This is a genomic window from Agrobacterium vitis, assembly GCF_014926405.1.
Classification (GTDB): Bacteria; Pseudomonadota; Alphaproteobacteria; order Rhizobiales; family Rhizobiaceae; genus Allorhizobium; species Allorhizobium vitis_H.
In genome coordinates, this window is sequence record NZ_JACXXJ020000005.1 from 3,550,270 (window position 1) to 3,607,565 (window position 57,296).

The 57,296-nt window shown below is 57.9% G+C and carries 55 protein-coding genes and 1 tRNA gene (1 of these 56 running past the window's edge); 32 read left to right on the plus strand and 24 right to left on the minus strand.

What is annotated here, in order from left to right; genetic code table 11:
- Positions 1-559: 559 nt before the first annotated feature.
- The 3 genes from IEI95_RS27775 to IEI95_RS27785 form a co-directional block, all read right to left on the minus strand.
- Entirely contained in the window at positions 560-4,774 is a 4,215-nt protein-coding gene (locus tag IEI95_RS27775) for a translocation/assembly module TamB domain-containing protein (protein ID WP_194417253.1), read from the minus strand.
- Between the two features lie 43 nt (positions 4,775-4,817).
- A complete protein-coding gene (locus IEI95_RS27780; protein ID WP_420360093.1) occupies positions 4,818-6,770 on the minus strand; it encodes an autotransporter assembly complex protein TamA in 1,953 nt (650 codons plus the stop codon).
- 177 nt (positions 6,771-6,947) lie between these two features.
- Positions 6,948-7,211, minus strand: a complete 264-nt coding sequence (locus IEI95_RS27785; RefSeq protein ID WP_015917366.1) for a YMGG-like glycine zipper-containing protein — start codon at positions 7,209-7,211, stop codon at positions 6,948-6,950.
- 688 nt (positions 7,212-7,899) lie between these two features.
- Between IEI95_RS27785 and hemA the strand changes: the two genes are divergently transcribed.
- Both hemA and IEI95_RS27795 read left to right on the plus strand, forming a co-directional pair.
- Positions 7,900-9,114: a 5-aminolevulinate synthase gene (gene hemA / locus IEI95_RS27790; RefSeq protein ID WP_015917365.1), complete on the plus strand. Its 1,215-nt coding sequence runs from the start codon at positions 7,900-7,902 to the stop codon at positions 9,112-9,114.
- A gap of 77 nt (positions 9,115-9,191) precedes the next feature.
- Positions 9,192-10,427: a serine hydrolase domain-containing protein gene (locus IEI95_RS27795; protein WP_194417255.1), complete on the plus strand. Its 1,236-nt coding sequence runs from the start codon at positions 9,192-9,194 to the stop codon at positions 10,425-10,427.
- Between the two features lie 66 nt (positions 10,428-10,493).
- Here the strand turns inward: IEI95_RS27795 and dxr are convergent, their stop codons facing one another.
- Positions 10,494-11,687 carry a 1-deoxy-D-xylulose-5-phosphate reductoisomerase gene (dxr, locus tag IEI95_RS27800; protein ID WP_156531815.1) on the minus strand — a complete coding sequence of 398 codons (1,194 nt, stop codon included), beginning with the start codon at positions 11,685-11,687 and terminating at the stop codon, positions 10,494-10,496.
- A 746-nt stretch (positions 11,688-12,433) separates the two neighbouring features.
- Between dxr and IEI95_RS27805 the strand changes: the two genes are divergently transcribed.
- The 13 genes from IEI95_RS27805 (at position 12,434) to visR (ending at position 24,993) form a co-directional block, all read left to right on the plus strand.
- Positions 12,434-14,068, plus strand: coding sequence for a globin-coupled sensor protein (locus IEI95_RS27805; protein ID WP_234617679.1), 1,635 nt, complete (start codon positions 12,434-12,436; stop codon positions 14,066-14,068).
- 136 nt (positions 14,069-14,204) lie between these two features.
- Complete coding sequence (locus IEI95_RS27810; RefSeq protein ID WP_071203273.1) at positions 14,205-14,501, plus strand: STAS domain-containing protein; 297 nt, start codon at positions 14,205-14,207, stop codon at positions 14,499-14,501.
- A complete protein-coding gene (gene cheY1, locus IEI95_RS27815) occupies positions 14,498-14,863 on the plus strand; it encodes a chemotaxis response regulator CheY1 (protein ID WP_006726298.1) in 366 nt (121 codons plus the stop codon). The genes IEI95_RS27810 and cheY1 overlap by 4 nt, the downstream gene beginning before the upstream one ends.
- 15 nt (positions 14,864-14,878) lie before the next feature.
- Positions 14,879-17,137 carry a chemotaxis protein CheA gene (locus IEI95_RS27820; RefSeq protein WP_156531818.1) on the plus strand — a complete coding sequence of 753 codons (2,259 nt, stop codon included), beginning with the start codon at positions 14,879-14,881 and terminating at the stop codon, positions 17,135-17,137.
- 4 nt (positions 17,138-17,141) lie between these two features.
- Positions 17,142-17,609, plus strand: coding sequence for a chemotaxis protein CheW (locus IEI95_RS27825; RefSeq protein WP_015917359.1), 468 nt, complete (start codon positions 17,142-17,144; stop codon positions 17,607-17,609).
- Complete coding sequence (gene cheR / locus IEI95_RS27830; RefSeq protein ID WP_015917358.1) at positions 17,606-18,514, plus strand: protein-glutamate O-methyltransferase CheR; 909 nt, start codon at positions 17,606-17,608, stop codon at positions 18,512-18,514. The genes IEI95_RS27825 and cheR overlap by 4 nt, the downstream gene beginning before the upstream one ends.
- The gene (cheB, locus tag IEI95_RS27835) at positions 18,511-19,548 is read left to right on the plus strand and encodes a protein-glutamate O-methylesterase CheB (protein WP_015917357.1); all 1,038 of its coding nucleotides are present in this window, start codon (positions 18,511-18,513) and stop codon (positions 19,546-19,548) included. Before cheR ends, cheB begins: the two co-directional genes overlap by 4 nt.
- Positions 19,548-19,937 (plus strand): response regulator, encoded by a 390-nt coding sequence (locus IEI95_RS27840; RefSeq protein ID WP_015917356.1) that lies wholly within the window; start codon positions 19,548-19,550, stop codon positions 19,935-19,937. The genes cheB and IEI95_RS27840 overlap by 1 nt, the downstream gene beginning before the upstream one ends.
- A complete protein-coding gene (gene cheD, locus IEI95_RS27845; protein ID WP_015917355.1) occupies positions 19,934-20,488 on the plus strand; it encodes a chemoreceptor glutamine deamidase CheD in 555 nt (184 codons plus the stop codon). Before IEI95_RS27840 ends, cheD begins: the two co-directional genes overlap by 4 nt.
- A gap of 292 nt (positions 20,489-20,780) precedes the next feature.
- Complete coding sequence (cheT, locus tag IEI95_RS27850; RefSeq protein WP_041697164.1) at positions 20,781-21,152, plus strand: chemotaxis protein CheT; 372 nt, start codon at positions 20,781-20,783, stop codon at positions 21,150-21,152.
- Between the two features lie 278 nt (positions 21,153-21,430).
- Entirely contained in the window at positions 21,431-23,119 is a 1,689-nt protein-coding gene (gene fliF, locus IEI95_RS27855; RefSeq protein ID WP_041697162.1) for a flagellar basal-body MS-ring/collar protein FliF, read from the plus strand.
- Positions 23,120-23,356: 237 nt separating this feature from the next.
- The gene (gene visN, locus IEI95_RS27860) at positions 23,357-24,103 is read left to right on the plus strand and encodes a transcriptional regulator VisN (protein WP_015917352.1); all 747 of its coding nucleotides are present in this window, start codon (positions 23,357-23,359) and stop codon (positions 24,101-24,103) included.
- 134 nt (positions 24,104-24,237) lie between these two features.
- On the plus strand, positions 24,238-24,993 hold the full coding sequence (visR, locus tag IEI95_RS27865; RefSeq protein ID WP_015917351.1) for a transcriptional regulator VisR: 756 nt from the start codon (positions 24,238-24,240) through the stop codon (positions 24,991-24,993).
- Between the two features lie 84 nt (positions 24,994-25,077).
- Here the strand turns inward: visR and IEI95_RS27870 are convergent, their stop codons facing one another.
- The 3 genes from IEI95_RS27870 to IEI95_RS27880 form a co-directional block, all read right to left on the minus strand.
- Positions 25,078-26,178: an AI-2E family transporter gene (locus IEI95_RS27870; RefSeq protein WP_234627075.1), complete on the minus strand. Its 1,101-nt coding sequence runs from the start codon at positions 26,176-26,178 to the stop codon at positions 25,078-25,080.
- Positions 26,179-26,377: 199 nt separating this feature from the next.
- Positions 26,378-26,454 (minus strand) — tRNA-Arg (locus IEI95_RS27875).
- Positions 26,455-26,512: 58 nt separating this feature from the next.
- Positions 26,513-27,676, minus strand: coding sequence for a M20 aminoacylase family protein (locus tag IEI95_RS27880; RefSeq protein ID WP_156531820.1), 1,164 nt, complete (start codon positions 27,674-27,676; stop codon positions 26,513-26,515).
- Positions 27,677-27,852: 176 nt separating this feature from the next.
- Between IEI95_RS27880 and IEI95_RS27885 the strand changes: the two genes are divergently transcribed.
- Positions 27,853-28,953, plus strand: a complete 1,101-nt coding sequence (locus IEI95_RS27885; RefSeq protein ID WP_194417382.1) for a D-alanyl-D-alanine carboxypeptidase family protein — start codon at positions 27,853-27,855, stop codon at positions 28,951-28,953.
- A 141-nt stretch (positions 28,954-29,094) separates the two neighbouring features.
- Positions 29,095-30,252, plus strand: coding sequence for a CobW family GTP-binding protein (locus IEI95_RS27890; RefSeq protein ID WP_156538313.1), 1,158 nt, complete (start codon positions 29,095-29,097; stop codon positions 30,250-30,252).
- Between the two features lie 24 nt (positions 30,253-30,276).
- Here IEI95_RS27890 and IEI95_RS27895 read toward each other — a convergent pair whose 3' ends face one another.
- From IEI95_RS27895 to IEI95_RS27915, 5 genes are all read right to left on the minus strand, one after another.
- Positions 30,277-30,528 carry a sulfurtransferase TusA family protein gene (locus IEI95_RS27895; protein WP_041697160.1) on the minus strand — a complete coding sequence of 84 codons (252 nt, stop codon included), beginning with the start codon at positions 30,526-30,528 and terminating at the stop codon, positions 30,277-30,279.
- Positions 30,525-31,847: a L,D-transpeptidase family protein gene (locus IEI95_RS27900; RefSeq protein WP_156531823.1), complete on the minus strand. Its 1,323-nt coding sequence runs from the start codon at positions 31,845-31,847 to the stop codon at positions 30,525-30,527. The genes IEI95_RS27895 and IEI95_RS27900 overlap by 4 nt, the downstream gene beginning before the upstream one ends.
- A 351-nt stretch (positions 31,848-32,198) precedes the next feature.
- Positions 32,199-33,152 (minus strand): acetyl-CoA carboxylase carboxyltransferase subunit alpha, encoded by a 954-nt coding sequence (locus tag IEI95_RS27905; protein ID WP_194417256.1) that lies wholly within the window; start codon positions 33,150-33,152, stop codon positions 32,199-32,201.
- A gap of 207 nt (positions 33,153-33,359) precedes the next feature.
- Positions 33,360-34,358, minus strand: coding sequence for a site-specific tyrosine recombinase XerD (locus tag IEI95_RS27910; protein ID WP_156531825.1), 999 nt, complete (start codon positions 34,356-34,358; stop codon positions 33,360-33,362).
- A gap of 42 nt (positions 34,359-34,400) precedes the next feature.
- Complete coding sequence (locus IEI95_RS27915) at positions 34,401-34,553, minus strand: hypothetical protein (protein ID WP_015917342.1); 153 nt, start codon at positions 34,551-34,553, stop codon at positions 34,401-34,403.
- 346 nt (positions 34,554-34,899) lie between these two features.
- On the opposite strand from IEI95_RS27915, the gene IEI95_RS27920 reads away from it, so the two are divergent.
- A complete protein-coding gene (locus IEI95_RS27920) occupies positions 34,900-35,493 on the plus strand; it encodes a shikimate kinase (RefSeq protein WP_139191332.1) in 594 nt (197 codons plus the stop codon).
- The gene (gene aroB, locus IEI95_RS27925) at positions 35,490-36,635 is read left to right on the plus strand and encodes a 3-dehydroquinate synthase (protein ID WP_156531826.1); all 1,146 of its coding nucleotides are present in this window, start codon (positions 35,490-35,492) and stop codon (positions 36,633-36,635) included. Before IEI95_RS27920 ends, aroB begins: the two co-directional genes overlap by 4 nt.
- Before the next feature lie 2 nt (positions 36,636-36,637).
- Here aroB and IEI95_RS27930 read toward each other — a convergent pair whose 3' ends face one another.
- Complete coding sequence (locus IEI95_RS27930; protein ID WP_156531896.1) at positions 36,638-36,919, minus strand: BolA family protein; 282 nt, start codon at positions 36,917-36,919, stop codon at positions 36,638-36,640.
- 133 nt (positions 36,920-37,052) lie between these two features.
- Between IEI95_RS27930 and IEI95_RS27935 the strand changes: the two genes are divergently transcribed.
- The 4 genes from IEI95_RS27935 to IEI95_RS27950 all read left to right on the plus strand — a co-directional run bounded on the left by IEI95_RS27935 (position 37,053) and on the right by IEI95_RS27950 (position 41,696).
- Positions 37,053-37,679, plus strand: a complete 627-nt coding sequence (locus tag IEI95_RS27935) for a J domain-containing protein (protein WP_041697155.1) — start codon at positions 37,053-37,055, stop codon at positions 37,677-37,679.
- Positions 37,680-37,768: 89 nt separating this feature from the next.
- Entirely contained in the window at positions 37,769-38,761 is a 993-nt protein-coding gene (gene cobS, locus IEI95_RS27940; protein ID WP_071202919.1) for a cobaltochelatase subunit CobS, read from the plus strand.
- Between the two features lie 17 nt (positions 38,762-38,778).
- On the plus strand, positions 38,779-40,680 hold the full coding sequence (cobT, locus tag IEI95_RS27945; RefSeq protein WP_071202917.1) for a cobaltochelatase subunit CobT: 1,902 nt from the start codon (positions 38,779-38,781) through the stop codon (positions 40,678-40,680).
- Between the two features lie 38 nt (positions 40,681-40,718).
- Positions 40,719-41,696: an esterase-like activity of phytase family protein gene (locus IEI95_RS27950; protein ID WP_420360092.1), complete on the plus strand. Its 978-nt coding sequence runs from the start codon at positions 40,719-40,721 to the stop codon at positions 41,694-41,696.
- A gap of 11 nt (positions 41,697-41,707) precedes the next feature.
- On the opposite strand, the gene IEI95_RS27955 is transcribed toward IEI95_RS27950, so the two are convergent.
- Both IEI95_RS27955 and rpmB read right to left on the minus strand, forming a co-directional pair.
- Positions 41,708-42,340 carry a queuosine precursor transporter gene (locus IEI95_RS27955; RefSeq protein ID WP_156531828.1) on the minus strand — a complete coding sequence of 211 codons (633 nt, stop codon included), beginning with the start codon at positions 42,338-42,340 and terminating at the stop codon, positions 41,708-41,710.
- Positions 42,341-42,521: 181 nt separating this feature from the next.
- Entirely contained in the window at positions 42,522-42,812 is a 291-nt protein-coding gene (gene rpmB, locus IEI95_RS27960) for a 50S ribosomal protein L28 (protein WP_015917333.1), read from the minus strand.
- A 223-nt stretch (positions 42,813-43,035) separates the two neighbouring features.
- Here rpmB and IEI95_RS27965 point away from each other — a divergent pair, with 223 nt between their 5' ends.
- The gene (locus IEI95_RS27965; protein WP_234890902.1) at positions 43,036-43,836 is read left to right on the plus strand and encodes a DUF3108 domain-containing protein; all 801 of its coding nucleotides are present in this window, start codon (positions 43,036-43,038) and stop codon (positions 43,834-43,836) included.
- A gap of 26 nt (positions 43,837-43,862) precedes the next feature.
- A complete protein-coding gene (gene yddG, locus IEI95_RS27970) occupies positions 43,863-44,747 on the plus strand; it encodes an aromatic amino acid exporter YddG (RefSeq protein ID WP_156531829.1) in 885 nt (294 codons plus the stop codon).
- A gap of 3 nt (positions 44,748-44,750) precedes the next feature.
- Here the strand turns inward: yddG and IEI95_RS27975 are convergent, their stop codons facing one another.
- The 3 genes from IEI95_RS27975 to gloB all read right to left on the minus strand — a co-directional run bounded on the left by IEI95_RS27975 (position 44,751) and on the right by gloB (position 46,638).
- Positions 44,751-45,317 (minus strand): cytochrome b, encoded by a 567-nt coding sequence (locus IEI95_RS27975; RefSeq protein WP_194417257.1) that lies wholly within the window; start codon positions 45,315-45,317, stop codon positions 44,751-44,753.
- 116 nt (positions 45,318-45,433) lie between these two features.
- Complete coding sequence (locus tag IEI95_RS27980; RefSeq protein WP_156531831.1) at positions 45,434-45,868, minus strand: cupin domain-containing protein; 435 nt, start codon at positions 45,866-45,868, stop codon at positions 45,434-45,436.
- Positions 45,868-46,638 (minus strand): hydroxyacylglutathione hydrolase, encoded by a 771-nt coding sequence (gloB, locus tag IEI95_RS27985; protein ID WP_156531832.1) that lies wholly within the window; start codon positions 46,636-46,638, stop codon positions 45,868-45,870. Before gloB ends, IEI95_RS27980 begins: the two co-directional genes overlap by 1 nt.
- A 124-nt stretch (positions 46,639-46,762) precedes the next feature.
- Between gloB and IEI95_RS27990 the strand changes: the two genes are divergently transcribed.
- The 3 genes from IEI95_RS27990 (at position 46,763) to IEI95_RS28000 (ending at position 49,637) form a co-directional block, all read left to right on the plus strand.
- Positions 46,763-47,524 carry a class I SAM-dependent methyltransferase gene (locus IEI95_RS27990; RefSeq protein ID WP_015917327.1) on the plus strand — a complete coding sequence of 254 codons (762 nt, stop codon included), beginning with the start codon at positions 46,763-46,765 and terminating at the stop codon, positions 47,522-47,524.
- A 71-nt stretch (positions 47,525-47,595) separates the two neighbouring features.
- Entirely contained in the window at positions 47,596-48,702 is a 1,107-nt protein-coding gene (gene hisC / locus IEI95_RS27995) for a histidinol-phosphate transaminase (RefSeq protein WP_156531833.1), read from the plus strand.
- Positions 48,702-49,637: a prephenate/arogenate dehydrogenase family protein gene (locus IEI95_RS28000; RefSeq protein WP_015917325.1), complete on the plus strand. Its 936-nt coding sequence runs from the start codon at positions 48,702-48,704 to the stop codon at positions 49,635-49,637. The genes hisC and IEI95_RS28000 overlap by 1 nt, the downstream gene beginning before the upstream one ends.
- A gap of 17 nt (positions 49,638-49,654) precedes the next feature.
- Here IEI95_RS28000 and IEI95_RS28005 read toward each other — a convergent pair whose 3' ends face one another.
- Complete coding sequence (locus tag IEI95_RS28005; RefSeq protein ID WP_156531834.1) at positions 49,655-50,668, minus strand: DUF2125 domain-containing protein; 1,014 nt, start codon at positions 50,666-50,668, stop codon at positions 49,655-49,657.
- Positions 50,669-50,840: 172 nt separating this feature from the next.
- Between IEI95_RS28005 and IEI95_RS28010 the strand changes: the two genes are divergently transcribed.
- The gene (locus IEI95_RS28010) at positions 50,841-51,380 is read left to right on the plus strand and encodes a gamma-glutamylcyclotransferase (RefSeq protein WP_015917323.1); all 540 of its coding nucleotides are present in this window, start codon (positions 50,841-50,843) and stop codon (positions 51,378-51,380) included.
- Here the strand turns inward: IEI95_RS28010 and IEI95_RS28015 are convergent.
- The 4 genes from IEI95_RS28015 to ftsE all read right to left on the minus strand — a co-directional run bounded on the left by IEI95_RS28015 (position 51,375) and on the right by ftsE (position 54,752).
- A complete protein-coding gene (locus IEI95_RS28015; RefSeq protein ID WP_156531835.1) occupies positions 51,375-52,178 on the minus strand; it encodes a lysophospholipid acyltransferase family protein in 804 nt (267 codons plus the stop codon). The two genes, IEI95_RS28010 and IEI95_RS28015, sit on opposite strands and share 6 nt — an antisense overlap.
- A gap of 79 nt (positions 52,179-52,257) precedes the next feature.
- On the minus strand, positions 52,258-52,974 hold the full coding sequence (locus IEI95_RS28020; RefSeq protein ID WP_420360090.1) for a YdcF family protein: 717 nt from the start codon (positions 52,972-52,974) through the stop codon (positions 52,258-52,260).
- Positions 52,975-53,041: 67 nt separating this feature from the next.
- A complete protein-coding gene (locus tag IEI95_RS28025; RefSeq protein WP_156531837.1) occupies positions 53,042-54,055 on the minus strand; it encodes a cell division protein FtsX in 1,014 nt (337 codons plus the stop codon).
- Positions 54,056-54,092: 37 nt separating this feature from the next.
- Positions 54,093-54,752, minus strand: a complete 660-nt coding sequence (gene ftsE / locus IEI95_RS28030) for a cell division ATP-binding protein FtsE (protein WP_041697140.1) — start codon at positions 54,750-54,752, stop codon at positions 54,093-54,095.
- 281 nt (positions 54,753-55,033) lie between these two features.
- Between ftsE and IEI95_RS28035 the strand changes: the two genes are divergently transcribed.
- The 3 genes from IEI95_RS28035 (at position 55,034) to IEI95_RS28045 (ending at position 57,032) form a co-directional block, all read left to right on the plus strand.
- Positions 55,034-55,723: a hypothetical protein gene (locus IEI95_RS28035; protein WP_156531838.1), complete on the plus strand. Its 690-nt coding sequence runs from the start codon at positions 55,034-55,036 to the stop codon at positions 55,721-55,723.
- A gap of 67 nt (positions 55,724-55,790) precedes the next feature.
- Positions 55,791-56,339 carry a hypoxanthine phosphoribosyltransferase gene (hpt, locus tag IEI95_RS28040; protein WP_070164363.1) on the plus strand — a complete coding sequence of 183 codons (549 nt, stop codon included), beginning with the start codon at positions 55,791-55,793 and terminating at the stop codon, positions 56,337-56,339.
- Between the two features lie 333 nt (positions 56,340-56,672).
- A complete protein-coding gene (locus tag IEI95_RS28045; RefSeq protein ID WP_156531839.1) occupies positions 56,673-57,032 on the plus strand; it encodes a response regulator in 360 nt (119 codons plus the stop codon).
- A gap of 117 nt (positions 57,033-57,149) precedes the next feature.
- Here the strand turns inward: IEI95_RS28045 and IEI95_RS28050 are convergent, their stop codons facing one another.
- Positions 57,150-57,296 carry the 3' end of a TIGR02302 family protein gene (locus tag IEI95_RS28050; protein ID WP_234934276.1) on the minus strand. It continues 2,562 nt past the right edge of the window, so only the last 147 of its 2,709 coding nucleotides appear in the window; its start codon lies beyond the right edge, outside the window; the stop codon is at positions 57,150-57,152.

A 57,296-nucleotide genomic window follows, 5' to 3' on the forward strand; every position in this document is an offset into this window, starting at 1 on the left:
ATGTCAATTTCAATGACTGTTCGTAGAATTCTTCAGTGAGATCGATTTTTTAGATCCAAGAGCCTATGCATAAAGCCAACTGTGTTGGCTCGTGCGACGTCAAGTGCGGAGCGCATTCTCACATCCTTTGTTGTGTGATCAACGACCTTGCCTTAAGCCCTATATTCATACGGGTATTTTGTTAAGAAATAGCTATTCAAGCATCCTTTGAAATATATCGATAGCTCCCGTCTTTCCAGGGACGTTACGGACACCGGAGGTCGGGGCTTATCAAGCTGAATTCTACCGACAATCCGCTGTACAATTCCTTAAATCCTCGCCGGTTTTAAAGAGAAAAGGATTCGGAGCATGAAAAAATATTGAGTTGGGATTTATGCGTGTGATAAAGCGCTGGCGATGCACGGTTTTGTTTTTCCATAATTCCTTGATCTCAGCTTGATTTAAGAAATTACGCAGGAAATTTAAGGTGTTATGCATCGCGCACTTATAAATTACGAGGCTGTAGAGCGAGTGGATCGCGCCTTGAAACCTGTCGGAGACGTTGTGAGTCTAACAAACTCTAGTATTCTTTCTCATAGAACACACCGCCGCCGCTCGATCCACTGGCGCCAGCCTCGCCTTTCAGCTTGAAGCCACGGCCGACATCCAGGTTGATCACGGCCTTGCTGCCGGTGCTGCCCTGCTGGAATTCGAGATAGGTTTTGTCGTTCAGATATTTTCCGGCGCTGAACTGGGTATTGCCCTTGGAATCGGTACTGATGTCGAGATCGTCGACGCCAACGGCGCTGCGAAGACTGTTGAACAGGGATGTCGAATTGCCACCGCCCAACTGACCGACGGCATCCGCCAATTGAGCAATTTGCAGCGGCGACAGTTTCGCCATCGACTGGCCGAAAATAAGCTGGGCGAGGACCTCGTCCTGCGGCAGGGCGGGAGCGGATGAAAAGCTGATATCCGGGTCGGTCGCCACGCCGGATACCTTGGCTGTCAGCGTCGTGCTGCCTGATGTGCTGGTAGCCTCGAAGTCGACGACTGGGATAAGGCCACCGCTAAAGGTAATTTTGCCTGAGCTGAAATCCAGCCGCTTGGTGAGAATGACCATCCGGCCCCGACGCATGGTGAAGCCACCCGAGACTTGCGGTGCTGCGATACTGCCCTTGATGGTCACGGTGCCGTTCAGTTCGGCGTCGATTCCGCGTCCGCGCACGAAGATTTGCGAGGGAGCCGCGATTTGCAGATCGAGCAGAATCGGCGAGCTACTGCCATCCCCCGTTTTCTCTGGATTGAGAATTGCCGTTTGGCGACGCACGTCGGCCGGAGCGTTCTTGTGCTTGATGTCGAGCTGGGCAATCGATCCCGGCAGCCGGGACGGAATGGTGATTGAGGTCTTGTCCAGTGTCAGCTTGCCGGACAGGGTCGGTCCATCCAGCAAGGGGCCTTTCAACCCCATGCTGCCGTTGACGGTCGCGGTGACCAAGGTACCATCGATGTAGATGGCGTTGTCGAGCTTGATTGTCAGGTCGCTGGGCAATCCCTGACCTTTCAGGTCGATCGTGCCGGTCGCCGACACCTTGCCTCCGGCGGAAATCCTGCCGGTTGCGGAGTTGATCCGGGCCTGATCGCCGGTCAAGGCAATGTCCACGGTCAATTGCTCAAGGGCGATATTGTGCTTCACATCAATCAGCCGGGCCTTGGCTGTGCTGATGGTGCCGGATAACGCCGGGGAGGACAGGGTGCCGCCAATGCTGATATCGCCATTGGCATTGCCTTCTGCCGTCAATCCTTGCTTGGTCAACAGGCCCTGCAAGGCGGTGAGGGGCAGATTGGCCTTGAATGTCATATTGATGGGCTTGTCACCTGTAAGGGACAACGAGCCGCCGCCTGTGACATTCAGACCGCCGCCGCCGGTCACGCGGCTGTCCACGGACAGCCGATTGTCCGCAAAGGTGCCGGACGCGGTAATCGCCAGAGGTGGCAGGCCAGCGGACTGCATCTGCGTAACGCTGGCATCGTCGAGGCGCAGGTCATAAGCGATCTTCGGCGCGGATGTGCTGCCGGTGGCGGTGATCTTGCCGGAGAGTGTGCCGGTCGCGCCCAGATTGGCCGAAAATGTATTGGCAAGCGAGGCGGGGAGCGCGTTGATCTGCGCTGTCATATCCAGAGCCGCGCCTGCCTTGCCAGCGACCGTGATTGTGCCGCTGCCGGCCTTGATGGTGAGCGTGTCGATTGTTGCGGTGCCATTTTCCACGGTGATATTAGTGGGCCGGGCCAGCGTCACTGGGATACCGCGTGGGCTGACGGCAAAATCCTGCAGGGCAATGCCGATGCTATTGCCATCCTGCTGCACCAGCGCTTTTCCGGTCAAAGGTGCATTGTCGTATCGTCCCGAAAGGTCGATATCGGTGCGGGTTCCTCTCCGGTCGAACTGAAGCGCCAGCTGTTCCACAAGGGCAGAGCCAGTGGAGATCCGGTCCGCCTTGACCATGCCCTGCAAGGCCAGCGACTGGAGGTCGTTGGTGGTCACATCGACCGACGGCTGCGCGATTGTTGTCGAACCCTGGCGAATGGCGGTGCCCTCGGCCTTGATCCGGGCGGCAATCTTGCCATTGGCCTCATCCAGTCTGATGGAGCCTTTCAGATCGCCCGATGCGGTCTGTCCGCCAAGGGCGGCCAGCAGGCCGAGATCGGGAAAGTCAAAATCGACAGTACCGCTGGGAAGACGGGCGCGGGAAAAGCTCAAGGCACCGTTCAAGCGGTTGTCGCCCACCGTCAAGCTCAGATCCGGCAGGGCGATGACGCCGTCTTTGGAGGTGAGGTTGAGATTGGACCGAACCGGCTTGCCATCCAGCGCGCCTTGCGCGGTCAGCGTTGCAGAGGGCGCGCCGCGTGTCAGGTCGGCTTTCGCCGCCATGGAAAAGCCAGTGAGGGCGCGGCCAGCAAGCTTTGCGGCATCGATGGTGATCGTGCCATTGGTCTGCAAGGCATTGATGGGACCATTGGCCTGGAGCTCGAACGCGGCCTTGCCCGATGCATTGGCCTGCAAGATGCTGAAATCGGTGATCATCCCCGAGAGTGTGGTGGCCAGCTGCTGCCTGACAAAAGACAGTTTGCCCGAAGCGTTCAGCAGCCGTGTTTCCAGCGTAAAACCGGGAATGACAATCCCATCACCTGCGGAATAGCGTGCCTCGCCGGAAAGCTTCACCATATTGCTTTGCTCGGTGCCACCAGGCGTTCCCACCAGCTTTTCCGTCACGGCTTGTGGCAGCGCTTCAGGCCGCGCAAACAGTGCATATTGTGCCTCCACGGCCTTGCTGGCGATGGTATAGGCAGCCGTCACGCTGCCGCCAAGCGCCGGGCTTTCGATGGTGAGCGGTTGGGCGGCAATCTGCTGAGGGCTGACCGAAATCGGTGCCTTGAGGGTCAGAGGTGCCTTCACGGCGCGCGCCAACGTCGGGTCCGTCAACTGCGCTTGCTGTACGGTCAGTGTGGTATCGATTCTGCCGGAACGGGTGGTCAGGTTGAAAGCAGGCGCGCTTGCTTTAAGGGCGATATCGCCAAACGTGCCCTGCGGCAGTGTCAGGCTCTCCAGCGCCGCGGTGGTTTCAAGTTTTGCCGCTTCGGCTGCCCCGGTCAGGCTAAATGTCAAGCCGGAGACTTGGGCGGCGACGGTGCCATCGTCCAGCGGCCAACGGATCGCGGCAGGGCCATTCTTGCCGGTCAGTGTAGCGTGAAGGGAATTTTCGCCTTTCGGCGTATAGGTGCCGCTGGCGGCAAGCGACAGGCTGCCGGTCTCGACGCTGCCTTTTTCCACGCTCAAGGCACCGTCATCGGAAAGACGGGCGGCAATGTCGATCATGGTTTTGCCGGCAAACAGGTCGCGGAGATTGGCGGGCAACAGGCTATCGAAGGCACCGTCGCCATTGATGGTCACATGGCGACCGTCTGCGGCCAGCCTATGCGTTGCGGTGATGTCCAATCGCGGTGTGCCGTCGAGCGTTGCCGCCAGCGAGCCTTTCCAATCGTTGATCGGCCCGCCGCCCTTGACCGTGATGGCAAGCGCCGGATCATCCGGCAATTGCAGCAGGTTGGCGAGGAGACCGCCCTTTGGCTCCTGCAGGGTGGCGTCGACGTCCAGCCGGTTCTGCTGCGGCGCGTAGGCGAGCCGGGCCGACAGGTTTGCCTGCGGCAGATCTGCACGGCTCACCGTCAGTTGCGACGTGATGGCTTGCGGGGTCGCCTCACTGCCTCGTTCAGCCTCGACATTGCCGTCCAAAGTCAACCGGGCTGCGGTGCCGAGCAGCGGTTGTTCCAGCCGGATGTCGGGTACAGACACCCGCTCGACCCTGACATCCACCGGCAGGCTGAAACCGTTGCTGCTGGAGGTTTCTGTTGTGGTCTCCACGGTCGGCAAGGGCTTGCGGGCCAATGTCAGGGAGGCGGCCTTGATCTGCGAGGCCTCGAAACGGCGTGACATCAGCGCCAGCGGCGACCAGTCGATGGAGAGATCCTGAATTCGGCCGTAGGGACCGTTCGCGTCGGAAACAGTGATTGTGTCCGCCCGCAAATGCCCGTCCAGCAGGCCGCTGATCCCGTCCACGGCGATGATCCGGTTTGGCTTCGACACCAGTGAGGCGACGAAATCGCCGATGAACCGGCTGCCGAATTGCGTCGTGCCGACCAGCGTCAGCGCCACGACCAGCATCGCGGCCAGCACCAGCAAACCATAGGCGAGAATGCGGCCAAGGCCTGAGAATAGGGTTTTGAGTGCGCTCACTGTCTGTTCCGACCTTCTTCTGTCCCGAACGGCTGCTTCTGCGTCAGAAACTTTGTCCAATACCGACATATATGCCGTATTTGTCGCCGTCGGGATAGGGATTGAGCGGTACGGCCACATCCAGGCGGATCGGGCCGAACGGCGTCGCATAGCGCAGGCCGATGCCCGCGCCTGCCTTGATATCGGAGAAATCAGGCACATGCCCGCTGGACACGGTCCCGACATCGAAGAACGGCACCAGGCCAATCGTTTCGGTAATGCCGATGCGCGTTTCCAGTGATGCCGTCATATAGGAAAGCCCGCCGGTGGCGTCATCCGCGCTGTTTCTGGGCGAAATGCTTTGATAGCCATAACCGCGCACCGAACCACCGCCGCCAGCGAAGAATCGTCGCGTCGCCGGAATATCGGCAAGCCCGCCGGTGCCAAACAAGGTCCCTACCGCCAATTTGCCCGCCAGCACCACCCGGTCTTCCGCGCCAAGTCCGTGATAGCCGGAAATCGACCCTTCGAAATTGGAAAATACAGTGCTGCCGAGGAATTCATAGCTCGGCGCGGCGCTGAGCGTGGCGCGGTAGCCGGTGGTCGGGTTCATCTTGTTGTCTCGGGTATCGCGCACATAATCGAGAGGCACGGAAAAGGTCAGGTAGTCGTTTCGGCCAAAGGCATCATCGATCCTGGCATATTCCAGCGCGGTGGCCGCCGAAACCGTGTCATAGTCAGTCAACTCATAGGAATAGCCGAGTTTGCCGGTGATGGTGTCGGCATCATAGGAATCGGTGCTGAGTGTTGCGGCCTTGATCGAGGCTTCCAGTGTGCCTGACGGCAGCAGAAAACCTGGCTTTGTAAAGGTGATGCCAGCGGAATAATCGAAATCCGTTGCATCGGTTTTCTCGCCGATGCCGCTGACCGTGCCTTCGATCCGCAGAGATTCGGCCTGGCCAAACAGGTTGCGGTGGCCCCAATAGCCCTGCAATCCCGCACCGTCGATGGTGTCATAGGTTGCCCCGGCCCCGAAATAGCGGAATTTGCCTTCCGAAACGGTGATATTGAGCGGAATGGCGCCCTGTGAGTTGAGTTTATCGGCTTGGGTGACGGTCACGCTGGAGAAGACGTTAAGCTTGCGCAAGCGGTCGGATGCCTTGCGCAGATCTTCCGGCGAATAGGGCTGACCGGCATTGAGCCTTGAATATTTCTGCACGAAACCAGGATCGACGGCCTTGGTGCCGGAGACTGCAACCGGACCCAGGGGCGCGACTGGCCCGGCGGAGACACCAATGGTCACATCCACCCGATTACTTTGATGGTCCGCGACCACCTGCCGGTCGGAAATGCGGGCGAGAGGGCGGCTTTGCGCCTTCAGATCATCGGCTATCTTATTGGCGGCCTTGATAATCGCCAGGGAACCGGCAGGCTTGCCTGCCACAAGATCATAGGCCGTTGGGCCAAGCTTTGCGGCATCGCCGGTCAACGTTACCTTGCCGAGGGTAAAGAGCGGGCCGGGTTCGACCTCTATTTTAACCGGCACGGGTTTCGTGTGGGGGAATTCGGGATTGGGGGGCAGGCTATCCAGGGGCGTGCCATTGACCGTCATGGTAATGACGCCGCCATAATAGGAGTGTTCGTAAAGTGTCGCCAGGAGCCGCTCCCGGTCCTCGCGGGCCTTGATGACCACGCCAAGATCGCCGGAGACCGGCTTGTCCTTCTCCTGTATCAGCTGCGAGCTTTTTTCCAGCGCGTCTTTCAGGTCGCCGGAAGCATCTTTCTTATCGCGATTGCCGGACGCTTCTTTCGACTGGAAATCGACAGAATACCGCACGGGATCGACAACATCCGTTTTGCCTTCATCGCGGCCCCACAGGGTTATCCCGAAAATCTTGAAGGCATAGGCATCAACTGGAAACGACAAAGCCGCCGCACCCACGACGACACATGCCAGAGCGGTGCCTGACTTCCGAAACGCTCTACTGACATTCGGCAATGTCACCCTACTCGGTATAAACAGTGTCTGAAGTCCTCAATCTGGCCGGAGCAAAACCATCCCGCACCCCTTGCTCCGAAATCGCTATTCCCATCTGCGATTATAGCCGGAACAGTTCCTCGGTGAACTCTTCCGGTATTGTATGGCCACCGCCGGATCGGGCCGAGAACGGCTGGATCCGGCGGTGGCTGGATGTCAGTAGCCGCGTGGGCAGTTGTCGACGTAGCGACGACCGTAGCGGTCACGATAGTAGCACTGGCCCGGCTGCTCGTTGACGCGTCCGATGATGGCGCCTGCTACGCCGCCCACGGCAGCACCAACCGCCGCACCGCGGACATTGCCAGTGGCGACGCCGCCGATGATGGCACCCGATGCGGCGCCAATGCCGGCGCCCTTTTCGGTTTCCGTGCAACCGGCGACGGCCAAGCCTGCCAGAATGAGTATAATTGCCTTTTTCATGTCCATCTCCGTATTGGATTTATCCGGATACCCAGGTCTCGCCGATCGTTCATTATCCTGGCCAGATTTGGGTCTGCCGGCGCGTCCGCCCCTGCGCTGATATTTTGTTATGCAGCATTATTTGTCGTCTTTTGACGCATTTCCTGCCGATTGTTGTCCATTGCTGGAATCCCAACATTGCAAAAACATATAGCGAGAGCGGCGAATGTCCACCGGAAACGCTCTGTTTTTTAAGGTGTCTCTCAAAGAGATTGTCAGCATGGACGATTTTTTTCAGGGTAGGCGACTTGCAACAATGAACACTGAAGAAATCCGCTCGTATTCCGGTTGTGAATACCGCTAAATTGCAATTTGGCGCATAGCCGAGGAGGATGGTTGGTAACCCCTATTAAAGTTATTTTGTTTTAGTTTATTCTATAATAAATGTCTGCTGTGTTCACGACCACTTTTGCTGTGCGCGCCGTCAAGCTTGACACAGATCAAGTCTGTTTGGATCTGTGTCGGCTACTGAATGACCATGCGGCTCGTATCGATTGGAGAGATCGATCGTCGGGCGGCGATGGTGGCAGCGGTTATCGGACCGCACATCAGTGCCGGTGCCTTTTGTCGCAGTTTAGAATCACTTTAAGGGGTTGACCGCTGCCCCGAACGATCTCAAAAGAGATCCAGGAAGATTGGAGCAGGCGCAATGGATTTTGAAGCGTTTTTCAAGAGCGAACTGGATGGCCTGCACGAAGAAGGCCGTTACCGGGTTTTTGCCGATCTTGAGCGCCAGCGCGGCAATTTTCCACGGGCTACCCGCTACACGGAAAACGGTCAGCATGACGTGACCGTCTGGTGTTCGAACGACTACCTGGGCATGGGCCAGAACGAACAGGTCGTCGAGGCGATGAAAAACGCCATCGATCACTGTGGCGCGGGTGCTGGAGGCACCCGCAATATTTCCGGCACCAATCACTATCATGTTCTGCTGGAGCAGGAACTGGCCGACTTGCATGGCAAGGAACAGGCGCTGATCTTCACGTCAGGCTATATTTCCAACTGGGCGACGCTCGGTACGCTCGGGCAGAAGATCCCCGGCCTGATTATCTTTTCCGATGCCCTGAACCATGCCTCGATGATTGAGGGCATCCGCTATGCGAAATGCGAACGGGTCATCTGGAAGCATAACGACGTCAAGGATCTGGAAGCCAAGCTGAAGGCCGCCGATCCCAAGGCGCCGAAGCTGATCGCCTTTGAGAGCGTCTATTCGATGGATGGCGATATCGCGCCGATCAGGGAAATCTGCGATCTGGCCGATCGCTACGGTGCCATGACCTATCTGGACGAAGTGCATGCGGTCGGCATGTATGGGCCGCGCGGCGGCGGTGTTGCCGAGCGTGAAGGCATCATGGACCGGCTGACAATCATCGAAGGCACGCTTGGCAAGGCGTTTGGCGTGATGGGTGGCTATATCACCGCTTCAACCGCCTTGTGCGATTTCATCCGTTCATTTGCGTCAGGTTTTATTTTCACGACTGCTCTGCCGCCTTCTCTGGCTGCTGGCGCAGTCGCCTCGATCCGGCATCTGAAATCCAGCCAGATCGAGCGTTTCGCCCATCAGGAACGAGTACGTCGGCTGCGGTCGCTTCTGGATGCGCGCGGTATTCCTCACATGCCCAATCCTAGCCATATCGTGCCGGTCCTGGTTGGGGATGCCGCCAAATGCAAATGGATCTCCGATATCCTGCTCGACAATTTCAATATCTATGTGCAGCCGATCAATTACCCGACGGTGCCGAAGAAAACCGAGCGCCTGCGCATCACGCCCACGCCATTGCATAGCGATGCCGATGTCGATCATCTGGTCGGAGCCCTACATCAGCTCTGGTCGAGATGTGCGCTGGCGCGGGCTGTCGCCTGATTTTTCCATTTCACTCTTGCGCAGGTTGTGCGGGTCATGGTCACATGGCCCGCATTTTGTTTTAGGGGAGGGATAGGATGTCGATTGTCGAGCGGGTCAACCGCGTGCTGGAAGAGGCTGTGTCAAGCGAGGCTCTGGTTGGGGCGGTGGTCATGGTGTTCAGGCACGGACAGCCCCTGCTGCGGCGGGCCATTGGCTATGCGGATCGGGAAGCGCGTATTCCAGTGCAGTTCGATAGGATTTTTCGTTTCGCATCCGTCACAAAACCATTTGTCGCGGTCACGGCACTCGCTATGGTCGACAAGGGATTGCTGGGTCTTGATGATCTTGTGGCCGATCACCTTCCCTGGTTCCGGCCCAAGACGCCAGCCGGCGCGTTTGCTGCCATCACGGTTCGTCATCTGCTCACCCACACATCAGGTTTGACCTATGATCCGGCGCTGCAAAGGCTGCCGCGTGAGCGGGCCATCAATCTTGGTCTTCTCGATACGGATCTGACGGTTGAGGAGAATTTCAGCCGCCATAATGCCATTCCGCTGGCTTTTGCCCCTGGCGAGCGCTGGGCCTATTCGATGAGCACCGATTTGCTCGGTGCCGTGGTGGCCAAAGTGCATGGTGAGAACTGTGCAGTGAAGCAGGACGAGGATGGTGGGGCTGTCGCTCCTGTTCAAGGTACAACAAGCAGGACGCCATTTGCCCAGTATTTCGGTTCTATCGAAGGCAGAAACCTGCTGGAGGCGGCGGTGGTCGAGCATGTTTGCGACCCCATGCGGCTGAAGGATGCCCGATTCCATGTTACGGATATGGCGCGGCTGGCAGTTCCGTATCGGGACGGCGAACAGCGGGCTGAGCGGATGGAGGAGCGATGGCAGGCGACCGCTCCATCGGGCGGCGAAGGTCCGGCTTTTTCCCCCTCGCGGATTTTCAATCCCCGTGCTTTCCAGTCCGGTGGTGGTGGAATGGCCGGTACGGCGCTGGATGTGCTGACGCTGCTCGAAACCATTCGTACTGGTGGGGGTGGACTGATGTCACCCGAGCTTGCGCAAATGTGTCTCTCCAACCAGATCGGCGACCTCCCCATGGGGCTTGCCGGCAAGCGCTTCAGCTTTCTCGGCGCTGTCATCACCGATTCCGCAGCTGCGGCCACCGCCCTGCCGCCGGGCGCGGTGCAATGGGGTGGTGTCTATGGCAATACGTGGTTCATCATTCCCGAGGCCGGTTTGACCGTGGTCAGCCTGAGCAATACGGCATTGGAAGGCTGTGACGGTGCGTATGTCGAGCGCTTGCGTGCTGCGGTATGCGCGACTGGATAATTCCTGAAGCCGGAATCGGCTCAAGAAAAACTATACTGCAGATTTAAAGTGTTGCAGCATTCTGGATTATCGCGTGCGGCCTTGGTTCACGATGACCTCCTGGGCTCGGCGTCGTGCCTGCGCATCGGCGGCAAAGACATCGGCAATCACGGTCGCTGGTGCCAAGCTCATGAGATGATCCATAACATCCTCGACCACATCGGCCATGGCGAGAAAACCGATTTTTTCCTCGACAAAAGCCTCAAAGGCACATTCTTCGGCGGCGTTCAGCACGGCGCCCTGCAAGCCGCCGCGCTCAAGCGCTGTACGGGCGAGACGGATTGCCGGAAAACGGTCCAGGTCCGGCGCTTCGAAATCCAGCCGCGCCAGCTTGGTGAAATCCAAGCGGTCCACATCCAGCGCCGCGCGTTTCGGATAGCTCAGCGCATAACCGATGGCGGTGCGCATATCCGGTACGCCAAGCTGGGCCAGCACGGAGCCGTCACTATAGCCCACCATGGAGTGGATGATCGACTGAGGATGGACGATAACCTCGATCTGGTCGGGTGTCAGATCGAACAGGTGCTTGGCCTCGATCATCTCCAGCGCCTTATTGAACATCGAGGCGCTGCCAATCGACACCTTCAGTCCCATGGACCAATTCGGATGGGCGCGGGCGGTTTGAACACTGACATCAGCCATCTGTTGGCGGGTGAAGGTACGAAACGGCCCGCCAGAAGCCGTCAGCACAATCCGCTCCAGCGTGTCACGGTGATTTTCGTCCAGGCATTGGAAAATTGCCGAATGCTCACTATCGACGGGGATAATCTTGCCGCCGCCCTTACGCACCGTCTCGATGAACAATTCGCCAGCCGAAACGAGGCATTCCTTATTGGCGAGCGCGATATCGGCGCCGCGTGCGGCAGCTGTCAAGGTTGGCTGCAAACCGGCGGTGCCGACAATGGCGGCCATCACCCAGTCCGCCTCAAGGCATGCTGCTTCCTGTAGCCCGCTGCTGCCGGCTGCAACATCGATGCCGCTGCCCGATAACAGGTCTTTCAAGGCAATATATTGATTTTCATCAGAGGTAACTGCCAGCCTTGCGCCTGTCACCAGTGCCTGCTCCGCCAGAAGAGCGACATTGCCGTGCCCTGTCAGGGCCATGACGTCGAAGCGATCGCGTCCGCCCATTTGTCTGATCACGTCAAGCGTGTTGGTTCCGATAGAGCCGGTCGACCCCAGAATGGTGAGGCGGCGGGGCTGGGACGTGGCGGTATTCATAGATATATCCGGCAATTGCACCTGTTCCCCATGCGTCTACAGGGGAATGGGCAAAGCGGCAAGCTTCAAGCCGATGCCGTTCCCTGATGGACCATAGAAGGCGCCTCTGAAGGCTTCAGATGATTTGCTATGGCACAGGCAGTCGACCAATCCTTACAAGGATATGGACCAGACATCTGGGAAATTTTTTGAGTGGAGACGACAAAAACCAGCAGTTTTACTAGGGAAGACTGCTCTTCATGCGAGGGTTAAACGCATGGTATGTTAGAATGTCGGCTTTGTCGCGACCGCCAACTTGCCTCGCTCATTCAGCGATACGACAACTATCGTGCTTGCTGCAATCAGCGCAGCCCCTATTCCTAGAACAATCATTGCTCACCTCTTCGACCTTCATGCCGCTTGGTGCCACATTAACACAACTTAACCTTGCTCCAAGCTTGATTTCACGTTTACGCCTTCACAAATCGATTCAAATTTTAAGAATTTGGCAGTAAAGTTGAGCAGCGAATAAACATTAACCTCCAATCAACGAATTAACCATAAAGATTGTAGGACACGGAGGAATGGGCGCGTTGCGCGTCCCACTCGGCATGATGCCAGTCCCACCGTACCGGTTCCGATCCGGTATCTCCAGTACAGAGCGGTTCTCCAGGTTATGCGGCGTATAGCGCATCCATGCGGACGATTTAACAGGTGATGGCGGTCAGTTCCTGGTTCGACAGGGCCGACCCCGCGGGGATTGGCAATTGGTTCAGCACGCTGAGGCAGAACGGACAGGTGGATCGCAGGCTGGCAGCTTGCGGGACCGGCTGAATTTTGCCGGCCTGGACCAGGATGCTTGCAGTCTTTTGCGCCGCCACCGGGTTGGGCTGGAGACTGACGTGGAAACGGGTCTGCGCGCGTTTTTTCGCAAGCTGCAGACGGCACCCGATGCGGCCCGCCAGTTTACCGGCGAGCGGCAGATCGACCGCCTCCATGATCTCTATGTTTCCCATTGGGACGTGATGACCGACGCGCGTTTCGATGCGCTCTATGCCGAGCGTGTCAAAGTGCTGGCTGATAGCCAAAGCCGGATGGGGCTTGATCCCCGTTGGCAGATTGCCGGCCATGCCGTTGTTCTGGAGGGCCTGGTCAGTTCCGTCTTCGCCGATCTTGCCAATCGTGGTTTCATGCCGTCCTCGCGCAAGCGGGCAGCCGAATTGCAGGCGCTGGTCAGCGCGCTCATTCGCCTGGTCATGGTGGATGTGGAGATTGCCGTTTCCCTGCGCTTCAACGAATTGCGCCTCAAGCATCATCGCGACATGGCTGATCTACGCCGCAAGGAGCGCGCCAGCGTCACGGATCTGTTCCAAGGCGCATTCACGGCGCTGTCGCAGGGCGATCTGTCCAGCCGGCTGAACAGTGATGTCCCCGAGGAATATCAGGATCTCGTGTCGAGTTTCAATGGCGCGATGGAGAGCATTTGCGCTGCGGTTTCCGTGATGGACGCCAGCCGCCGCACGGCGGAGGACGTCAGCGCTGCCCTTGGCGAGCAAGGATCCGCGCTGGGTGTGCGGGCCGATGAGGCCGCAGCGGGCCTTGATGCGGCAAGTGCCAGCCTGCGGCAGGTAACCGAAACAGTCAGCCATAACGCGGCGCAGTCGAAACTCACCGAGCAGGCTGTCGAGATGACCGTCAAGGCGGTCGAAGCGAGCGGCGAAGTGGTTGGTAAGGCCATCGCCGCCATGGCGGATATCGAAACTTCCGCTGAGCAGATCGGCCATATTATCGGCTCTATCGATGAAATTGCCTTCCAGACCAACCTTCTGGCCTTGAACGCCGGCATCGAGGCGGCTCGCGCCGGTGATTCGGGTCGGGGCTTTGCCGTCGTTGCCCAGGAAGTACGGGCTTTGGCCCAGCGGTCCGCCGACAGTGCGCGTGAAATCAAGGCCCTGGTTGCGGCCACCAAGCATCAGGTCGAGGCCGGGGTGGAGATGGTCAATCGGACCCAGGATGCGATTTCCAGTATCGTGACACAGGTCGTCGATATCAATCGATCGGTCTCTGTGATGGCTGGAGAAACGGCCAAGCAGGCCGCAGCCCTGGATAGCGTCGCGTGCGTGCTCGAAGCCCAGGGCGAAACATCGCGTGCAAGCGCGCAATTGTCACGCCAGGCTGCGGATGACAGTGCCGATCTGCATACGGTGATCGTCGAGCTTGGCAAGACCGTGCGGCAATTCACCATTGAGCGCACGCACTATCGGGGCAGCCAGACCAATCCGTCGAACGGTTATCCGGTGTCATCAGCGCAAACGGCAGAGCTGCCGATGGCGGCTTTTTCCGAGGACTTCGGGGGGCACGATTTTTTAGTGCCGATTCGGGCAGGAGGCCTTTCGATGTGAGCGGTTTATTTACCTACCTCTTATACAACGGAGGAAGGTTCGGGATGAAAACGGCTTTTCGTGCCGGAGAAGCGCTTAGGTTTTGAACTCTCATACCCTTATGGGGCGGTCGATAGAAACGGTAGGGAAACAGTCTATGGCGAGCAAGAAAGGCGCATCGGCGCAGCTTAAGCTGGCATCGGTGCTCGACTTGAATGAAGCGTCTCAGCTCAAGGACAAGCTTCTGTCCATGCGGGGAGGAGCAGTTGAAATCGACGCATCCGGTGTCGAGCGGATGGGAGCACTTTGCGCCCAGGTGCTCGTCTCGGGCGCGAAAACCTGGGAAGAAGACCAGAAAACCTTCTCGATAAAGAAGGCGTCAGACGCTTTCACCAAAACCATACAGCTCTTGGGCTTGAACAACGATCAACTGATCGCGGAGATCCGGCAATGAAGAAAAAAGTATTAACCGTGGATGACTCTAGAACCATCCGCAACATGCTTCTCGTGACCCTCAACAATGCGGGTTTCGAGACCATCCAGGCCGAAGACGGCGTCGAAGGTCTTGAAGTGCTTGAAGAGTGCAATCCCGACGTGATCGTCACCGATATCAACATGCCGCGCCTTGACGGTTTTGGTTTTATCGAGGGCGTACGCCGCAATGAAAAATACCGTGCCGTTCCGATCCTCGTTCTGACGACCGAAAGCGATGCTGAGAAGAAGAACCGTGCGCGCCAGGCTGGCGCTACCGGCTGGATCGTCAAGCCATTCGATCCGACGAAACTGATCGATGCGATTGAACGTGTAACCGCCTAACGGGGTCTGACTTCGATGGATATGAACGAAATCAAAGAGATCTTTTTCCAGGAATGCGAGGAACAGCTCGCGGAACTGGAATCCGGTCTTCTGAAAATGAACGATGGGGATCGTGACCCGGAGACGGTGAATGCTGTTTTCCGAGCTGTTCATTCCATCAAAGGAGGCGCAGGCGCGTTTGGTCTCGACGATCTCGTTGCCTTCGCTCACGTTTTTGAGACGACCCTTGATTGCGTTCGATCCAATAAGCTGGAACCGGGCATTGAAGTCATGAAGGTCATGCTCAAGTCGGCCGACGTGCTCGCCGACCTGACCAATGCTTCTCGTGACGGCGGCAGCGTCGATCCGTCTCGTTCAAGCGGCCTTGTCAAGGAATTGGAAGCGCTTGCCAAGGGTGAAGTACCTTCGTCGTCATCCGCCACAGCGGCAGCACCTGCTCCAAAGGCGGCTGCCAAGCCTGCACCTGCGCCAGCAGCCACGGATGACAGCGGTTTTGCACCCGTTCCATTCTCCTTTGACGATTTTGCCGACGAAGAGCCTCCCATTGTGTCTCCTCCGCTTGAAGTGACCTTCAAGCCGCGCCGGGATCTCTATGCCAAGGGCAATGACGCCACGCTTTTGCTGCGTGATCTGTCGCGCATCGGCGAAGTCAGCCTGAACTGCAATGTAAGCGCCGTTCCGACGCTGGAATCCATGGATCCTGAGGAGGCCTACTTCTCTTGGAAAATCCTGGTGAAGAGCGAAAAAGGCGAAGAAGGCGTTCGGACTGTTTTCGAGTTTGCCGAATGGGATTGCGAACTGGAAATCAAGGAACAGGAAGCGACTGTTGCTGAAGGGAGTGATGAGCTGCCGATGGTACCGGTGCCGTTCGATCTGTCCGCGCTGGACGACGATAGCGCCGCTGAAGAAGTTGACGATAGCGCCGTCGACTTGATCGCCGAGGCCGTGGAAGCCGCCGATACCGCAACCAAAGTGGTCAGTGCCGTCAGGGAGAAGAGAGAATCTCCAGCCGCCGCTGCTGCCGCTGCCGCAGCCGCCGCGCAAAACCAGTCTGCTGCTTCGGCTGCCGGGCAAACGATCCGCGTTGATCTCGATCGCGTCGACCGCCTGATCAACCTGGTGGGCGAGCTTGTCATCAACCAGGCCATGTTGTCGCAGAGCGTCATCGAAAATGACACCAACGGCACATCGTCGATCAATATGGGCCTCGAAGAGCTGCAACAGCTCACCCGCGAGATCCAGGATTCGGTCATGGCGATCCGTGCTCAGCCGGTCAAGCCGGTGTTCCAGCGCATGTCGCGTATCGTGCGCGAAGTTGCTGATATGGTTGGAAAATCGATCCGTCTGGTCACCGAAGGTGAGAACACCGAAGTGGACAAGACGGTCATCGACAAACTGGCCGAACCGCTGACCCACATGATCCGTAATGCCGTTGACCATGGTATCGAAACCCCCGAAAAGCGTAGTGCCGCCGGCAAGAACCCGGAAGGCACGGTCAAGCTGACGGCAAAGCACCGGTCTGGCCGCATCGTGATCGAATTGGTCGACGATGGCGCCGGTATCAACCGCGAACGGGTCCGCCAGAAGGCTATCGACAACGATATCATCGCTGCCGACGCCAATCTCTCCGACGAGGAAATCGACAATCTGATTTTCATGCCGGGCTTTTCGACGGCGGACAAGATTTCCGACATTTCCGGCCGCGGCGTTGGCATGGACGTGGTCAAGCGGTCCATCCAGGCATTGGGCGGGCGCATCTCCATCAGCTCGCGCCCCGGTCAGGGCTCGACTTTCACCATGAGCTTGCCGCTGACACTGGCGGTTCTGGATGGCATGGTCGTTACCGTTGCTGGCCAGACGCTTGTCGTTCCTTTGACGGCTATCGTTGAAACCTTGCAGCCGGAAGCCCAGAATATCCATTCCTTCGGGGCCAACCAGCGGCTGATTTCGATCCGCAACAGCTTCTGCCCATTGGTGGATGTCGGTCGGATTCTGAATTTCCGGTCAGTCCAGGCTAACCCGATCGATGGTGTTGCTCTGCTGGTCGAATCGGAAGGTGGCGGTCAGCGCGCCTTGATGGTCGATGCCATCCAGGGTCAGCGCCAGGTGGTCATCAAGAGCCTTGAGGCTAACTATACGCATGTGCCCGGCATCGCCGCGGCAACCATTCTGGGCGATGGCCGCGTGGCTCTGATCCTGGATGTGGATGCTGTCGTCGCTGCCTCGCGCGGTCAGTCTCTCAAGCAGGAAATGTCGTTAGCCGTCGCAGGATAGTTTTATGTCGAATGCGGTCAAAAATCTGGTTCAGGGAAATCGCGAGTTGATCGCGTTTCGCATCGGTGATCAGGAGTTTTGCGTCAACATCATGCAGGTGCGGGAAATCCGTGGATGGACCCCCGCAACGCCGTTGCCGCAGTCTCCTCATTACGTGATGGGCGTGATCAACCTGCGCGGCGCAGTCTTGCCGATCGTCGATCTGGCGATCAGGCTCGGGCTGAAGCGGACAGAACCGACAGTCCGGCATGTGATTATCGTGGTCCAGACCAGGACCAAGGTCGTCGGCCTGCTGGTGGATGCCGTGTCCGACGTACTGAGCGTGACAGATGAGACAATCCAACCGACACCTGAGGTCTCGTCTGATCTCGAGCGTCAATACGCAAGAGGCATCCTCGCCATTGACAAACGGATGATCTGTTTGATTGAGCTGGCGGGCCTTTTCTCTGAAACTGAAAGCGAAGCGGCATGACATCGACCTTTTCTGCGCATAGCCGGCAATCGGACGACGAGATCATGGCCAGTGGCGAATACCCGTTGACCCGTCGCGATCTCAACGAAATTGCTGCGATGATCTATGCCGATGCCGGGATTGCGTTGAACGATTCCAAGGCTTCCCTTGTCTATTCGAGACTGTCGAAGCATATTCGCAATCTTGGATTGCGTGGCTTTCGGGAGTATTGCGCGCTCGTGTCGTCCCAGGAGGGGGCCGGGGCGCGACGTGAAATGTTGTCGCATCTGACAACGAATTTCACCCGGTTCTTTCGTGAGAACCATCACTTCGATCATTTGCGCACCGAGGTTCTGCCGGGGTTGATCAACCGCGCCAAGGCTGGCGGCCGCGTGCGGATCTGGTCTGCCGCCTGTTCCGATGGGCAGGAGCCCTATTCCATCGCCCTGACGGTCCTGTCCTTGATGCCGAATGCCGCCGATTACGATTTCAGGATATTGGCAACGGATATCGATCCGAAGATCCTGGCGCTGGCCCGGGCCGGAGCCTATGACGAAACGGCGCTGGAAACCGTGAGCCCGGCCATGCGCAAGCAATGGTTCCGCGATGTCGATGTCGGTGGACGCCGGAAATTCCAGGTCGATGACCGGGTCAAGAAGCTGATCACCTTCAACGAGCTTAACCTGATGGCGCAATGGCCGATCAAAGGACCCTTCGACGTGATCTTCTGCCGCAATGTGGTGATCTATTTCGATGAGCCCACCCAGGTGAAGATCTGGTCGCGGTTTGCCGGGCTTCTGCCGGAGGGTGGTCATCTTTATATCGGCCACTCCGAGCGGGTATCTGGCGATCCGAAGAACCTTTTCGATAATATCGGTATCACCACGTACAAATATACCGGCAAGACCGGAGGGCGCAAAGCATGATATCAGCCGCTCGCGTTCTTGTCGTCGATGACAGCCCAACTATGCGGGGACTGATCACCGCCGTTCTCAATTCCGATCCGGAAGTCAGCGTCATTGGTCAGGCCAAGGATGCCATGGAGGCCCGCGCCGCCATCAAGCAGCTGAACCCGGATGTGGTGACGCTCGATATTGAAATGCCAAACATGAATGGTTTGGAATTTCTCGAAAAGATCATGCGGCTGCGGCCGATGCCTGTCATCATGGTTTCGACCATGACCCATCGCGGAGCTGAAGCGACGCTGGCTGCCTTGGAAATTGGCGCATTCGACTGTGTCGGCAAGCCGATGCCGGGTGAGGCCCGTCCGTTCGGCGATCTTGCCGAGAAGGTCAAAGCTGCGGCTCGCTCCCAGCGCCGGCAGATCATGCAGGCGGCGCCTGTTGCCACGCCTGCGGCCGATTTTCGGGTGGGTCGCAAAATCGTGGCGATCGGTTCTTCGACAGGGGGTGTTGAAGCGCTGATAGCCGTGTTGCAGAAGTTTCCACCTAATTGCCCGCCGACGGTGATTACCCAACATATGCCGCCGACATTTACCAAGAGTTTTGCGGAGCGGCTGAACCGACTCTGCGCTCCGGTGGTAGAGGAAGCAACTGACGGTGCCAGATTGCAGATCGGCAAGATCTATCTGGCCCCTGGTGGAGAACGGCATCTGCAAGTGGTGAACGCATCCGCGCCCAGTTGCCGTTTGCTGGACACGCCCCCGGTCAACGGGCATCGGCCATCGGTCGATGTTCTCTTTGATTCGGTGGCGGAATTGGCTGGACGCAATGCTGTTGGCGTCATACTGACAGGTATGGGGCGCGATGGAGCGTCTGGATTGCTCAAAATGCGAAGTGCAGGCGCACGGACCATTGGGCAGAACGAAAAGACCTGTGTGGTCTATGGTATGCCTCGCGTTGCCCATGAACTGGGTGCCGTCGAGCATCAATTGCCGCTTGGCTCAATCGGCGAAGAAATTCTCAAACTCACGGCCGCACGGAAAGAAGGTTATGAATAATGTCAATAGCTGAAAAAATTAAGGTCCTGATAGTGGACGACCAGGTGACCAGCCGCTTGCTTTTAAGCGATGCGCTGACACAGCTGGGTTTCAAGCAGATCACGGCTGCCGGCGACGGTGAGCAGGGGATGAAGATCATGGCTCAACAGCCTCATCATCTGGTGATCTCTGATTTCAACATGCCCAAGATGGACGGTCTCGGTCTTCTCCAGGCTGTTCGCGCCAATCCTGCCACCAAGAAGGCAGCGTTCATCATTCTCACTGCGCAAGGGGATCGGGCGCTGGTGCAGAAGGCGGCGCAATTGGGTGCCAATAACGTCCTCGCCAAGCCGTTTACCATCGAAAAGATGAAGGCGGCCATTGAAGCTGTTTTCGGAGCATTAAAATGAGTGACGAAGCTGCGGCTCGCAGGGTCCATATTATTCAAGGTGAATACAAGGTTGTCAGCGACCCGAATGTGGTGCTTTCAACTATCCTGGGTTCCTGCGTGGCTGCATGCATACGTGATCCCATTGCCGGTGTCGGCGGTATGAACCATTTCCTCTTGCCGGGCTCTGCCAATCCCGGCATGGGAGGCGGGGATGCCACGCGCTATGGCGTCCATCTGATGGAATTGCTGATCAACGGCCTCTTGAAGAAGGGCGCGCGGCGCGATCGTCTGGAAGCCAAGATTTTCGGAGGCGCCAAGACGATTGCGACGTTTTCGAATGTCGGCGAACAGAATGCTGCCTTTGCTGCGCAGTTTCTGAAAGATGAAGGCATCAAGGTGGTTGGTTCTTCAACGGGCGGCGAGCATGGCCGCAAGCTGGAATTCTGGCCGATCAGCGGTCGTGCCCGCCAGTATCCTCTGACAGGAGCGGAAACGCAAAAGACTGTGGCCATGGAACAGCGGCCGGTCAAAGTGCAAAAGCCGGTGGAAAGCTCGATCGAGTTTTTTTAACGGTTCCGTTCTTTCACAGGCAATCCATATTGATCAAAGTTGCGTAACGATTTTGAAGGACAATCTAAGGTATGTGATGCGGCTGACGGCACGATGTATTCGAGCAAGGCTGGCATGAAATGAATGACCATCCGAACCCTGTTTGCGGTTTCGGATGAGCGGAACGGACAACCCCTCGCTCGTTTATGCAAGCTCAGGGCGGGACTGAACAAAAAGCATAAATGGAGCGTGCCGCACGGCTTTTGCCCGTGGTGGGTTCCAGGAGAACAGAACTGCGAAGCCTGAGTCAGTATTGGAGGCCACGAGCGTGGAAGAATCACTACCTGAAATTCTGATGCGTGTTGTGACGGAACTTCACGACGTTGCCTATCTGATCGAGCGGGTCGAGCCGCAATTGCTGGAACTGGGTGGCTCAAAGGCGTTGGAATCGGCTGAAACGCTGAAAGTCTTGCAAGGTATCGATCTCGCCGTGCAGAAATCGCGCGGGTTGGCTGAATTTATCGATACCATTACGGCGGATGTGTCTGACGACTGGAAAGTGGACATGACGACGGCGCTCAGCCTCGTCAAGCTGGCCGAAATGCAGAAGGCACTGGGCGATGGTTTGCGCCATGGCCATTCGCAGCCTCTCAGCAAAGCTGCGGGCGATTTCGATTTTTTCTGATCTCTGCAAGCCCCGAGAGAGCATTTCCAGCAAAAGTGCGAGGCGGTTTGCCCCCGCAAATGTCTAGAAATGAAGAGAAAGAATTTTTGTAATTCCATAAATACATAGATACTAAAGTGTTCAGGTCGCTCCTTTCCGGGGCGATCTTCGTTTTGGGACGTCCGTTTCCGCACACCGGGCTTCCTTCGCAGGCATCAGGAAACGCTCGCACAAGCTTCGCGTCCTAGGGTGACACTAGGCCAAAAGCCGTAACCTCATGTTTGACGGTGCGAGACAGAATGAATCTGTTCAATCAACTACTCCAGGTCTTCAAGAACCTTTCGTCCTTGGGACCGACTAAACTATGGACCCTTGCGGGTGTTGGCGTCGTTTCGGTGGCGCTGGTTATCGGTGCGGCGTTTTTTATCAATAAGCCTGCCTTTGAGACCCTTTACGTTGGCCTCGAAGCGACAGACGTCAATCAAATCAGTATTGCGCTGGCTGAAGCGGGCGTTGGTTTCCAGACTGGCGCCGATGGCAAGAGCATTCAGGTCCAGGCCGGAATGACCGGCAAGGCCCGTTTGTTGCTGGCCGAACGCGGCCTGCCCAATAGCACCAATGCTGGCTACGAACTGTTCGATAATGTCGGCTCCCTGGGTCTGACATCCTTCATGCAGGAAGTGACCCGGGTGCGCGCCCTTGAGGGCGAGATTGCCAGGACGATCCAGCAGATCAACGGTATTGCAGCAGCCCGCGTGCATATCGTCATGCCGGATGTCGGGAATTTCCGGCGCGGCGCGCAGAAGCCAACGGCCTCGGTGATGATCAGAGCCGGCTCCGATGCCGGTCGCAAATCCGCAGCTTCGATCCGCCATCTGGTGGCTTCGGCTGTGCCGGGTCTTGAAATCGATGATGTCACCATTCTGGATTCGACCGGCCAGTTGCTGGCATCGGGCGATGAGACGGGCGGGGCTGCAAACCGGAATCTCGGCGTTGCCCAGTCGGTTCAACAGGAAATCGAATCGAACATCGACAAGGCCCTCGCACCTTTCCTCGGTATGGACAATTTCCGCTCCAGCGTTACGGCGCAGTTGAATACTGACCAGCAGCAGATCCAGGAAACGGTTTACGATCCTGAATCCAAGGTCGAACGCTCGACCCGTACAACCAAGGAAGCACAGAAGTCGCAGCAGCGGCAATCCGATACCGCAGCGACCGTGGAGCAGAATATTCCGCAGGCAGCGCCGCAAGCGGGTGGTGCCGGTCCTGAATCGTCCGACCAGCAGGACAAGAAGGAAGAGCAGACCAACTACGAAATCAACAGCAAGACGATTGCCACCGTCAAGAATGGCTATACGCTGGACAAGCTTTCCGTGGCCGTTGTGGTCAACAAGCAGCGTATCGCTACCATGGTCGGCGAGCCGGTCGATCAGGCCAAGATCGATGCCTATCTGGCGGAAATGCAGAAAATCGTCAAATCGGCTGCCGGGCTCGATGACAAACGCGGCGACGTGGTAACGCTGACGGCGATGGACTTCTTGGAGAATCAGCTGCTGAGCGAGGCTCCAACCGGACCCGGTGTGATGGAAATCCTCAGCCGCAACATGGCGGGTATTATCAACTCGCTTGCCTTCCTCGCTGTTGCCTTCCTTGTTGTCTGGATGGGCATTCGTCCGATGGTACGCTCGATGGGCGGCGGTGGGACTGCGGCGCTTGAGGGTGGCAGCGACGCTGTTGCCGGACTGGAACTGCCCGACTTCTCGCCCGGTCTTGATGCTGGTGCCGGTGGCGGCCTGATGGATGGCTTTGGTTCCGACTTCGGCTTCGATAGCGCCGATGACGTCCTTGCCCTCGACAATGACCCGAATGGCGGCTTTAACCGCCGCGTCAAGGAAGGACCGGAACGGCGCCTGGCTCGTATGGTGGAAATCTCGGAAGAGCGCGCTGCCAAGATCCTGCGCAAATGGGCGGTCGAGAACGCAGCCTGATCCTTCAATCCAATCGAATAGGAGAGCTGCGCTGGCGAAAGTTGGTGCAGCTTTTTTGTATGGTGCGGATAAGCCACACCTTCTGTGCTAAACCCCGTAGCGTTTAGAAGTTATTTACATACAATAACATTATGGTGATTCGGCATGTTTCGAATGACGCGCTTAACCAAGGAATGGGCGGCTTCCGTGGCAAAGCATATAGAGAGCTGGCCGTTCGTCCCTTGAAAGGGGAGCCTTATGAGTGTCGAACTCCTTGAGCCTGGGGGCTATCAAGGGATCCGTAGCCAGAAGACGGCGAACAGGCCTGAAGGGCCCAGGTTGCGTGATGCGATGATCAGGCAGCTTTCCTCGGCAGCGTCCTCAGGAAAGCTTCGGGTAGCGATGCATATCCTGACCGACTATGCCGGAGCCTCGCACTATCTCCTGGCGCGATACGACCTTATTCAGGAACATGGGCTGGATTTCGTGGTGACGGCCGACTGGCCGTTCGATCTGGCGCGTGGGGTTGCCACGGAATTGTCGGCTGCCTGTTCACGGGCCACCGAGCTTGAAAAATGCCTGGGTCTGTTGCAAGCCAAATTCGTGCTCCTGCCTGACGACCTGGAACTGCCCTTAGGGGCCAGCCGTCAATATTGCTCCGTCATGTTCAATGTTGGGCGCACACGGCTGGCGCTGGTCATGCTGCTTCCGGACGGATTCGTAATCTCGCCGGACCGGTTGCGGGACGTGGGTTTGTTGGCAGCCTATTGCGTTAGCCTGTCGACGGGACGGTCGCAGAAAGCGGATCGTGATTTTGAGCTGACGGAACGCGAATTGGAATGCCTGTTTTGGATTGCTGAAGGCAAGACAAGCGATGAAATAGCCACGATTCTGGGTATTTCCCGCAATACAATCAATAATTACATCACCAGTGTGATGCGCAAGACAGCTACGAAAACTCGCTCTGAAGCGATTGCCTACGCGGTTCGCAACAATCTGGTCTAACGCCGACTGCCCTTCAAGTTGACGGTTGGCATTCTAATTCAGGATATCTCAAGTCTTTGATGTCTTGAGACATCCACAACCACTTCAAGATGGAGATGCGTTCGCATCTTCAAGCGTTGGTATGAAAGGCAGCCATGGCGTTTAATGCAGACATGTCGAGCGGCAGGACAGGATCGGCGGCAGATCTGAAAGCCCGGCTGGCTGCGAACCGGGGCGATATTTTTCCTCGGCTGATTGCCATGCAGAAGGCGATCAACGCCCGCAGCTTCGCGGTGTTTCGGGTGGCGGGTTCAGGCCTGCCGCGCAAACGCATGTTGCAATGCGAATGTGAGAGCTGGGCGGCTAGCGGCATGGTCGGCAGCTATAGCGACGCATTTGTGTCCTGCTACGGCGACCTTCTGCTGAGCCATATCGACGATTTGCTTCTGCCTTTGATGTGGAATGCCAAGGACAACGCCACATTCTGTATCAGCAGTGAGTTTGGGGCTTTCGTATCGCGCCTGCCTGCTGGCAATCTGCCGTTTTCGGGTGTTGCCTTTCCTGTCCGGCTGGGTGCCGTCGGCAATGGCTATGTCATCTTCGCATTAAACGGATCTGAGGATCTCGATAGTGATGTGATGATCGACATGCATAATCGCAGCTGCAAGCTGATGATGGACATTCTGTCCCTGAGCGAGCGAAAAGTAGCGCCCTCCGAGGCGTTGAGCGACCGGGAAATCGCCTGCCTGCAATTGGCGGGCGACGGGCGGATCAGCGAAGAAATTGCCGAAAATCTCGGCCTCTCGGTCCATACCGTCAATGCTTACCTGGGCTCGGCGACGATCAAGCTTGATTCGGTCAACCGTATACAGGCAATCGCCAAGGCTATCAGGCTCGGCTATATCAACTGAGTTTCTAAAAAGATTTCCCTGTCGGCTTCTTTGCCTGGCAGACATTCCCGAACCGGTTTGGCGGAAAGCGCTACCGAAGCGCGATCACTCTGGCTGTTTGGCTTCCAGGAGCCATTCGCGCCAGATGGCCACCAGGATCGCCATCAGCACCGGGCCGACGAACAAGCCGAGCATGCCCATGGTCTTGACGCCGCCGATCAGGCCGAAAAATGTTGGCAGGAAGGGGAGTTTGATTGGTCCGCCCACCAGTCTCGGCCGCAATGTCTTGTCGACAATGAAAAGCTCTACGGTTCCCCAGGCAAGCAATCCGACCCCTGCAATGGTCGATCCGCTGGCAACCAGATAGATCGAGACCAGGGTGAAGGACAGCGGCGCGCCACCGGGAATAAGCGCCATGAAGCCGGTGATGATACCCAGCGTCACAGGGGAAGGCACACCGGCGATCCAATAGGCGAGGCCAAGCACGATGCCTTCGCCGACCGCAATGATCGTCATGCCGGTCACCGTGGAACTGATGGTCAGCGGAACCAGACGAGAAACCCGTTCCCAGCGTCCGGGCAGGATGCGCTCGCCAACAATATCCACCTGCGCGACAATACGCTCCCCGTCGCGATAGACGAAAAACAGGGCGATCAGCATGAAGAGCAGGGTGAGAAAGCTATGGAAGGCCGAAGAGCCGACCACCAGCAGGCCACGGTAAATCGTGCCGATATTGGCACCGCTGATCAGTTGCACCAATTCGCCAAGCGCGCCGGGATGGCCGACATATTGATCCCAATGCTCGGAAAGCCAGGCTCCGGCCAGAGGAACCTGGATTAACCATTGCGGGACCGGCGCGCCGACTTCATTGGCCCTCAAGGCCCAGACGCCCCAGCTTTTCACCTCATCGACGGCATAGATACCTGCAAGTGAAATGGGAACAACAATGAAAGAGACCACAAGAATGATGGCAATCGTCGCACCAATTGTCCTATTGCCACGGGCGAGGCCCAGGATCCGCCGATAGATCGGCCAGCTTGCAAAGCCGATCACCATGGCGGCCAGCAACGGCACGATGAAACCGTAGAAAAAATAGGCGCTGGCCATCAAGACGGCCAGCAGCAGCCAGCGCGCCGCCGAGGTTGGGGCAACCAGCGCATAGCGCTCTGCGGCAGCTCGCCGTACAGGAACGGCGGGCGGTGTCACGACGCTATCGTTTTTCGCAGTTCTCAAGGTCACCAGTACACTCCGAAGTCCAAAAGCCTCTCTGAAGCATGATAACTTCAGCATGAGCCGACGCAGGTCCGCGCCCGGTCGACCGATAGTAGTTCCTAATTCCAAAAAGCTTGTGAAAATATGGCGGCCGCACTGCAAAATATCGTTTATTTCGCTTTTGGCTTAAAAATGGTGATTCCGACGCGATTCGAACGCGTGACCCTCAGATTAGGAATCTGATGCTCTATCCTGCTGAGCTACGGAACCACTGCCTATCTCCATACAAAAACCCGTTCGTGAAGCCAAGCCTTTTCCTTGAGATATCTCAATCCGCCAGCCGCTGTTCGGCAAGCCTGACCCAGTAGGAAATGCCGTAGGCGATGGCTTCGTCGTTGAAATCATAGGCCGGGTTGTGAAGGCCCGCCGTATTGCCATTGCCGATCATGATATAGGCGCCGGGTCTGGCCTTCAGCATGAAGGCGAAGTCTTCGCCTGCCATGGAGGGATCGACGTCGGTGTTAACATTGCCTTCGCCGACGATATCGATGGCGGCGCGGGCGGCATTGTCGGTTTCCTCAGGATGATTGGCCGTGACCGGGCAGGGGCGTTCATAGATCACATCTGCTTCTGCCCCATGGGCGCTCGCGACGCCAGCGACGATTTCGCGGATCCGGCGCTCTGCCATGTCCTGTGTTTCGTCGTCATGGGTGCGCACAGTACCGGTCAGTTCGGCCTGCTCGGGAATGATGTTGTGGGTCGTTCCCGCCTGAAAGCGAGTGACGGAGACGACGACCGAGCGCACCGGATTGGCGCTGCGCGCCGCGATCATTTGCAGATTGGTGACGATCTGGGCGCCAATGGCAATCGGATCAATGGCGCGGTGCGGTTCGGCAGCATGGCCGCCACGGCCCTTGATGGTGATGAAGAATTTGTCCGGAGCGGCCATGATCCCGCCCTTGCGGATCGCGAAGGTGCCGACGGGCATGCCGGGCATGTTGTGCATGCCATAGACTTCGGCGATGTCGAAGCGCTCCATCAGGCCATCTTCCACCATGGCAAGCGCGCCTGCTCCGCCTTCTTCGGCGGGCTGGAAAATTACGGCGACTGAGCCGTTGAAATTGCGGTTTTCCGCCAGATATTTTGCGGCACCCAGCAGCATGGCGGTATGGCCATCATGGCCACAGGCATGCATGCGGCCATCGGTTTTCGATGCCCAGGCTTTGCCGGTGATTTCTTGAAGGGGCAGGGCATCCATGTCGGCGCGAAGGCCGATCACCCGGCTGCCATCGCCGCGTCCCTTGATCAGGCCAACGACGCCGGTGCGTCCTAAACCCGTGACCACCTCGTCGACGCCGAATTCCTTCAGTTTTTCTGTGACAAAGGCAGCCGTCTCATGGACGTCATACAGAATTTCCGGATTCTGGTGCAGATGATGGCGCCATTGCCGGACATCGGCTTCCAATTCTGCGGCGCGGTTCAAGATTGGCATCGGTTTTCCTGATCACATGCGTTTGAACCGGGCAGGTCCGGCTCATTTATCACTCGGTTGCAATTGACGTTGCTGATGGGCTTTGCCATTGGTTCGACATATAGGACATATGGTTGCCCGATGCGAGAGACATTCAGGGTGGTCTGTCCAGTTTCCGGAAGGAGAAGTCATTGTCCGTGCTGCCTCGCCAGATCCGGCGCGCCTTTGTTGCCGTTGCCTTGTTTGCCGCCATGCTGCCGTCTACGGTCGCAGCCAACCCCGTGCTGGTGGTGGATGTCAACTCTCTGACGGTGCTGGAGCATCAGGATAGTTTCAAGAAATGGTATCCGGCCTCGCTGACCAAGCTGATGACGGCCTATACGACATTCAGGGCGCTGAGAGCCGGTGAAGTGCGCCTGGACAGCGTGGTGACACTGAGTGCCTTTGCAGCGTCGCAAGCGCCGAGTAAAATGTTCTTCAAGCCCGGCTCGAAAATGACGCTGGACGATGCCCTGAAGATGATGCTGGTGAAATCCGCCAATGACATCGCCGTGGCCGTGGCAGAAAATGTCGGCGGCAGCCAGGCAGCGTTCGTTGCCCGGATGAATGCCGAGGCCGCCCGGCTCGGCATGACATCCAGCCATTTCGTCAATCCGAATGGATTGCCAGCTCCCGGCCAATATTCCACGGCCCGCGATCTTGCGGTGCTGGCCGTGACCATTCGCCGCGAATTTCCTGAATATGCGGGCTATTTCAAGATCGAAGCGATTGATACCGGCAAAAAAGTCTATCCCAATGTCAACATGCTGGTCGGCCGTTTCGATGGGGTCGATGGCATGAAGACCGGTTATATCTGTGCCTCCGGTTTCAATCAGATCACCTCTGCGACCCGCAATGGCCGTACGCTCATCACCGTGGTGATGGGCGCTGACAGCCTGGCGGCACGCGCCGATATTTCCGCCAATCTGCTCCAGAAATATTTTGATCGACCCAATGCTCAGGGATCGCGCCTTTCGGCGCTAGGGCCTGACAGCGTTGACGGTTTGAACGCGGTGAATGACGTGTCCGCCGAAATGTGCTCCACGGAGGCACGCAAGCGGCGTAGCGAAACCCGGGACGAGACCGGTCGGATGAAGCTGCAATCGCCCTATATCCATGAAATGTCCGCGCCGCCGGTGCCAGTCTTTGCTGGCCTCATCCCCGGCAGTGAGCCGCCGGATCCGCCACCGGCTGCTTCGGGTGCCAAACAGCAGCAGATGGGCGAAGTTCCGCGCCCCACGCCGCGCCCGCAAATGTAATGCGGGGCGCCATTGATAATGGCAGTCCGTGTTTTCTTTTCGAATAACTCAAGCCTTTAATAGATTTGTAAAATTCGAAATTCTTCCAAGGCGAGGATGCGTGAGCATCTCCCAGCCTTCGTATAAGAAGAGGTCATGACCATGGTTGCCCTTGCCGACCGCATTCCTGTTTCGATTCTGACCGGCTTTCTCGGCGCAGGAAAATCCACGCTGCTCAACCGGCTGCTGAAGGATCCCGCCATGCGCGACGCGGCGGTGATCATCAATGAATTCGGTGAAGTGGGGATCGATCATCTCTTGGTCGAAGCCTCCAGCGATTCCATCGTTCAGCTTTCGGATGGGTGCTTGTGCTGCACGGTGCGGGGTGAATTGATCGATACGCTGGCCGAACTGGTTGATGCCTTGCAGACCGGGCGGATCAAGACCTTGTCGCGGGTGGTGATTGAAACCACCGGATTGGCGGATCCCGCGCCAGTGATGCAGTCGGTGATGGGACATCCTGTTTTGTCTCAATCGTTTCAGCTGGAAGGGCTGGTCACCGTGATCGATGCCGTTAATGGCGAGAGAACGCTGGACAGTTACAGCGAAGCTGTCCGGCAGGTGGCGGTGGCCGACCGGCTGGTGATGACCAAGGCGAGCCTTGCTGATGACGGTGCTGTCGCAAGGTTGAAAAGCCGGATTGCCGGGCTGAACCCACGGGCGGTTGTTGTCGATGCGGAAACATCGGCTGCCGGTGAAGCGGTGATCCTGAACAATGGTCTTTATGATCCGGCGACAAAAATGCCGGACGTGGCGCGGTGGTTGCAGGAAGAGCAACATGCGGAGGATCATCGTCACCACGACCACGACCACGACCACGACCACGACCACGACCACGACCATCATCATGCCCACCATCACCATGACGATGTCACACGTCACGGCGCCACGATCCGCTCCTTCTCCATCCTTCACGACGATCCGGTCGATCCGGCGGCTCTCCATATGTTCATCGACCTGCTACGGTCGGCTCATGGTGAAAAAATGCTGCGGATGAAGGCGGTGGTCGGGCTGAAAGACGATCCCGAGCGGCCGATCGTCATTCATGGTGTGCAATCGATCTTTCATCCGCCACATCGGCTGGCGGCCTGGCCAGATCCCTCCGACCGCCGGAGTCGGCTGGTGATGATTACTGATGGGCTGGACGAAGCCTATGTGCGGGACCTGTTTGATGCCTTCACAGGTAAAGTGGCGATAGACCGACCGGATCGGAAGGCTCTGGAAGACAATCCACTGGCAGTGCCGGGCATGACCTTCTGATCGGCGGTTATCTCGGACGCTGCTTTATCGGGTGGGCATCTGATCAGGCTTGCCGATCACAAAGCGGTGACCGGTTGCGGATCTCTCGCTGGACAGCAGGATATATCCGTCTTCCCGGCAGAAATGCGGGATATCGATAATCGCCAGGGGATCGGTGGTTTCGACAATGAGCCGGCTACCGACCGCCATTCCCGACAGACGTTTTCGCGATTTTAGCACGGGAAGCGGGCATTTCAGCCCTTTGAGGTCCAGGATGTCTTCGGGCTCCGGGGTCACCGGGCGGCCCAGAATTTCCAGAAGGGTTTTGCCGCCGGTTCAGAGGCCGCATCCATGGCCACCATGCTGGCCTGCGGCGGCGGTGGCGCCACCGGGTTCGGCACGGGAACCGGGCCGGTGGCCGGGAGGGCGACGGTTGCCGTCTGCGTTGGGTCGATGTTGGCCGGAGCACCAGAACTCATAGTGCTTGCTGTCTGCGGATCGCTTGGCGCGCCATAGCGACCGGTCTTGGCGGAATTGTCCAGCGATGCGAACAGCGGGGCGGCTGTCGCTGCGGTTTTCCGTGGGCTGATGACCGGATTGGCGGGATCGGCGACCTCGGACAATTTCAACAGCTTGCCAGCCTTCAGCGCTGAGCCTGTCGGAGCATAGGCCAGGTCGCGGCCTTTCTTCAGGTCGGCAACCAGAGCCTTGCGTTCGGCTTCGCTTGGATCGTACCAGACCTTGTCCTCATACTTCTTCATGGCCTTGGCATAGTCGCGGCTATAGGCGGAATTATAGGAGGCAAGCGCCGCAGACAGTTGCGGTGGTGTGCTCATCGGTGGGCAGGCACCCGCCGGGTTCAGGCTTTTGCCTGCTTCGACTTGCTGGTTGAAGACATATTTCTTGTCGCAAACCCCAACCTGCGGCGGTTGTTTGGTGACTTCAAACTGGTCGTAACCGGCCTTCAGCATCTGCCAGAAGGGCATGTGGGTGCTGTAGCGATGCCGGGCCATGTTTTCGGCGGTCATGCGGAACGGAAAGGCTTGCAATTGCACGGTCTGTTGGCCGCCGCGAAAGGCATCGCGGGCAAAGGCATAGATTTCCAGGATCTGGGCATCCGTCATCGAATAGCAGCCGGAGGACGAGCAGGCCCCATGGATCATCAGATTGGTGCCGTTGCGATTGTTGACGGCATCATATTTGTTGGGAAAGCCGGTGTTGATCGCCAGGTAATATTTTGAATAGGGATTGAGATTGGCGGGCGTCAGGGCGTAGAAACCCTCCGGCGCCTGCCGGTCGCCTTCCTTCTCTTTCGGCCCCAGTTTCCCGGACCACGCACAGATCTGGTAGTCGGCAATTTTCTCGAAACGCCCGTCGGTCTTGGCCTTCCAGATTTCCAGAACGCCTTCTTCCTTGAAAATCCGGATGGCGATCGGCGAGTTTCGCTCCATGCCCTTCGCCTTCAGCGAGGCGAGGATTTCAGGCGGCAGCGGCTGCTCTACCTTGTTGGACACATTGGCCGGCATCTTCTTTTCGCTGACGCTATCCAAGGTGTCGTTGCACCCTGCCAGAAGCAGGGCGGTGGCGATCAGCAGGGCGGCGTTTGAAATGCGCATTGTCGAGCTCAACTGGGTCTCATTGGGGCGGAGGCATTCTTTCAGGACAAGGATGCATGAGCAGTCCTTATCATGGGACGACGAAGCATTGATCATCCAGGCGGGACAATATCAAGTCGGAGCCTGTCGATCCAGTCTCGATCCTTGCCCGAATATGGTTTCTAAAGTGTGAACGGGCACTGATTGCCCATTCCACGCTTTGCCTTAATTGCCAAAGCTTTTGTCGTTCACAACACCTATACCGACAGTCCTTGGTTATGACTGTCGGTATAAGGCCCGATTGAAACATTTATGGGGCAAATCACCAGCTGCATCGCAAGGCGATGCAAAAGGAGTTGTACTCTGGACGTTTTACAGATTACGGCCGATATCGAGGAATTTCTGGCGCCGCGCCGCGCGCAGTTCCGCCCCGCTTTGGCCAGACATATCCTTCAGTGCCGCTGCAATGGTTTCCCCGGTACGGTCGATCACCGTTTCGGGATTGCGATGGGCGCCGCCAACCGGTTCGGGAATGATATCGTCGATAATGCCGAAACCTTTTAGGTCTTCCGCAGTGATCTTCATATTGGTGGCGGCTTCCTTGGCGCGCGTGCTGTCGTGCCATAGAATCGAGGCCGCACCCTCAGGAGAAATCACCGAATAGATGGCGTGTTGCAGCATGTAGACGCGGTTGCCGGTGGCAATGGCAATGGCGCCGCCGGAGCCGCCTTCGCCGATGACGACGGATATCAACGGGGCTTTCAGGTTAAGGCACATTTCCGTCGAGCGGGCGATGGCTTCGGCCTGGCCGCGCTCTTCCGCACCGACACCGGGATAGGCGCCAGCGGTATCGACCAGCGAAATCACCGGCAGGCCAAAACGGTCGGCCATTTCCATGACGCGGATCGCCTTGCGATACCCTTCGGGCCGGGGGCTGCCGAAATTGTGCTTCAGGCGCGATTTGGTGTCGCTGCCTTTTTCCTGGCCGATAATGGCCACCGGTATACCCCGGAAACGGGCCAGGCCAGCCTGGATGGCTGCGTCCTCGGCAAATTTGCGGTCGCCAGCCAGCGGCGTGAAATCGGTAAACAGGCGCGAGGCGTAATCCACGAAATGCGGACGCTGCGGATGGCGGGCGACCTGGGTTTTTTGCCAGGCATTCAGCTTGGAATAAATCTCTTCCATGGCTTCGCGCACGCGGACTTCCAGACGACCGATCTCTTCCGAGGTGTCGATGCTTTCGTCCTCACTCTTTAGCTTCTTCAACTCGTGAATCTTGCCTTCGAGGTCGGAAATAGGCTTTTCGAAATCGAGATAGTTGATCATCAGGTCCGTTCCGATCCGTTACTCTATCCTGCTTTACGATGTTGGCTGAGCGGCGGCCATCGTAATCTCTGACTATATGCCTGATCTCACCACCCATCCTTGATGGTGTGAAACCGTAAATGTCTTCGCAATGCTTGGCCGCATGTCTGTCTTGCAGATAATTTGCGTGCCAACCCAAGGGGCTTAGCACATCGCCTAGCCGGGCTTCTAATCGTGGTTTTTCCTATGTTTTGCAAGAGGGTGATGTGTCTCAACCAGAATCTGGAGCCTTTCTTCGAGCACATGCGTGTAGATTTGCGTCGTCGAAATGTCGCTATGTCCCAGTAATTCCTGCACAACACGCAGATCCGCGCCGTTTTCGAGCAAATGGCTGGCAAATGCATGCCTGAGCACATGCGGCGACACCGCATCGCCGCTGAGACCGGCGCGAATGGCCAGATCTTTCAATTCCCGCGCGAAAACCTGCCTGGGCAGATAGCCTTCGCGGCTGGCGGCTGGAAACAGGAAGCCAATGCCCGATGATTTTCCCAGTTTCGACTCTGTTTGTTTCGACGCTGTTTTTTTCGATGGTGGTTTTTCTGCCTGTTCGATTTCCTTGGCCTGCGCGTAAACCTGCATGGCGGCGATGGCCGAGCGCGACAGCGGTACCAGCCGTTCCTTGTTGCCCTTGCCGCGGATCACCAGGAACCGGCCCTCCTGCGCAAGCACATTGGCCGGAAGCGAGACCAGTTCGCTGACACGCATGCCCGTCGCATAGAGAAGCTCCAGCAGCGCCAGGCGCCGCAGCTTTTGCAGGCGGTCGGGGCCTTCCAACGCCGCCTCGGCCTGGGCCAGGGATAGAAGCCTGTCGACATCGGCAATCGACAGGGTCTTGGGCAGAGGCCGGCCCTTTTTCGGGGTATCGAGGATCGAGGTCGGATCGTCGCCGCGCAGTCCCTCGGCATAGAGAAACTTGTAGAATTGCCGAAGCGCCGACAGACGGCGGGCCTGGGACGAGGCTTCGAAACCGCGATGGCCAAGATCGGCCAGATAGGCGGAGAGGTCGTCGCTGGTGGCGGCCATGACGCTGACTTTGCGCGTGGCCAGAAAGCCATGCAAATCTTCCAGATCCCGTTCATAGGAAGAGAGCGTATTGCCCGCCGCACCGCGCTCGGCGCTCATCATCTCAAGGAAAGCTTCGATGCGGGCGTGGCCGAGATCAACCATGGATGCTGTCGTTTCTGTTGTTTGGTGTCTGTGCCATCGCCGTCATGGCTGCTGCGGCTTGATTTGCGCGGCGGGAATGGTTGCGGTGATCTCCCGCTGGCCTGGCTCTACGAAGATGACCAGAGCCCACATCGCCGCATAGATCATGGCCGCCACAGTGGCTATGACGAACAGGAAGCGGAACAAGGTGGGCATGATGACGGCCTCCTGCCTTAAAAGGCATGGTGTACAGTGCCGTGCTTCCCAGAAGAAGCAGTCGAGTTTGCTGTAACACTTTGGGTTCTCTGGGTGTCGTTTATCTCTTCGGGAAAGAACAATTTTGCTTTTCCCTCAGTGCAACACACATCAGCAATATCGGCTGGAGCCGTTCCTGTTTCAAGATGGAACGTGGCAGCTTCTGCCGGATAATGCCCTAAACCCCTGGCACTTAAGGGAGGTCAAGTGGCATGCAGATGATTGTTTCTTGCTGGCATGTGCGGCAAGTGCTTGACGTGGCCCCGGCATTTGTCAATAGGGTGGTAAACCTGTTGCGAAAAGGCTGATGACCCACTCGATGCCCCATGCTGTTCTACCTCTTGCTGAGCGTGCCCGCTCGGTGCTCGGGCGTCGAAACCTGATTTTCGTCGGCCTGATGGGGGCTGGAAAATCCGCGATCGGGCGTCTCGTGGCCCAGCAATTGAACCTGCCGTTCATTGATACCGATACCGAGATCGAGCGGGTCTCGCGCATGACGATCAGCGAATTGTTCGCTGCCTATGGCGAGACGGAATTCCGGGCGCTGGAAACCCGGGTGATCCGGCGGCTGCTCAGGTCCGGGCCGAAAGTGGTCTCGACCGGCGGCGGCGCTTTCATCAATGACCGGACCCGCAGGCAGATCGAGCGTGGTGGTATTTCCATCTGGCTGAAAGCCGATCTGGATGTGCTGTGGGAGCGGGTCAACAAGCGCGATCATCGCCCGCTGTTGAAAACCGAACACCCGAAACAGACGCTGGAAAAGCTGATGCTGGAGCGCTACCCGATCTACCAGCGTGCCGATATTACCGTATTGTCGCGCGATGGGCGCAAGGAAGCCATTTCCGCTGAGGTGATGGATGCGGTGATCGCCTATATCAGCAAAGGCAGGAGCAAGCGATGAGCACAGATCAGGCATCCGAACGCCCCGAATCCTCAGAGCGTCTCGTCCATGTGCCGCTTGGTGAGCGTGCCTATGATATCCTGATCGGCGACGGCCTGATCGGACGGGCGGGCGGCGAGATTTCCACCCGTATCAAGGGCCGCAAGGCAGCCATCATCACCGACGAGAATGTCGCCGCGCTTTACCACGGCGCGCTGATGGACAGCCTGGAGGCGGACGGCTTTGAAGCCGTGTCGCTGACCCTTCCCGCCGGTGAAAAGACCAAGAGCTTTGGGCACCTGACCAAGGTTTGCGACGTGCTGCTGGAAGCGCGTATCGAGCGCAACGATGTCGTCATCGCTCTTGGCGGCGGCGTTATCGGCGATCTCACCGGCTTTGCGGCGGGTATCGTTCGGCGCGGGGTGCGGTTCGTGCAGATCCCGACCTCGTTATTGTCGCAGGTCGATAGTTCCGTCGGCGGCAAGACCGGCATCAATGCAAGGCAGGGCAAGAATCTGGTTGGCATTTTCAATCAGCCGGATCTGGTTCTGGCCGATACGGCGGTGCTGAATACGTTGAGCGAACGGGAATTTCGTGCCGGCTATGCCGAAGTGGCGAAATATGGCCTGATCGACAAGCCGGAGTTTTTTGATTGGCTGGAGCGCAACTGGCGTGAGGTCTTTGCCGGAGGAGCGGCCCGCACGCAGGCGATTGCGCTGTCCTGCCAGGCAAAGGCCGATGTGGTCGTGGCCGATGAGCGCGAACATGGGCGCCGGGCTCTGCTCAATCTTGGCCACACCTTCGGCCACGCGCTGGAGGCGGCCACGGGCTATGATAGCCGCCGCCTTGTGCATGGGGAAGGTGTTGCCATCGGCATGGTGATGGCCCATGAATTCTCGGCCCGGCTCAATCTGGCCAGCCCCGACGATGCCAAGCGGGTTGAGAGCCATTTGAAAGAGGTTGGCCTGCCCACCCGGATCAGTGAGATCCCTGGGGATATGCCGCCCGCAGAAGAGCTTATGAAGGCCATTGCCCAGGACAAGAAGGTCAAGGGCGGTCAATTGACCTTCATTCTCACTCACGGTATCGGGCAGTCTTTCGTCGCCGACGATGTGCCATCCTCGCAAGTGCTGAGTTTTCTACAAGACAATCTGCCCGGCTGATCTCACCAGCGCGTTGCCTCGCCGGGCGCTGATGGTTCGATGGCGAGCGCATGCAGGCCGGCATCCAGTTCTGGCTTTAACAAGTCGGTGACAGCCCGGTGCCGGGCCAGGCGGCTGAGGCCGGTAAAACGGCCTGAGATGATGCGCACCCGCATATGGGTTTCACCAGTGCCGGTTATATCAGGTTGATGGCCGGCATGGTGGTGGCTTTCATCGATCACCAGCAGGCGCTCGGGCTGGAAGGCCTGTGTCAATTTCTGCTCTATCGTCTGGCGAAGTGACATCTGGTGGCTCTGCATGCGGTGGCGTCCAATTCTGCTGACCAATTCGGCGTTTAGAGAAAAGCCTCCAAATGGCCAAGAACAATATGATTTGTCAATTCTTGTTGTGAGATGGGGAAAGCCTCATAATTTGCCAATGAAACTCGACTCAAAATATTTCGACAAGATCCGCACGCGCCGCAAGAAGGATGCGGAACCGGAACCGCCCGTCACCACCTGCCAGTGGGATGGCTGCGAGCGACCGGGCGTGCACCGGGCACCGGTGGGTCGCAATGCCGAAGGCAAGTTTTTCCTGTTCTGCTTCGAGCATGTGAAGGAATACAACAAGGGTTACAATTACTTCTCTGGTCTGTCCGACAGCGAAATTGCCCGCTACCAGAAGGAGGCAATCACCGGTCATCGCCCGACCTGGACGGTTGGCGTCAACAAGGCGGCCAAGGGATCACCCATTCACTCCACCCAGCGCTCCGGCTCGGCTACGGCGCAGGCGCGGATGAGAGATCCTTTCGGCTTTGTCTCGCAAGGGCGCGGCAATGCGTCGCGGTTCGAGCCGCAGGCGCGAAAGTTGAAGACGCTGGAAGCAAAAGCCTTCGATGCCCTGGGCTTGACGGGGGCTGCCACCGCCCAAGATATCAAGAGGCGCTATAAAGAGCTTGTCAAAAAACATCATCCAGATGCAAATGGCGGAGACAGGGGTTCTGAAGAGCGTTTTCGGGCTGTTATTCAGGCCTATCAATTGTTAAAGCAGGCAGGTTTCTGTTAATCGAAGACTATATCCGATTGCGTATGCGACCTGATTGTATGCGACCTTGATTGTATGCGCTGGGAGATGCCGCCCGGCTTGGAGAGACGATGAGCAAAATTGACCTTGATATCGCCAACCTGCCCGACACAACAGTTTCCGTCCGGGAGGTGTTCGGCATCGACAGCGACATTCGCGTGCCTGCCTATTCGAAGGGCGATTCTTATGTGCCGGATCTCGATCCCGACTATTTGTTCGATCGGGAAACCACGCTGGCCATCCTTGCCGGTTTTGCTCACAACCGCCGCGTCATGGTGTCCGGTTTTCACGGCACGGGCAAATCCACCCATATCGAGCAGGTCGCTGCCCGGCTGAATTGGCCCTGCGTGCGCGTCAACCTCGATAGCCATGTCAGCCGTATCGACCTGGTCGGCAAGGACGCCATCGTCCTGAAGGACGGCAAGCAGATCACCGAATTCAAGGATGGCATTCTGCCCTGGGCCTATCAGCACAATGTGGCGCTGGTGTTCGACGAATACGATGCCGGACGCCCGGACGTGATGTTCGTTATCCAGCGGGTGCTGGAATCCTCTGGCCGCCTGACCCTGCTCGACCAGAGCCGCGTCATTCGCCCCCATCCCGCTTTCCGGCTGTTTGCAACGGCCAATACGGTTGGACTTGGCGACACGACCGGCCTTTATCACGGTACCCAGCAGATCAATCAGGCGCAGATGGACCGCTGGTCGATCGTCACCACGCTGAACTATCTGCCGCATCAAAAGGAAGTCGATATCGTCCTGGCCAAGGTCAAGGGCTTTGCCGCCACCCAGAACGGCCCCGATAATGTGGCCAAGATGGTGCGTCTGGCCGATCTCACTCGGTCTGCCTTCATCAATGGCGATCTTTCGACCGTCATGAGCCCGCGTACCGTGATCACCTGGGCCGAAAATGCCGAGATCTTCGGTGATATCGGCTTTGCCTTCCGCGTCACCTTCCTCAACAAATGTGACGAACTGGAGCGGACATTGGTGGCCGAGCAATACCAGCGCGCGTTTGGCATTGAACTCAAGGAAAGTGCTGCCAATATCGTTCTTGGCGCCTGAAAAGAGACTTAAGGAACATGGCAGGTCGCGGCGATAATTCCCAGGCGAAACCCGGCACGGCGGTCGATACCGAACCGTTGCGCCGGGCGATTACCGGCTGCGTGCGGTCGATTGCCGGCGATCCAAGCGTTGAAGTGGCTTTTGCCAATGATCGTCCGGGCATTGCCGGTGAGCGGATTCGCCTGCCGGAAATTTCCAAGCGTCCAACCGCCCATGAACTGGCGGTGACGCGGGGTCTTGGTGATTCCATGGCGCTTCGGCTCGCCTGCCATGACCAGAAAGTTCATGCCTCCATGGCACCGGAGGGGCAGGATGCCCGTTCGGTGTTTGATGCGGTCGAACAGGCCCGGGTGGAATCGATCGGTGCCTTGCGGATGACCGGCGTTGCCGCCAATCTGAAATCGATGACCTCGGAAAAATATGCCAAGGCCAATTTTTCCGGCATCGAGCGGCGCGAGGATGCGCCGCTGTCGGAAGCGGTGGCGATGATGGTCCGTGAGGCGCTGACCGGTCAGAAGCCACCGGAAAGTGCCGGTAAGGTGCTGGATCTGTGGCGCTCCTTCATCGAGGAAAAGGCCAGCAGTGATTTTTCCAATCTGGCCAATGTGATCGAGGACCAGCAGGCCTTTGCCCGCGTCGTGCGGCATATGCTGTCTTCGATGGAAATGGCCGAGGATTTCGGTGAGGACCCGGAACAGGCCGAGCAGGAAGAGACCTCGGAAGAAGACCAGCAGCGCAGCGGCGAGGAAGAGCAGGAAAATTCCGAGCAGGAAGCCGGCTCCGAAAGCGCGCCCGCCGATGAAAGCGAATCTGCAGAAGAGCAGATGGACGACGGCGAGATGGACGGTGCCGAGATTTCTGACGACGACATGTCGGAAGAGGGCGACGAGGACAGCGAGACTCCCGGTGAAATGCGCCGTCCGGCCAGCCCGTTCGACGATTTCAATGAAAAAGTCGATTACAAAATGTTTACCGAGGCCTTCGATGAAGAGACCTCGGCGGAAGAACTGTGCGACGAAGCCGAACTGGATCGGTTGCGCGCTTTCCTCGACAAGCAGCTTGCCCATCTTCAGGGCGCAGTCGGCCGGCTGGCCAACCGGTTGCAGCGCCGGTTGATGGCGCAGCAGAACCGCTCCTGGGATTTCGATCTGGAAGAAGGCTATCTCGATCCGGCCCGGTTGACCCGGCTGATCATCGATCCGATGCAGCCGCTGTCGTTTAAGCGGGAGAAGGACACCCAGTTCCGCGATACGGTGGTGACGCTGGTGATCGACAATTCCGGCTCGATGCGCGGCCGCCCGATTACGGTTGCCGCCACCTGTGCCGATATCCTGGCCCGCACGCTGGAGCGCTGCGGCGTCAAGGTGGAAATCCTTGGCTTTACCACCAAGGCCTGGAAGGGCGGCCAGAGCCGCGAGCAATGGCTGGCCAGCGGCAAGCCGCCAACGCCGGGCCGTCTTAACGACCTGCGCCATATCGTCTATAAATCGGCGGATGCGCCGTGGCGGCGGGCACGGCGCAATCTCGGCCTGATGATGCGCGAAGGCTTGCTCAAGGAAAATATCGACGGCGAAGCGCTGATCTGGGCGCATAACCGGCTGTTGGCGCGGCGCGAACAGCGCAAGATCATGATGATGATTTCCGATGGTGCGCCGGTGGACGATTCGACCTTGTCGGTCAATCCCGGCAATTATCTGGAACGGCATTTGCGCGCTGTGATCGAACAGATCGAGACCCGGTCTCCGGTTGAATTGCTGGCGATCGGCATCGGCCATGACGTGACCCGCTACTATCGCCGGGCCGTCACCATTGTCGATGCGGATGAATTGGCAGGGGCGATGACCGAGCAATTGGCTGGCCTCTTCGAAGACAAGCCCACTAAGGGTGCCCGTGGCGGTTCGTTCCGCCGCGCCAGCTGAGTGCGCGTGATCCGTTGCTAATCACCTCTCGCAAAGCCTTGCTCGCCTTCTGCTGCGGCTCCGCACTGCTTTTGGCAGCATCTCAGGCCATTGGTGAGTCTGCGGCGGTGAGTAGCCGCAAAATTGAATATTTCAATCCGGCCTCGGACCAGACCGTGTTCGGCAAGCTGGAATTTCTCGGTGGGCTGGACCTGACATCCTCAGACAGTCTGTTCGGGGCATGGTCTTCGATCCGGTTTCGACCGGATGGCAAGCGTTTCATTGGTGTGCTGGATACCGGTCACTGGATTTCAGGTGAAATCAAACGAGATGAAAAGGGCCGCCTTTCCGGTATCGATGGCGTCTCTTTGGCTCCGATGCTGGACCGCGAAGGCCGCAACAATGTGCCGAAACGGGCGATGGATGCCGAGAGCCTGGCAATCCGTGGCGATAAGATCTATGTGGGCTTTGAGCAGCGCCATCGGATCGATCAATATCCCCTCGACGGATTTGAAACGGCCAAGCCGGAAAAAAGCTTGCCATTGCCCATTCCCAAAAAGGTCCTGGAGAGCAATCGCAGCCTGGAAATGCTGACGGCATCGCCTGCGCAAGGACCGCTTGCCGGTGGTCTTGTGACGATCACCGAGGAGAGCCTGGACATCAATGGCAATCTCTATGCTGGCGTGGTCGATGGTCCGCATCCGGGTGGCTTCAAGCTGGTGCGCCGTGATGATTTCGACGTGACCGATGGCGCCTGGTTGCCGGATGGTGATCTGCTGCTATTGGAGCGCCGGTTCCGGTTTCCAAGCGGGCTCGGCATGCGCATCGTGCGCGTCAAGGGCGACAGCATCAAGCCGGGCGCTCTGGTGGATGGAGAGATCCTGCTCGACGCCGATCAAAGCTTCCAGATCGACAATATGGAAGGCCTGGATGTGGTGGACATGGGCAATGGCGACCTTCGCCTGATCCTGGTCTCCGACGACAACCACTTCATGCTGCAACGGACGCTGATGCTGGAGTTCCGGCTACAGCCGTAAGGCAGCAGAGGTCAAACCCGCGCAAGCTGGTAGGGCTTCAGCCTGTTCATCAATGCCCCATAGGGCAAAAGCATAATCAAGCCGACCAGCATTTTCACGGTAAAATCACCGATGGCCCAAGAGATCCAGCGGGGGATTTCAGGGGAAAACGCACCAAGCAATGGCGCCCAGCTTATCGCAAAATCATCATTCGGACCAATGAAGCCAAAGACCGGTGCAAAAGACAGCGAGAAGAAAATCACCGTATCGAGTACCGAGCCGAACAGTGAACCGGCCAGCGGTGCTTTCCACCAGTCCTGCTGGCGCAGCCGGTTGAAGACGCTGATGTCAAGCAATTGTCCGACCAGATAGGCGGTGCCTGAGGCAATGGCGATGCGTGGTTGTCCGGTGACGAAGGACAGCGCCACGCCCACAAGAAAACCGACAAACACCACTTTACGCGCCGTGGAGGGGCCAAACTGGCGATTGGTGAGGTCGGTGACCAGAAAGGCGACCGGATAGGTAAAGGCGCCATAGGTCAAGAGGTCGCCGAGTTGCACGCCCGCCAATTGGCCCGACAGTGGAAACTGCACGAGGATGTTGGAGGCGACCACGACTAAGGTCATGAGCATGCTGTAGACGAGGATGTGACGTGTGATCCGCATTTTTTTATCCTGGGAGATGCCACCAGCTATAGCTCAGTCCACATTCGGACCGGCCATAACAAGAAAGGGTCGATACTTGCCGCTGTGCCAAAGACTTTGGCGAGAAACGGCGCAAGCGAAAAGGCTCGAACGTTTTACCGTTCAAGCCCGTTCGTTATGTCAATGCTGTGGCTGCCTGATATCAGGCGGCGACTGCGGTCTTCTTGACGATCTGGCGGCGCAGCAGACGAGCGCGCATGCTCAGTTCGGTTTCATTTGCCTTCAAAAGGAAGGCATCCAGGCCACCGCGATGCTCGACGGAACGAAGAGCAGCAGCAGAGACGCGCAGACGGTAGCGCTGGCCGAGGGCATCGGAAATCAGCGTAACATCGCACAGGTTCGGAAGGAACTTGCGGCGGGTCTTGTTGTTGGCATGGCTTACATTATTACCCGACTGGACGCCCTTGCCGGTCAATTCGCAACTGCGGGACATGATGCACCTATTCTTATTGGCAGTCAGAGAGCTTTCTGGGCAATAACCCAGGGCGCAATCCAACGCGGTCTGATTGGAAAGTTGCGGTTCTATAGTCAGCTGAAGCCGCCTCGTCAAGACAAACCTTGGCAAAAGGGCGGATTTATCGACGCTTCGGCTATGGTCTTGCCATAGTGAACGCCATAAATGAAGGGGTAACAGACATTGGAGCCATGGTGTCGCAATGCATTTTAAGCTTGTTCGTAAACTGTCTTTTCTGCTGGTCGCCCCTGTCGTGTTCGGTGCTACGCTGATCTTGGCCAGTGGCTCTGCCTCTGCAGGAGAGACCTATCGCAATGAATATCGCGTCACCCTGCTTGGTCTGCCTGTCGCCCGCGCCACCTTCGTTACCGAGGTCACCCGTCCCGGCTACACCATTACCGGCACGATTTCGTCGGCGGGCATTGCCAATGTGTTCACCAGCCTCGATGCAAAGACCAAGGTGACGGGACAGGTGGCCGATGACAAGCATTTGCAGGCCAGCAATTACAATCTGGTCTATACGCGGGGCAAAAGGACGCGGGTCTATGACGTGCGTTATGCGGGCGGCAATGTCGTTTCCACGACGATCACCCCTCAACCCAACCGAAACAAGGACCGCTGGCTGCCGGTGAGCGCCAGCGATTTGCGCTCCGTGCTCGATCCGGTCGGCGGGCTTACCTTGCCCGACGATGGCAAGATCTGCTCCCGGACCCTGCCGATTTTCGATGGTGAAAGCCGGTTGGACCTGGTGATGTCGCCAAAGGGCAAGAACAAGTTTACCGCTGGCAATGTATCGGGCGAAGCGATCGTCTGCTCCGTTCGCTATGTGCCAAAATCCGGCTTCAACAAGGGTCGTAGCGATATCGAATATCTGCGCAGCGCCAACGATATGGAAATCTGGTTTGCCAAGACCGGAACCATGACCTTATATGCCCCTGTCTATGCGCGGGTGCCAACGCGGGTGGGAACGCTGTCGATCACGGCGACCCGGTTTGGGGCCTGATCAGCACTAAAATAATTGAGGGGCGGATGAAGGTTCGGGCAACGCTGATCGGGTTTTCGGCCATCCTGATGTGGTCTTTTCTGGCGCTGTTTACGGCAGCGTCGGGAACCATGCCGCCCTTCCAGCTCTCGGCCATCTGCTTTGCCATCGGCAGTCTTCCCGGCATTGCAACCTTCATGATCCGGCCGGAGCGGCTGACATTGCTGAAACAACCGGCCAAGGTCTGGGTGGTCGGGATTGCCGGCCTGTTCGGTTATCATTTCCTCTACTTCACGGCGCTGAGAAATGCCCCTGCCGTAGAAGCCGGGTTGATTGCCTATCTCTGGCCGCTGTTGATCGTGTTTGGATCGGCGCTGCTGCCGGGGGAGCGGCTGCGCTGGTATCATATGGCGGGCGCGATTGCCGGGCTATGCGGCACCGTGCTGATCATCGGCAAAAACGGCCTGTCCTTCGACCCGGCCTATGCGATGGGCTATGGGGCCGCTTTGCTCTGCGCCTTGACCTGGTCGAGCTACTCGCTGGTCACGCGCCGGTTCGATGCGGTCTCCACCGATGTGGTGACAGGCTTCTGCCTCGCCACGGCACTGCTGTCGCTGCTCTGCCACCTCTGGCTGGAAACGTCTGTCTGGCCGGATAGCGCCAGCCAGTGGTTTGCCGTGGCTGGCCTTGGGCTGTTGCCGGTCGGCGCAGCCTTCTATGCCTGGGACTACGGCGTCAAGAACGGCGACATCCAGATCCTGGGAGCCGCTTCTTATGCCGCACCACTGCTGTCGACGCTGGTGCTGCTGGTTTTCGGTTTTGGTGAGGCAAACCTGCGCATTCTTGGTGCCTGTGTGCTGATCACGGGTGGTGCGGCGCTGGCTGCAAGCGGCATGTTTCGCCGCAAGACAGCCATCGAAGACGCGGCTTGACGGCTACCTGCCGGGTATCATCTTCATCAACACGCCGTCCTTCAGCACGGTATGATGGAAAATAGCCGCAACGGCATGCAGCGTGGCCGCGCCGATGATGATCCAGGCAAGCAGAGAATGCATGTCACCGAGCAGATGGCGATAATCCGGCGATATACCGATGAGATCGGGAATGGAAAACAGCCCGAAGAAGTCCACGGGCTTGCCCTGTGACCAGCGCCATAGAAAGCCGAGGGAAATCTGCGCGGCAAGCCCGAAATAGAGCAGGTAATGCACCGCCTTGCCCATCAGGCCCAAAACGCCTTTTTCTTCTTCCGGCAGGGTTTTGAGACTGGCCATCCGCCAGATGAGCCGCAGCAGAAACACAGCGAAAAATATGATTCCGGCACCATAATGCAGCGCCTTCAGGCCATTGCGAAGCGCACCGCCTTTTTCCGTAAATTCCCAGATTTCTGCCGAGAGAAACAGGGCAAGCACCAACAACGCCGTTGCCCAGTGCAGCCAGATCATGCCGCTATTGTAGCGCGTGGAGCGCGGTACGGTCGAATCAAGCGGGATATTCATCGTCATGGTGCCACTCCAAAAAATCGGATTTTGCAGCGCAACAAAACGTTTTATGCTGACAAGGGCCTGAAGCCTGTGGGGGCCTGAAGCACAGGGGGCTTGAAGCTCACCAATATGCCTGGTTATCGAAGAGGCTGACCTGGTTCCCAACCCGGAGGAGCCATTTCGAAGGCGTCGAAGGTAAAGCCCGGCGCGACCGTGCAACCAACCAGAGTATACTCCCCAAGGCTTTCCGCCGCCTGCCAGCTAAGCGCTGGGATGATGGCCTGGGGTCGTTCGCCGCGCACAAGGTCCGTACCCAATACGAGTGTCTCCACTGTGATGCCATCGTCACAGCGATAGAGCGCCAGCGGCGCGCCCGCATAATAATGCCAGATCTCGGCGGCATCCTTCACCCGATGCCAATGCGACCGCTGGCCTGCTTTCAGCAGATAGTAGATGGCCGTGGAATGGCCACGCTGGCCGCCTTTGCCGTCGCGGAAGGTTTCGCTGTACCAGCCACCTTCAGGGTGGGGCTGCATGGAGAGCGCTGCAATGATCTCATCGGCATCGGCCATCAGAAATTGTCCTTGCGCTTGCGGATTTCGGCAAACACCTCTTCATTGCTCTTGCTTTCCATCACCAGGTTGCGGCGGATTTTTGGATCGGCCACCCGCAGGAACGGGTTGGTTTCCTTTTCCAGAGACATGGTGGTGGGAATGGTGAACTGCCCTTGCGCCCGCATCGCCTCGATGTCGCGGGCGCGGGCTTGCAGCCGCTCATTGTCCGGGTCGATAGTCAGGGCGAAACGGGCATTGGACAGTGTGTATTCATGGCCGAAATAGATGGCGGTTTCATCGGGCAGCACGGCCAGCTTTTGCAGGGAATGCCACATGTCCGCAGCGGGCCGCTCAAACAGCCGTCCGCAGCCGAGCGCAAACAGCGTATCGGCGGCAAACAGCAGTTTGGCGTCTGGAAAATGATAGCAGACATGGCCTGCCGTGTGGCCCGGCGTTTCGATCACCTGGACCCGGTGCGGTCCAAACAAAAACTCTTCCCCATCATAGGCGGACCGATCCAGTCCGGGTATGGCGACAGCCTCGTTGACCGGCCCGATGATTTCACAGCCATATCGTTGCTTCAGCGCCAGATTGGCCTCGACATGGTCATTGTGGTGATGGGTTGTGAAAATATGGCTGATCTGCCAGCCCCGTTTTTCGGCAGCGGCCACGATCGGGCCTTCCTCCGGTGCATCGATGGACGCGGTCAGGCCGGTCTCTGGGCAATGGACCAGCACACCGTAATTGTCGGTGCGGCACGGGAAGATTTCGATATCCGGGCTTTTCATCGGGGTGACCCTTTGGCTTGCGGTGGCGATTACAGGGCTGGGCAGTGGCGATTGCAGGGCGATTTGAGGAGAATCTAGTGCCTGGGGCCTTGATGTCCAACAGCCTGCTGCTAACAATTGTGCCATGCATGTGGATATAGTCGATCTCCGTCAGTTCTATCACACCATGCTTGGCCATGCTGCCGAGCAATCCATTACCATGGCGCTGTCGTCGCTCTGGGCGCGGCTGCCGGAGGAGCGGCTGGTGGGGCTGGGCTATTCGGTGCCGTACCTGGATCGGTTTCGGGCCGATACCGAACGCACATTCGCCTTCATGCCTGCCGGACAAGGCGCGGTGAACTGGCCGCCGGGTGAGCTGTCGGCCACGTCGCTGGTGTTCGATGAGGAACTGCCGCTGCCCGACAGTTCCATCGACCGGGTTTTGATGGTCCATTCCCTGGAATTTGCCGAGAATCCGCGCGAGACGCTCAAGGAAATCTGGCGGGTTCTGGCACCGGGTGGGCGGTTGGTCATGGTTGTGCCCAATCGTCGCGGGGTCTGGGCGCGGATGGAGCATACGCCTTTTGGCTCCGGTCGCCCCTATTCTCGGGGCCAGTTGACGGCGCTGCTGCGCGAGACCAATTTTACGCCGGGAGCCAGCACGGAGGCATTGTTTTTCCCTCCATCGAAGCTCAGAACCATGTTGAAAATGCATAGTGCCTTCGAGCGCTTCGGTCGCATGCTGTCACCGGCTTTTGCCGGCGTTATTGTTGTCGAGGCGCAAAAGCGGCTCTATCAGGGGTTGCCGGTTGCCATGCGCGCATCGCGACGTGTCTTTGCTCCGGTTTTGAGCCCACAGGGCGTGCCAACCACACGCCAGACCCTCTTGCCGCCCTCGACAAAATAGAGGTTCCGGGCTACTTGCGTAAATTGTTTGAACCGGATCAGGTTCAAGGTCAGAATCAGGAAATCGCGTCAATGAGCAGCACCATGAACCAGCCCGTTCCACGCCCGGGGATCCTCGATATTGCCGCCTATGTTCCCGGTAAGGAACATGCCCCTGGCGTTGCGAAAGTGTTCAAGCTCTCATCGAACGAGACGCCGCTGGGACCAAGCCCGAAGGCCATCGAGGCATTTAAGGCGGGTGCTGCCAATCTGGAGCTTTATCCCGATGGCCAGGCTGTGAAGCTGCGGGAGGCGATTGCCAGTGCGCACGGGCTGAACCCGGCCAATATTCTTTGCGGCAATGGTTCGGACGAGCTGCTCGGCCTGCTCTGCCATGTCTATCTGGGCACGGGCGACGAGGCTGTTATCACCGAGCATGGTTTCCTGGTCTACCGTATTCAGATCATGGCGGCAGGTGCCACGCCGGTCACGGTCAAGGAGCAGGATTGCCGCGTCGATGTCGATGCCATTCTTGCGGCAGTGACGGACAAGACGCGGATGGTGTTCATCGCCAATCCTGGCAACCCGACGGGGACCTATGTGCCGGGTGCCGATATTCGCCGTCTGGTCGCTGGTCTGCCGAAACATGTGCTGCTGGTGCTGGATGCGGCCTATGCCGAATATGTTCGTCGTAACGATTACGAAGCCGGGCTGGAAATCGTTTCTGAAAACCGCAATGTGGTGATGACCCGCACCTTCTCTAAAATCCACGGGCTGGCAGCGCTGCGGATCGGCTGGATGTATGGTCCGGCTGCCATTCTCGATGCCCTGAACCGGGTGCGCGGACCGTTCAACATGAATGCCCCGGCGATTTCGGCGGGGGCTGCTGCCATTCTTGACCGTGATTTTGCCGATAAGGCTGTGGATTTCAATCTCGAGTGGCTGGACCGGTTGACGGAAGCCTTCGAGGGGATCGGCTTGAAGGTTACGCCGTCGGTCACCAATTTCCTGCTCATCCATTTTCCCGATGTTGATGGCAAGCGGGCGCCGGAGGCCGATGACTTCCTGACCAGCCGTGGCTACATCCTGCGGGCGGTCAAGGGATATGGCTTTGCCAATTCCCTGCGCATGTCAATCGGCACGCCGGAGGCCAATCTTGGCGTGATGGATGCCCTGACCGAATTTATGGGCAAGCCGTGATGGCCAGCATTCAGTTTGACCGGATTGCCCTGATCGGCATCGGCCTGATCGGCTCTTCCATTGCCCGTGATGTGCGTGCGCTTGGCCTGGCGCGCGAGATCGTCGTCTCAACCCGCTCAGTGGATACTTTGCGGCGAGCCGAGGAATTGCAGCTTGGGGATCGCTATACGACGTCGGCTGCCGAGGCGGTTGCAGGGGCCGATCTGGTGATCGTTTCTGTACCGGTCGGGGCGTCCGAAGCGGTGGCCATCCAGATTGCGTCGCATCTTGCGCCGGGAGCTATCGTCACAGACGTGGGGTCCACCAAAGCCTCTGTCATTGCGCAAATGGCGCCGCATATGCCGGATCATGTGCATTTCATTCCGGGCCATCCGCTGGCTGGCACGGAGAAATCTGGCCCCGATGCCGGTTTTGTCGGGTTGTTCAATGGACGCTGGTGCATTTTCACACCGCTGGAGAATACGGATCAGCAGGCGATTGACCGGCTCAAGCGTTTTTGGGAAGCACTGGGCTCGCGCGTCGATGAAATGGACCCGCTGCACCATGACAAGGTATTGGCGATCGTTTCGCATCTTCCGCATATCATCGCCTATAATATCGTCGGCACCGCGGATGATCTCGAAGCTGTGACGGAATCGGAAGTCATCAAATATTCCGCCTCCGGTTTTCGCGATTTTACCCGTCTGGCGGCGTCCGATCCCACCATGTGGCGCGATGTCTGCCTGCACAACAAGGACGCCATTCTGGAAATGCTGGCGCGGTTTTCAGAAGACCTCGCCTATCTGCAACGGGCGATCCGTTGGGGGGAGGGCGATAAACTGTTCGAACTGTTCACCCGCACCCGCACCATACGTCGCTCGATCATCGACGCGGGCCAGGATGTGGACGTGCCGGATTTCGGCCGTCATGGGTTGGATGGCAAGACGAACGGGTAGACCGTCTGGCACCCGGTTCAGATCGGCGGGATATTGCCAAGCGGGATGAAGCCCAGAACCACGACGCCATTGGTGATCTGAAGGGTCACCTGGCCCTGGTTCTGGCCGAGGAAGACAGCCTTCAACCCCTTGGCGGCCATCCGGGCGATGTCCTTGGTTTCGGGATAGGCGGCAATCACCAGGTCGCGCCAGGCATCGACCTTGCCGATTTCCAGCTTGAGCGTGCCATTGGCAAGGCCGGCGTTATCTATGGAAATCGGTCCACTGGCGGTGATCGTCCTGCCTTGGCCCATATCGATTTGCAGATTGCGGATGTCGCCGCTTAGACCCCGCAATTCTATGGGTTCAGGATGTTCGATATCGAGGGCGCGGGCCTGGCCAAGTAATTTCACGTCCAACTGTGCGGCCATGGGCGGCAGATCGGGGTTACGGTCGTCCTGGCCAAAATCCATTCCGGTCAGGCGGGCGGTTCCCACAAGATCCTCGCCATCGCGTTGCAGTCGCGTCCGGCTCTCAGTGGCGTCGATCCTCAGAACCCGACCGGAGAGTGCATCGGTCAGGTTGGCCTGCAATTTCTGGATCACGCTTGCTGACGAATCGACGCCGTTCATGCCGAGCGACAGAGTGGAGCGAAAGCTGTCCCACTGAAAAGCACCGGCAAGCCCGGTGGAGGTTTGCAGAATGGCAGGCCCGTCGATTTCCCATTTGATTCTGCCGGGCCGGAAAATTTCGGCCGATGACCGGAAAGCACCTGATGACCCGGTAATACCGTTGCGGCTGTCGTTGACCGATACTTTGGTGCAATTCAATCCGATATGCAGCGGAAAACCACTCATCCGCATTCCCGGGCAATCGAGGGCAGAGGCCAGCGGATTATCGCCGTCAAAGGCATGTTCGAGTTTCGTCGTGGCGTAATTGGCAGCGGCGAACCAGCCTGCGGTGTAGAGGATACCGAGCAGGACAAGGACAATGCCCACCACGAGAACTCGCGATCTCTTCCGTGGTCTCTTCGTCCGGCTGGACATGGCCATGCGCTTCTCCAATTGTCTTCCATTTTGCCCAGCGGTCACTGAAGCGACTTTTGAGTCATCAGAGCCCAGCACCGGTTATCAGTGCAAAGACTGCTGTAAAAATTCATTTCTGCTGGATAATTTCAACCCGAACCTATCAGAATTCGAGAATGAGACAGCAGGAGCGAGCATTATGACGTGCGATATGGACGAATTTTGGGTGTTTGGCTACGGATCTTTGATGTGGAATCCCGGCTTTGTCCATGAAGAACGGCAGGGTGCCAGGGCCCACGGGTTTCGCCGCTCCCTTTGTGTTCGATCTTTCGTGCATCGTGGCACCGAACAGACGCCCGGTCTGGTTCTGGGGCTGGATCGCGGCGGTTCCTGCCACGGTGTGGCGTTTCGCGTCAGTCCATCGGCATGGACGCAAACGCTGGACTATTTGCGAGCGCGGGAACTGGTGACGATGGTCTATCAGGAAAGAACGTTGCGCTTGCAATTGTCTGATGGACGGCGGGTGCTTGGCGTTGGTTATGTGGTGGACCGAAACCACCGTCAATATGCGGGAGCGATTACCGTTGAGGAGGCGGTACAGGTTACCGCGCAGGCCAGCGGCCAGTCGGGTGATAACCGGGCCTATGTCGAGAATACCGTGGAACACCTGCGCAGCATAGGCATCCGTGATCATTGGCTGGAACACGTGGTCAAGGGACTGAACAAACCGACGCTATGACGGGTTCTTGGCCTGTTCCTGCGCTCTCATGGTTTCAAGACGGTGTTTGGCGGTCGGCGGCATGGGGAGACCCGGATTGGTCTGGGCGGCCTCCAGCAGCAGTGCATCGCTGGCAGTCTCCAGCTGGCGGGTCAATGTTTCAAAAAATGCATCGGGCTTCATTCCCGGCTGGATGGGGGGAAGGATACGAATCTTGTAATGCCCGGGATAGCGCATCAGGCTGCGCCGCGGCCAGAACAGGCCGGCATGCATGGCAACCGGCACGACCGGCACTTTGAGGTCGCGGTAAAGCCGGGCGATGCCGAATTTATATTCAGGGTCGGCGCCGGGCGGGCGTCTTGTCCCCTCGGGATAGATGACCAATTGACGGCCGTTGCGCACTTCCACGGCGGCACGCTGCATGACCTTGACCATTTCCTTACCCCGTCCACCGCGATTGACCGGGATCATGTTCTGCTTGGCGGCATACCAGCCGAAGAACGGAATCCACATCAATTCCCGCTTGAGGATATAGACCGGATCGTCCAGCCAGGGCAGAAGCGCATAGGTATCCCAGAAGGATTGGTGCTTCGGCGCGAGGATGTAGCCGGAGTGCGGGATATTCTCCAGGCCTTCAATTTCGAATGTCGTGCCGACCACGGTTTTCATCAGCCAATGACTGAATCGCGCCCATGTCTTGGGGACGGAATAGGCTATTTTGCGCGGCAAGATGAAATAGATCGGCGCGGCCAAGACCATCCAGAGGATCAGGCAGGCATAGAACAGCACGTTGAAAACATGGGACCGCAAAGCAAGCATGAAGATATTCCGCCGACAGATGGCCCTGCCTATACGAATTTTCCAATAAGAGGAAGATGGTTCGGCATCGCAGGTCCGACTAGCTTTGGGAGGATTGCTGCGATGCATTGCCAGGCGTGCGAAGCCCCTGCCAATTGTCCCAGCCGCCGAGATCGCGGGTATAGGCAATGAGGATCTTGACGTATTCCGACATCAGCGTACGCAGCGCATTGGGATCGGCATACCAGGCCCTGGTGCGCAAATCGGCGGTGACGACTGGATAGGGAATAAACTGGGTTTCATGATCTGTACGGCGCAATTCCATCAAGCTGCGGCGCATATGGTAATTGCTGGTGACGACCAGAACCGAGGAAAAGCCCTTGTCGTGGATCCACTGGGCGGTTTCATTGGCATTGCCGATGGTGTCGATGGCGCGGTAGCCCATGTCCACACAGCAGGCAAACAGATCGGGCGAGGCTTGCGTCATTTTGCGGATCGTCGCGGGCGAAGTCGATGGATGGACCCCTGAGATCAACAGTCGCCGTCCCGATCCCTTGCGCAGCAGGTCGACAGCCTGGTCGATGCGCTGATAACCACCCGTCAGCACGACGATGGCATCAGCCTTGGGCTCAGCAGGCGGCATCATCGCTGTGACGTCATCGGCAAAATGCAGGAAGCCAGCGACAAGACAGGCCATCAACAGGAGAATGGCATAGCCTCCATAGCGAAGCAGGCGGCGCAGCGGTGCCTGCCGATGGAATAGTTTGGCGGTCCGGCTGCCTCGATCCTTATCAGGGTCTGCTTGGCGCATTATCATTGCTCGTGGGTAATGGGACTGCATCGAGGATGCTGGTGCATCCTCGCATCGAGGACGTATAAAAAGATCATTCGGGTGGCAACCCGCCACTGCGGCTGGGGTCCGACCTGATCTGGTCGATTTCATAGATGGCACGCATCACAGTCAACCTGGCCGTGACCGTTGTCAGCAGAGCAATAACGATCATCGTGGCGAAAATACCGAGATAGCCGGTAAAGCCGATTTCGAACCGGCCAAACATGGCGGTGGCCTGATCGGCTTGCGGTGTGGCGAGCGTATTGTCCTGCCAGATACTGGCCAGCGCGAACAGGCCGGCTGCGGCAAGCCCGCCAGCTGCGGAGCCCTTTAGGCTGATCTTCAGAAAATGCTTCTGAAATTCCCGCGCCACGAACAGGCTTTCGGCACCGACGAAATGCAGGACCTCGATAATATGCCGATTGCCGGACAAGGCGCCGCGCGTTGCAAAAATCACCGTCAGCACCATGGCGGTAAACACCAGGATCAGCAGGCCAAAGCCAATCAGCACCGTGGTGCGGGCCATCGATACCAGGCGATCCACCCAGGTGCGGTGATCATCAAGCGAGGCCTGGGGGATCTGCGAGGTCAAAAGATCCCGCATGGCGGCGAAGTCAGGCGGATTGTTCTCGTCAATGGTGATAATGACCAGCCGAGGCACCGGCAGGTCGTTGATATCCAGTCCGGTGCCGAGCCAGGGTTCCAGCAGACGGGCCGTTGCGGCTTCGTCGACGATCTGTCCGGTCTTGGTGCCGACGAAGGTCAGCGCCAGGTCCTTGGCTTTCGTCAAAGCCTCATCCATGTTGACAGTGTCGTCCGGCTTGATCTGGATCGTCACCTCGCGGGAGATCTGGCTTTGCCAGCTCGCCGCCGTTCCGCGGATCATCGACACAGCGCCAAGCGTCAGACAGGCAAGGAACGCCATAATAGCGATCACCACCATCAGCGCATTGCCCTGGATGTTGGAGGGTGGCAGGATGGGGCCGGTGGGGCGCACCTGCATTTCCACCCGCCTTTGTGCCTTGGCCCGCTCCGGCGCTGGGCTCTTGGCCGGTGGCGGGGTCATGGGTATTTTTTTCGGCGGCTGCGGCGCGGATTTGCGGTCATTCATAAATATCGAGCCGCCCTTCAGTCAGGATCATCCGCCGCGCATCGACCTGATCCATCAGGGTCAGGTCATGGGTGGCGATCACCACGGCGGTGCCCAGCCGGTTCAGCTCCAGAAACAGGCTGAGCAGGCGGCGCGCCATCGGCGGATCGACATTGCCGGTGGGCTCGTCGGCCAGCAGCACTTCGGGCCGGTCGATCAGGGCTCTGGCAATCGCGACGCGCTGCTTTTCTCCGCCCGACAGGATGGGCGGCAGAACGTTGATGCGCTCACCCAGCCCCACCCATTTCAACAGTTCCAGCACGTCCTGCTTATAGCTCGCCTCGTCCTTGCCGCGAACCCGCAGCGGCAACGCGACATTTTCATAGGTCGTCAAATGGTCGAGCAATTGGAAATCCTGGAAGACGATGCCGACCCGGCGGCGCAGCAAAGGCAATTCATCGCGTGGAATCTGGGTAATATCACGACCGAAACTGCGAATCAGGCCACGTGTCGGTTTCAGCGACATGAACAGCAGGCGCAAAAGCGTAGTCTTGCCAGCACCCGACGGCCCGGTCAGGAACTGGAAGGAGCGCTTGGGGATGTCAAAGGTCAGGTCGCGGAGGATTTCAGGCCCCATCCCATATCGCAGGCCGACATTTTCGAAGTGGATCAATGGATAAACCCGGGCTTGAGCCTGTTGACGACTGCTCAGTTCTTAACGGTTCCGGTTACCATTTGGTAAACGCCGCGATGTTACGGCGCCAATCCGGCGATTTTTTACAAATCATTAACCATTCGAATTTACGACTTGAAAGGATAGGTTTCAATGCCCCTTCGTATTCTATCGCATCTGGCTGGTGCGAAGCTTTCGATCAAGGGTGCTTCATCTGCTTCAATCAAGCCGGGATCGGGGTCACATTTTCCGATATCCGGACTTGCTCTGGCGAGGGTTTCATGAACGCATTCCGTTTTCGGCCTAAATATGTCGAACCCGATATCGATCTCCTGCCGCCCGAGCGGCCCTATCGGCCCATGCCGCGTCCCGGCTTCCGGCTGGCGGAAGATGTAAGCGATGCGAAATTCGTCACGGTCGGTGATCCCGTCGGCGCGCTTCGCAGCCGAATCCAGGCGGAAATCAAGACCCCATACCGGCCACAGGCGCCAGCACCGCAGGGCGTGCTGCATTCTATCGTCAATCATGTTGTCGGGCATGTCGTTCGGTTGGAAAATCGCCTTGGGCAGCTATCGGAACGGTCTTTCACCTCGTTGATTGCAGCCCTTGCCGTGCTGATGTTTTTCAGCGCCGGTGGCTTTTGTCTGATTGGCGGCACGGAGGCGGTCCCGGCCAGAAACCCGCTCGACATAACCCATGTCAGCCTGACACCGCAAACTGCTGGCGGCATGCCGGTCCTGCTGGTCAACGCGATTGTTGAGAATCATGCCGCGACGACGCAGGCTCTGCCGGATATAAGGGCGGATCTCTATTCGGAGGGTCGCCTCATTGCCTCCACGCTGATTACCCCGCCCGCGCCGGAAATCGGTATCGGCCATAGCCGTGGCATTGCGGCCCGACTGCGCCATCCCGGTGGAAAAACACCGGAACTCAAGCTTTCCTTTGCACCTAAGGATGCCTCGCAATCCTGATTGTGCTATCGGCAGGGTGAAAGAAAACCTGTCGCCTGAAGATCGGCAGCGAAATCCTGGAGACTCCATGCCTGTCGTTCGCGGAAAAAATATCGAACCTTTGTTCACGGCCGAACAGATCGCCGCCCGCAATATCGAGATCGCCAAGGCGATTGTCGATGGTCCTTCCGAGGATCTTCTGGTGATTTCGATCTTGAAAGGCTCGTTTATTTTCGCCGCTGACCTGATCCGCGCGCTGCATCATGTCGGCATTGCGCCTGAAGTGGAGTTCATCACCCTGTCCAGCTACGGCACCGGCACGGTGTCGCAGGGGGTAAAGATCCTCAAGGATATCGACAGCGATGTCCGTGGCCGCAATGTGCTGCTGATCGATGACATTCTGGAATCGGGACGAACCCTGCTGTTTGCCCGCACGCTGATGTATGAGCGCGGTGCTGCCAATGTCACCATTGCCGTGCTGCTCGACAAGAAGGTCAAGCGCCAGGAAGTGTGCGAAGCTGATTATGTTGGTTTCGAATGCCCGGATTATTTTGTCGTCGGCTATGGCATGGATGTCGCCCACGCGTTTCGTGAATTGCCTTTTGTCGGTGTTGTTACCGGCGATGCGGCGTCGTAATTTTCGGAAAAATACATTTTACGCAATGGGTTACAACAAAGTTTCTCCGTTACGGGCAATGCTCTGGAATGGGACGGTGTCACGGTCTTCAGGTAGAAACTATTAACCATCCTCTCGTCTTGGCTGCCGGTTGTTTACCTCTCGCAAAGGAAAAACTGGTGATTTGCTTGGGTAATGACAGCGCCACGCATCCTCTATGATTCGGGGTCGGTGCTGTAACGGCGCGGATGCGTGAGCATCCTCAAGCCCTGGTACAACATGCCGCATGATGACAGCCGTCGATTGGGTTCGGTCGAATGGTGATGTGGCAGGCTTCAAGATGGGAATGCGGATATGGCCAAGATACTGATTACCGAAGACGAAGATGCCCTGCGGTCCTTCGTTGCCCGGGCGTTGCGGCTCGACGGACATGAAACCCATGAGGCGGCTGATGGCGCCGAGGGTCTCGAAATGCTGGCCACCAGCAATTTCGATCTGCTGCTGTCGGATATCCGCATGCCGGTCATGGATGGTATCGAACTGGCGCATCGCGCCCATTCGGATTTTCCGGGCCTCAAAATTCTGCTGATGACCGGCTATGCCGAACAGCGCGAACGGGCCGACGATCTGCTCGAAAAAATCATCGATGTCGTGCCTAAGCCGTTCGCGCTTCCCGATATTCGCAAGGCCGTAGCGCTGGCTTTGACAGCCTGACGGTTTTCCCCGGAGAGATTTCAGCCTCTTGCGGATCGATGGAGGAGGCTGGAAGCCCATGGATGAAAGGCAGGTATACCAGCCTCTCATCCATACAGCCGCCAATTACTGTTACCATCACATGTCCAGCAACCGTTCCAGATAGCGGCGCTCTACTTCGGGGCTTGCATTATTGCCCAGCTTGTTGCGGATCGCGTCAAGGATTTCGCGGGCGCGCTGCACGTCGATTTCGTCGGGGACTTTGACGCGCTCGCCAAAATCCGG

Coding starts and splice junctions, on each gene's coding strand:
- hpt (WP_070164363.1), top strand. CDS start 55,791: ATGCCTGTCGTTCGCGGAAAAAATATCGAACCTTTGTTCACGGCCGAA.
- IEI95_RS27915 (WP_015917342.1), bottom strand. CDS start 34,553: ATGCCCACCTTGTTCCGCTTCCTGTTCGTCATAGCCACTGTGGCGGCC.
- visN (WP_015917352.1), top strand. CDS start 23,357: ATGAGTGTCGAACTCCTTGAGCCTGGGGGCTATCAAGGGATCCGTAGC.
- fliF (WP_041697162.1), top strand. CDS start 21,431: ATGAATCTGTTCAATCAACTACTCCAGGTCTTCAAGAACCTTTCGTCC.
- rpmB (WP_015917333.1), bottom strand. CDS start 42,812: ATGTCCCGCAGTTGCGAATTGACCGGCAAGGGCGTCCAGTCGGGTAAT.
- IEI95_RS27900 (WP_156531823.1), bottom strand. CDS start 31,847: ATGCGCATTTCAAACGCCGCCCTGCTGATCGCCACCGCCCTGCTTCTG.
- IEI95_RS28010 (WP_015917323.1), top strand. CDS start 50,841: ATGACGTGCGATATGGACGAATTTTGGGTGTTTGGCTACGGATCTTTG.
- IEI95_RS27825 (WP_015917359.1), top strand. CDS start 17,142: ATGTCGAATGCGGTCAAAAATCTGGTTCAGGGAAATCGCGAGTTGATC.
- IEI95_RS27980 (WP_156531831.1), bottom strand. CDS start 45,868: ATGGCCGATGCCGATGAGATCATTGCAGCGCTCTCCATGCAGCCCCAC.
- IEI95_RS27930 (WP_156531896.1), bottom strand. CDS start 36,919: ATGTCACTTCGCCAGACGATAGAGCAGAAATTGACACAGGCCTTCCAG.
- IEI95_RS27785 (WP_015917366.1), bottom strand. CDS start 7,211: ATGAAAAAGGCAATTATACTCATTCTGGCAGGCTTGGCCGTCGCCGGT.
- IEI95_RS27840 (WP_015917356.1), top strand. CDS start 19,548: ATGTCAATAGCTGAAAAAATTAAGGTCCTGATAGTGGACGACCAGGTG.
- IEI95_RS27920 (WP_139191332.1), top strand. CDS start 34,900: ATGACCCACTCGATGCCCCATGCTGTTCTACCTCTTGCTGAGCGTGCC.
- cheR (WP_015917358.1), top strand. CDS start 17,606: ATGACATCGACCTTTTCTGCGCATAGCCGGCAATCGGACGACGAGATC.
- IEI95_RS27975 (WP_194417257.1), bottom strand. CDS start 45,317: ATGACGATGAATATCCCGCTTGATTCGACCGTACCGCGCTCCACGCGC.
- dxr (WP_156531815.1), bottom strand. CDS start 11,687: ATGAATACCGCCACGTCCCAGCCCCGCCGCCTCACCATTCTGGGGTCG.
- IEI95_RS28005 (WP_156531834.1), bottom strand. CDS start 50,668: ATGGCCATGTCCAGCCGGACGAAGAGACCACGGAAGAGATCGCGAGTT.
- IEI95_RS27910 (WP_156531825.1), bottom strand. CDS start 34,358: ATGGTTGATCTCGGCCACGCCCGCATCGAAGCTTTCCTTGAGATGATG.
- IEI95_RS28015 (WP_156531835.1), bottom strand. CDS start 52,178: ATGCTTGCTTTGCGGTCCCATGTTTTCAACGTGCTGTTCTATGCCTGC.
- IEI95_RS27955 (WP_156531828.1), bottom strand. CDS start 42,340: ATGCGGATCACACGTCACATCCTCGTCTACAGCATGCTCATGACCTTA.
- IEI95_RS28025 (WP_156531837.1), bottom strand. CDS start 54,055: ATGACCCCGCCACCGGCCAAGAGCCCAGCGCCGGAGCGGGCCAAGGCA.
- hemA (WP_015917365.1), top strand. CDS start 7,900: ATGGATTTTGAAGCGTTTTTCAAGAGCGAACTGGATGGCCTGCACGAA.
- visR (WP_015917351.1), top strand. CDS start 24,238: ATGGCGTTTAATGCAGACATGTCGAGCGGCAGGACAGGATCGGCGGCA.
- IEI95_RS28020 (WP_420360090.1), bottom strand. CDS start 52,974: ATGATAATGCGCCAAGCAGACCCTGATAAGGATCGAGGCAGCCGGACC.
- cheY1 (WP_006726298.1), top strand. CDS start 14,498: ATGAAGAAAAAAGTATTAACCGTGGATGACTCTAGAACCATCCGCAAC.
- IEI95_RS27905 (WP_194417256.1), bottom strand. CDS start 33,152: ATGATCAACTATCTCGATTTCGAAAAGCCTATTTCCGACCTCGAAGGC.
- IEI95_RS27965 (WP_234890902.1), top strand. CDS start 43,036: ATGCATTTTAAGCTTGTTCGTAAACTGTCTTTTCTGCTGGTCGCCCCT.
- IEI95_RS27990 (WP_015917327.1), top strand. CDS start 46,763: ATGCATGTGGATATAGTCGATCTCCGTCAGTTCTATCACACCATGCTT.
- cheB (WP_015917357.1), top strand. CDS start 18,511: ATGATATCAGCCGCTCGCGTTCTTGTCGTCGATGACAGCCCAACTATG.
- aroB (WP_156531826.1), top strand. CDS start 35,490: ATGAGCACAGATCAGGCATCCGAACGCCCCGAATCCTCAGAGCGTCTC.
- hisC (WP_156531833.1), top strand. CDS start 47,596: ATGAGCAGCACCATGAACCAGCCCGTTCCACGCCCGGGGATCCTCGAT.
- IEI95_RS27810 (WP_071203273.1), top strand. CDS start 14,205: ATGGCGAGCAAGAAAGGCGCATCGGCGCAGCTTAAGCTGGCATCGGTG.
- cobT (WP_071202917.1), top strand. CDS start 38,779: ATGGCAGGTCGCGGCGATAATTCCCAGGCGAAACCCGGCACGGCGGTC.
- cobS (WP_071202919.1), top strand. CDS start 37,769: ATGAGCAAAATTGACCTTGATATCGCCAACCTGCCCGACACAACAGTT.
- IEI95_RS28035 (WP_156531838.1), top strand. CDS start 55,034: ATGAACGCATTCCGTTTTCGGCCTAAATATGTCGAACCCGATATCGAT.
- IEI95_RS27820 (WP_156531818.1), top strand. CDS start 14,879: ATGGATATGAACGAAATCAAAGAGATCTTTTTCCAGGAATGCGAGGAA.
- IEI95_RS27890 (WP_156538313.1), top strand. CDS start 29,095: ATGGTTGCCCTTGCCGACCGCATTCCTGTTTCGATTCTGACCGGCTTT.
- IEI95_RS28000 (WP_015917325.1), top strand. CDS start 48,702: ATGGCCAGCATTCAGTTTGACCGGATTGCCCTGATCGGCATCGGCCTG.
- yddG (WP_156531829.1), top strand. CDS start 43,863: ATGAAGGTTCGGGCAACGCTGATCGGGTTTTCGGCCATCCTGATGTGG.
- IEI95_RS28045 (WP_156531839.1), top strand. CDS start 56,673: ATGGCCAAGATACTGATTACCGAAGACGAAGATGCCCTGCGGTCCTTC.
- IEI95_RS27935 (WP_041697155.1), top strand. CDS start 37,053: ATGAAACTCGACTCAAAATATTTCGACAAGATCCGCACGCGCCGCAAG.
- gloB (WP_156531832.1), bottom strand. CDS start 46,638: ATGAAAAGCCCGGATATCGAAATCTTCCCGTGCCGCACCGACAATTAC.
- IEI95_RS27880 (WP_156531820.1), bottom strand. CDS start 27,676: ATGCCAATCTTGAACCGCGCCGCAGAATTGGAAGCCGATGTCCGGCAA.
- IEI95_RS27795 (WP_194417255.1), top strand. CDS start 9,192: ATGTCGATTGTCGAGCGGGTCAACCGCGTGCTGGAAGAGGCTGTGTCA.
- cheD (WP_015917355.1), top strand. CDS start 19,934: ATGAGTGACGAAGCTGCGGCTCGCAGGGTCCATATTATTCAAGGTGAA.